63 protein-coding genes and 2 pseudogenes (1 of these 65 cut by a window edge) are annotated in these 56,620 nt (G+C 44.4%); 16 read left to right on the top strand and 49 right to left on the bottom strand.

The features are described from left to right. The 6 genes from rpsD to JZO70_RS01555 form a co-directional block, all read left to right on the top strand. Positions 1-372, top strand: partial view of a 30S ribosomal protein S4 gene (gene rpsD, locus JZO70_RS01580; RefSeq protein WP_207671779.1) — the 3' portion only. Its footprint begins 240 nt before the window's first position; only the last 372 of its 612 coding nucleotides appear in the window; the start codon falls outside the window, past its left edge; its stop codon occupies positions 370-372. Between the two features lie 277 nt (positions 373-649). After that, positions 650-1,192, top strand: a complete 543-nt coding sequence (locus JZO70_RS01575) for a biotin transporter BioY (RefSeq protein ID WP_207671778.1) — start codon at positions 650-652, stop codon at positions 1,190-1,192. Positions 1,193-1,827: 635 nt separating this feature from the next. After that, complete coding sequence (locus tag JZO70_RS01570) at positions 1,828-2,043, top strand: DUF1659 domain-containing protein (RefSeq protein ID WP_207671777.1); 216 nt, start codon at positions 1,828-1,830, stop codon at positions 2,041-2,043. Positions 2,044-2,054: 11 nt separating this feature from the next. Continuing rightward, positions 2,055-2,273: a DUF2922 family protein gene (locus JZO70_RS01565; RefSeq protein WP_207671776.1), complete on the top strand. Its 219-nt coding sequence runs from the start codon at positions 2,055-2,057 to the stop codon at positions 2,271-2,273. A gap of 53 nt (positions 2,274-2,326) precedes the next feature. Next, positions 2,327-2,716 carry a hypothetical protein gene (locus JZO70_RS01560; RefSeq protein ID WP_207671775.1) on the top strand — a complete coding sequence of 130 codons (390 nt, stop codon included), beginning with the start codon at positions 2,327-2,329 and terminating at the stop codon, positions 2,714-2,716. Between the two features lie 26 nt (positions 2,717-2,742). Continuing rightward, positions 2,743-3,480, top strand: coding sequence for a DUF2922 domain-containing protein (locus JZO70_RS01555; protein WP_207671774.1), 738 nt, complete (start codon positions 2,743-2,745; stop codon positions 3,478-3,480). A gap of 233 nt (positions 3,481-3,713) precedes the next feature. Here the strand turns inward: JZO70_RS01555 and JZO70_RS01550 are convergent, their stop codons facing one another. From JZO70_RS01550 to JZO70_RS01525, 6 genes are all read right to left on the bottom strand, one after another. Continuing rightward, positions 3,714-3,866 carry a hypothetical protein gene (locus tag JZO70_RS01550; protein ID WP_207671773.1) on the bottom strand — a complete coding sequence of 51 codons (153 nt, stop codon included), beginning with the start codon at positions 3,864-3,866 and terminating at the stop codon, positions 3,714-3,716. A gap of 210 nt (positions 3,867-4,076) precedes the next feature. Then, positions 4,077-4,862 carry a class I SAM-dependent methyltransferase gene (locus tag JZO70_RS01545; protein WP_207671772.1) on the bottom strand — a complete coding sequence of 262 codons (786 nt, stop codon included), beginning with the start codon at positions 4,860-4,862 and terminating at the stop codon, positions 4,077-4,079. A 146-nt stretch (positions 4,863-5,008) separates the two neighbouring features. Then, positions 5,009-6,223, bottom strand: a complete 1,215-nt coding sequence (locus tag JZO70_RS01540; RefSeq protein WP_207671771.1) for an ABC transporter permease — start codon at positions 6,221-6,223, stop codon at positions 5,009-5,011. Further along, entirely contained in the window at positions 6,213-6,899 is a 687-nt protein-coding gene (locus JZO70_RS01535; protein ID WP_207671770.1) for an ABC transporter ATP-binding protein, read from the bottom strand. Before JZO70_RS01535 ends, JZO70_RS01540 begins: the two co-directional genes overlap by 11 nt. Further along, entirely contained in the window at positions 6,896-7,717 is an 822-nt protein-coding gene (locus tag JZO70_RS01530) for an efflux RND transporter periplasmic adaptor subunit (RefSeq protein ID WP_207671769.1), read from the bottom strand. Before JZO70_RS01530 ends, JZO70_RS01535 begins: the two co-directional genes overlap by 4 nt. A 132-nt stretch (positions 7,718-7,849) precedes the next feature. Then, entirely contained in the window at positions 7,850-8,626 is a 777-nt protein-coding gene (locus JZO70_RS01525; RefSeq protein ID WP_207671768.1) for a hypothetical protein, read from the bottom strand. Positions 8,627-8,685: 59 nt separating this feature from the next. Between JZO70_RS01525 and JZO70_RS01520 the strand changes: the two genes are divergently transcribed. After that, positions 8,686-9,477, top strand: coding sequence for a hypothetical protein (locus JZO70_RS01520; RefSeq protein WP_207671767.1), 792 nt, complete (start codon positions 8,686-8,688; stop codon positions 9,475-9,477). Positions 9,478-9,524: 47 nt separating this feature from the next. On the opposite strand, the gene JZO70_RS01515 is transcribed toward JZO70_RS01520, so the two are convergent. The 9 genes from JZO70_RS01515 to JZO70_RS01475 all read right to left on the bottom strand — a co-directional run bounded on the left by JZO70_RS01515 (position 9,525) and on the right by JZO70_RS01475 (position 17,304). After that, positions 9,525-10,358 carry a CPBP family intramembrane glutamic endopeptidase gene (locus JZO70_RS01515; RefSeq protein ID WP_242703712.1) on the bottom strand — a complete coding sequence of 278 codons (834 nt, stop codon included), beginning with the start codon at positions 10,356-10,358 and terminating at the stop codon, positions 9,525-9,527. A gap of 94 nt (positions 10,359-10,452) precedes the next feature. After that, positions 10,453-11,313: an ROK family protein gene (locus JZO70_RS01510; RefSeq protein WP_207671766.1), complete on the bottom strand. Its 861-nt coding sequence runs from the start codon at positions 11,311-11,313 to the stop codon at positions 10,453-10,455. Positions 11,314-11,362: 49 nt separating this feature from the next. After that, positions 11,363-12,262, bottom strand: a complete 900-nt coding sequence (locus tag JZO70_RS01505; RefSeq protein WP_207671765.1) for a ketose-bisphosphate aldolase — start codon at positions 12,260-12,262, stop codon at positions 11,363-11,365. Between the two features lie 15 nt (positions 12,263-12,277). Beyond that, on the bottom strand, positions 12,278-13,132 hold the full coding sequence (locus tag JZO70_RS01500; RefSeq protein ID WP_207671764.1) for a class II fructose-bisphosphate aldolase: 855 nt from the start codon (positions 13,130-13,132) through the stop codon (positions 12,278-12,280). Positions 13,133-13,147: 15 nt separating this feature from the next. Continuing rightward, positions 13,148-14,230, bottom strand: coding sequence for a PTS fructose transporter subunit IIC (locus tag JZO70_RS01495; protein WP_207671763.1), 1,083 nt, complete (start codon positions 14,228-14,230; stop codon positions 13,148-13,150). An 18-nt stretch (positions 14,231-14,248) separates the two neighbouring features. Beyond that, complete coding sequence (locus JZO70_RS01490) at positions 14,249-14,563, bottom strand: PTS fructose transporter subunit IIB (protein WP_207671762.1); 315 nt, start codon at positions 14,561-14,563, stop codon at positions 14,249-14,251. Positions 14,564-14,621: 58 nt separating this feature from the next. Beyond that, complete coding sequence (locus JZO70_RS01485; protein ID WP_207671761.1) at positions 14,622-15,107, bottom strand: PTS sugar transporter subunit IIA; 486 nt, start codon at positions 15,105-15,107, stop codon at positions 14,622-14,624. Next, positions 15,107-16,579: a BglG family transcription antiterminator gene (locus tag JZO70_RS01480; RefSeq protein WP_207671760.1), complete on the bottom strand. Its 1,473-nt coding sequence runs from the start codon at positions 16,577-16,579 to the stop codon at positions 15,107-15,109. Before JZO70_RS01480 ends, JZO70_RS01485 begins: the two co-directional genes overlap by 1 nt. 248 nt (positions 16,580-16,827) lie before the next feature. Beyond that, positions 16,828-17,304, bottom strand: a complete 477-nt coding sequence (locus JZO70_RS01475; RefSeq protein WP_207671759.1) for an S-ribosylhomocysteine lyase — start codon at positions 17,302-17,304, stop codon at positions 16,828-16,830. A gap of 291 nt (positions 17,305-17,595) precedes the next feature. Between JZO70_RS01475 and JZO70_RS01470 the strand changes: the two genes are divergently transcribed. Then, on the top strand, positions 17,596-18,114 hold the full coding sequence (locus JZO70_RS01470) for a DUF2975 domain-containing protein (RefSeq protein WP_207671758.1): 519 nt from the start codon (positions 17,596-17,598) through the stop codon (positions 18,112-18,114). A gap of 24 nt (positions 18,115-18,138) precedes the next feature. After that, positions 18,139-18,348, top strand: a complete 210-nt coding sequence (locus JZO70_RS01465; RefSeq protein WP_207671757.1) for a helix-turn-helix domain-containing protein — start codon at positions 18,139-18,141, stop codon at positions 18,346-18,348. 41 nt (positions 18,349-18,389) lie between these two features. Here JZO70_RS01465 and JZO70_RS01460 read toward each other — a convergent pair whose 3' ends face one another. From JZO70_RS01460 to JZO70_RS01450, 3 genes are read right to left on the bottom strand one after another with little or no spacing between them, the layout of a single operon-like run. Continuing rightward, positions 18,390-19,127: a 3-oxoacyl-ACP reductase gene (locus JZO70_RS01460; RefSeq protein WP_207671756.1), complete on the bottom strand. Its 738-nt coding sequence runs from the start codon at positions 19,125-19,127 to the stop codon at positions 18,390-18,392. Beyond that, positions 19,124-19,345, bottom strand: coding sequence for a DUF2829 domain-containing protein (locus JZO70_RS01455; RefSeq protein ID WP_207671755.1), 222 nt, complete (start codon positions 19,343-19,345; stop codon positions 19,124-19,126). The genes JZO70_RS01460 and JZO70_RS01455 overlap by 4 nt, the downstream gene beginning before the upstream one ends. Further along, a complete protein-coding gene (locus JZO70_RS01450; protein WP_207671829.1) occupies positions 19,342-19,956 on the bottom strand; it encodes a DUF1054 domain-containing protein in 615 nt (204 codons plus the stop codon). Before JZO70_RS01450 ends, JZO70_RS01455 begins: the two co-directional genes overlap by 4 nt. Positions 19,957-20,264: 308 nt before the next feature. Here JZO70_RS01450 and JZO70_RS01445 point away from each other — a divergent pair, with 308 nt between their 5' ends. Then, complete coding sequence (locus JZO70_RS01445) at positions 20,265-20,999, top strand: MIP/aquaporin family protein (protein ID WP_207671754.1); 735 nt, start codon at positions 20,265-20,267, stop codon at positions 20,997-20,999. Positions 21,000-21,069: 70 nt separating this feature from the next. Here the strand turns inward: JZO70_RS01445 and JZO70_RS01440 are convergent, their stop codons facing one another. After that, the gene (locus tag JZO70_RS01440; protein ID WP_242703720.1) at positions 21,070-21,462 is read right to left on the bottom strand and encodes a zinc-binding dehydrogenase; all 393 of its coding nucleotides are present in this window, start codon (positions 21,460-21,462) and stop codon (positions 21,070-21,072) included. Between the two features lie 128 nt (positions 21,463-21,590). On the opposite strand from JZO70_RS01440, the pseudogene pepG1 reads away from it, so the two are divergent. After that, positions 21,591-21,735: pseudogene (gene pepG1, locus JZO70_RS01435) on the top strand (type I toxin-antitoxin system toxin PepG1). Positions 21,736-22,211: 476 nt separating this feature from the next. On the opposite strand, the gene JZO70_RS01430 reads toward pepG1, so the two are convergent. From JZO70_RS01430 to JZO70_RS01420, 3 genes are read right to left on the bottom strand one after another with little or no spacing between them, the layout of a single operon-like run. Next, entirely contained in the window at positions 22,212-23,168 is a 957-nt protein-coding gene (locus JZO70_RS01430) for a Gfo/Idh/MocA family protein (RefSeq protein WP_207671752.1), read from the bottom strand. Between the two features lie 18 nt (positions 23,169-23,186). After that, positions 23,187-23,804, bottom strand: coding sequence for a TVP38/TMEM64 family protein (locus JZO70_RS01425; RefSeq protein ID WP_207671751.1), 618 nt, complete (start codon positions 23,802-23,804; stop codon positions 23,187-23,189). 13 nt (positions 23,805-23,817) lie between these two features. Beyond that, on the bottom strand, positions 23,818-24,690 hold the full coding sequence (locus JZO70_RS01420; RefSeq protein WP_207671750.1) for an alpha/beta hydrolase fold domain-containing protein: 873 nt from the start codon (positions 24,688-24,690) through the stop codon (positions 23,818-23,820). A 103-nt stretch (positions 24,691-24,793) separates the two neighbouring features. On the opposite strand from JZO70_RS01420, the gene JZO70_RS01415 reads away from it, so the two are divergent. The 3 genes from JZO70_RS01415 (at position 24,794) to JZO70_RS01405 (ending at position 27,336) form a co-directional block, all read left to right on the top strand. Then, complete coding sequence (locus JZO70_RS01415) at positions 24,794-25,804, top strand: acyltransferase family protein (protein WP_207671749.1); 1,011 nt, start codon at positions 24,794-24,796, stop codon at positions 25,802-25,804. Positions 25,805-25,946: 142 nt separating this feature from the next. Next, the gene (locus JZO70_RS01410) at positions 25,947-26,528 is read left to right on the top strand and encodes a LemA family protein (RefSeq protein ID WP_207671748.1); all 582 of its coding nucleotides are present in this window, start codon (positions 25,947-25,949) and stop codon (positions 26,526-26,528) included. Further along, entirely contained in the window at positions 26,491-27,336 is an 846-nt protein-coding gene (locus JZO70_RS01405) for a TPM domain-containing protein (RefSeq protein WP_242703711.1), read from the top strand. Before JZO70_RS01410 ends, JZO70_RS01405 begins: the two co-directional genes overlap by 38 nt. Positions 27,337-27,691: 355 nt before the next feature. Here the strand turns inward: JZO70_RS01405 and JZO70_RS01400 are convergent, their stop codons facing one another. From JZO70_RS01400 to JZO70_RS01270, 27 genes and pseudogenes are all read right to left on the bottom strand, one after another. Then, positions 27,692-28,420 (bottom strand): DNA alkylation repair protein, encoded by a 729-nt coding sequence (locus JZO70_RS01400; RefSeq protein ID WP_207671747.1) that lies wholly within the window; start codon positions 28,418-28,420, stop codon positions 27,692-27,694. A 110-nt stretch (positions 28,421-28,530) separates the two neighbouring features. Next, positions 28,531-29,207: pseudogene (locus tag JZO70_RS22770) on the bottom strand (DNA alkylation repair protein). A gap of 549 nt (positions 29,208-29,756) precedes the next feature. Next, the gene (locus JZO70_RS01390) at positions 29,757-30,944 is read right to left on the bottom strand and encodes an iron-containing alcohol dehydrogenase (RefSeq protein WP_207671745.1); all 1,188 of its coding nucleotides are present in this window, start codon (positions 30,942-30,944) and stop codon (positions 29,757-29,759) included. Between the two features lie 61 nt (positions 30,945-31,005). Beyond that, positions 31,006-31,749 (bottom strand): alpha/beta fold hydrolase, encoded by a 744-nt coding sequence (locus JZO70_RS01385; protein ID WP_207671744.1) that lies wholly within the window; start codon positions 31,747-31,749, stop codon positions 31,006-31,008. A 57-nt stretch (positions 31,750-31,806) separates the two neighbouring features. Continuing rightward, the gene (gene deoD, locus JZO70_RS01380) at positions 31,807-32,511 is read right to left on the bottom strand and encodes a purine-nucleoside phosphorylase (protein ID WP_207671743.1); all 705 of its coding nucleotides are present in this window, start codon (positions 32,509-32,511) and stop codon (positions 31,807-31,809) included. Positions 32,512-32,636: 125 nt separating this feature from the next. Beyond that, positions 32,637-33,455, bottom strand: a complete 819-nt coding sequence (locus tag JZO70_RS01375) for a purine-nucleoside phosphorylase (RefSeq protein ID WP_207671742.1) — start codon at positions 33,453-33,455, stop codon at positions 32,637-32,639. Between the two features lie 69 nt (positions 33,456-33,524). Then, complete coding sequence (gene deoB, locus JZO70_RS01370) at positions 33,525-34,697, bottom strand: phosphopentomutase (protein WP_207671741.1); 1,173 nt, start codon at positions 34,695-34,697, stop codon at positions 33,525-33,527. A 493-nt stretch (positions 34,698-35,190) separates the two neighbouring features. Beyond that, positions 35,191-36,144 carry an ABC transporter permease gene (locus JZO70_RS01365; protein ID WP_207671740.1) on the bottom strand — a complete coding sequence of 318 codons (954 nt, stop codon included), beginning with the start codon at positions 36,142-36,144 and terminating at the stop codon, positions 35,191-35,193. Then, positions 36,144-37,271, bottom strand: coding sequence for an ABC transporter permease subunit (locus JZO70_RS01360; RefSeq protein WP_207671739.1), 1,128 nt, complete (start codon positions 37,269-37,271; stop codon positions 36,144-36,146). The genes JZO70_RS01365 and JZO70_RS01360 overlap by 1 nt, the downstream gene beginning before the upstream one ends. Next, positions 37,264-38,799 carry an ABC transporter ATP-binding protein gene (locus JZO70_RS01355; protein ID WP_242703716.1) on the bottom strand — a complete coding sequence of 512 codons (1,536 nt, stop codon included), beginning with the start codon at positions 38,797-38,799 and terminating at the stop codon, positions 37,264-37,266. Before JZO70_RS01355 ends, JZO70_RS01360 begins: the two co-directional genes overlap by 8 nt. 179 nt (positions 38,800-38,978) lie before the next feature. After that, on the bottom strand, positions 38,979-40,079 hold the full coding sequence (locus JZO70_RS01350; protein ID WP_207671737.1) for a BMP family lipoprotein: 1,101 nt from the start codon (positions 40,077-40,079) through the stop codon (positions 38,979-38,981). Positions 40,080-40,138: 59 nt separating this feature from the next. Then, positions 40,139-40,534 (bottom strand): cytidine deaminase, encoded by a 396-nt coding sequence (locus JZO70_RS01345; RefSeq protein WP_207671736.1) that lies wholly within the window; start codon positions 40,532-40,534, stop codon positions 40,139-40,141. Between the two features lie 28 nt (positions 40,535-40,562). After that, a complete protein-coding gene (gene deoC, locus JZO70_RS01340) occupies positions 40,563-41,225 on the bottom strand; it encodes a deoxyribose-phosphate aldolase (protein WP_207671735.1) in 663 nt (220 codons plus the stop codon). A 13-nt stretch (positions 41,226-41,238) separates the two neighbouring features. After that, the gene (locus JZO70_RS01335) at positions 41,239-42,540 is read right to left on the bottom strand and encodes a pyrimidine-nucleoside phosphorylase (RefSeq protein WP_207671734.1); all 1,302 of its coding nucleotides are present in this window, start codon (positions 42,538-42,540) and stop codon (positions 41,239-41,241) included. Between the two features lie 144 nt (positions 42,541-42,684). After that, positions 42,685-43,695 (bottom strand): LacI family DNA-binding transcriptional regulator, encoded by a 1,011-nt coding sequence (locus JZO70_RS01330; protein ID WP_207671733.1) that lies wholly within the window; start codon positions 43,693-43,695, stop codon positions 42,685-42,687. A 103-nt stretch (positions 43,696-43,798) separates the two neighbouring features. After that, positions 43,799-44,284 (bottom strand): GNAT family N-acetyltransferase, encoded by a 486-nt coding sequence (locus JZO70_RS01325; RefSeq protein WP_207671732.1) that lies wholly within the window; start codon positions 44,282-44,284, stop codon positions 43,799-43,801. Between the two features lie 71 nt (positions 44,285-44,355). Next, positions 44,356-45,582, bottom strand: coding sequence for a zinc-binding dehydrogenase (locus tag JZO70_RS01320; RefSeq protein WP_278252577.1), 1,227 nt, complete (start codon positions 45,580-45,582; stop codon positions 44,356-44,358). A 16-nt stretch (positions 45,583-45,598) separates the two neighbouring features. Further along, positions 45,599-46,453, bottom strand: coding sequence for a mannose/fructose/sorbose PTS transporter subunit IID (locus tag JZO70_RS01315; protein WP_207671730.1), 855 nt, complete (start codon positions 46,451-46,453; stop codon positions 45,599-45,601). Positions 46,454-46,510: 57 nt separating this feature from the next. Further along, on the bottom strand, positions 46,511-47,320 hold the full coding sequence (locus tag JZO70_RS01310) for a PTS mannose/fructose/sorbose transporter subunit IIC (RefSeq protein ID WP_207671729.1): 810 nt from the start codon (positions 47,318-47,320) through the stop codon (positions 46,511-46,513). 18 nt (positions 47,321-47,338) lie between these two features. Beyond that, positions 47,339-47,827, bottom strand: a complete 489-nt coding sequence (locus JZO70_RS01305) for a mannose/fructose/sorbose PTS transporter subunit IIB (RefSeq protein ID WP_207671728.1) — start codon at positions 47,825-47,827, stop codon at positions 47,339-47,341. 1 nt (position 47,828) lies between these two features. Beyond that, a complete protein-coding gene (locus tag JZO70_RS01300; RefSeq protein ID WP_207671727.1) occupies positions 47,829-48,245 on the bottom strand; it encodes a PTS sugar transporter subunit IIA in 417 nt (138 codons plus the stop codon). 9 nt (positions 48,246-48,254) lie between these two features. After that, a complete protein-coding gene (locus JZO70_RS01295) occupies positions 48,255-49,055 on the bottom strand; it encodes an SDR family oxidoreductase (RefSeq protein ID WP_207671726.1) in 801 nt (266 codons plus the stop codon). Between the two features lie 328 nt (positions 49,056-49,383). Then, positions 49,384-49,851 carry a GyrI-like domain-containing protein gene (locus JZO70_RS01290; RefSeq protein ID WP_207671725.1) on the bottom strand — a complete coding sequence of 156 codons (468 nt, stop codon included), beginning with the start codon at positions 49,849-49,851 and terminating at the stop codon, positions 49,384-49,386. 57 nt (positions 49,852-49,908) lie between these two features. Continuing rightward, entirely contained in the window at positions 49,909-50,775 is an 867-nt protein-coding gene (locus JZO70_RS01285; protein ID WP_207671724.1) for a helix-turn-helix transcriptional regulator, read from the bottom strand. A gap of 261 nt (positions 50,776-51,036) precedes the next feature. After that, positions 51,037-51,984 carry a sugar-binding transcriptional regulator gene (locus JZO70_RS01280; RefSeq protein ID WP_207671723.1) on the bottom strand — a complete coding sequence of 316 codons (948 nt, stop codon included), beginning with the start codon at positions 51,982-51,984 and terminating at the stop codon, positions 51,037-51,039. A gap of 190 nt (positions 51,985-52,174) precedes the next feature. Further along, positions 52,175-52,780, bottom strand: coding sequence for a class I SAM-dependent methyltransferase (locus JZO70_RS01275; RefSeq protein WP_207671722.1), 606 nt, complete (start codon positions 52,778-52,780; stop codon positions 52,175-52,177). An 81-nt stretch (positions 52,781-52,861) separates the two neighbouring features. After that, entirely contained in the window at positions 52,862-53,443 is a 582-nt protein-coding gene (locus JZO70_RS01270; protein WP_207671721.1) for an SGNH/GDSL hydrolase family protein, read from the bottom strand. A gap of 249 nt (positions 53,444-53,692) precedes the next feature. Here JZO70_RS01270 and coaA point away from each other — a divergent pair, with 249 nt between their 5' ends. Both coaA and guaA read left to right on the top strand, forming a co-directional pair. Further along, the gene (coaA, locus tag JZO70_RS01265; RefSeq protein ID WP_207671720.1) at positions 53,693-54,616 is read left to right on the top strand and encodes a type I pantothenate kinase; all 924 of its coding nucleotides are present in this window, start codon (positions 53,693-53,695) and stop codon (positions 54,614-54,616) included. 137 nt (positions 54,617-54,753) lie between these two features. Beyond that, entirely contained in the window at positions 54,754-56,322 is a 1,569-nt protein-coding gene (gene guaA / locus JZO70_RS01260; RefSeq protein ID WP_207671719.1) for a glutamine-hydrolyzing GMP synthase, read from the top strand. Positions 56,323-56,620: the final 298 nt, after the last annotated feature.

Below are 56,620 nucleotides of genomic sequence, written 5' to 3'. Positions count from 1 at the left end.
GGTAAACACGGTGTTAACTTCATGATCTTACTAGAACGTCGTTTGGACAATGTTGTTTATCGCTTAGGTTTGGCTTCAACTCGTCGCCAAGCTCGTCAATTAGTTAACCACGGCCATGTTATGGTTGATGGCAAACGTGTTGACATCCCTTCATACGAAGTAGAAGTTGGCCAAGTAATCTCTATCCGCGAAAAATCTCGCAACATGGTTACTGTTAAAGCAGCTGTTGAATCTGCATTAGGTCGTCCAGCTTTCGTAAGCTTTGATGATGAAAAATTAGAAGGTTCATTAACTCGTTTACCAGAACGTGACGAATTGAACCCAGATATCGACGAAGCTCTAGTCGTTGAATACTACAACAAATTACTGTAAGATTTTTACAGTTTGCTCAAAACCTTTTGCGGGTTTTGAGCTTTTTTTATTGTCCGAAGAAAGATTTATCAAGCAACCTTTCGTCATAAGATTGTTGTCACATCAGCATGTATTGCCGAATTTTTAAGTCTCAGCGTTTTAAGTAGTAGGTCAGGTTTCTACTGGATATCGATCTTTTTTTCAATTGTACCAAATTTATACTTTACTTTTTCGTTAACCCTCGGTATACTTTCGTTAACCAATATAAAAATACAAGTTAACGAAAGTAGGAGTTTAAATGAAATTATCAAGTCGTGAAATGGTGATGGCCGGAATGTTTGCGGCCGCGATCGGAGTATTAGCCCAATTTACTATTCCCTTTGGACCAATTCCTTTAACCTTGCAGACATTTGCCGTCGGATTTGTCGTAACCGTGCTAGGTAAAAAAACAGGAACCCTGGCTATCTTGGTTTACTTATTGATGGGCTGCATCGGTCTGCCGGTTTTCGCAGGAGGAAGTGCTGGGATTAGCGCCTTATTCGGTCCAACTGGCGGATTTTTAGTCGGCTTTATTTTCAACGGATTAGTGACTGGCTGGTTGATTGAGAAAACCACCTCAAATTATTTCTGGGTGATCTTCGCCAATATTGTTGGGGCCTTTGTTACTTTAGTATTCGGCTCACTATGGCTGAAGGTGAGTGCAGGCATGCCTTGGGCTGGTGCTTTTTCTGCCGGAATGATCCCTTTCTTAATCCCTGGTCTGATTAAAGCGGTAGCTGCTGGCTACTTGGGACATCTGATCTCACAGCGTTTGTCCCGCACATTATCTTTTTCAAAATAAAAACCAAACAAAAGAAAAACAGTCCTCCCTCGAACGGTTTAATTAGACCATGTCGAGGGAGGACTATTTATTTTTGACTCTGGGACTTACGAACTGCTTACTTCGTTGCATCTCGATTCTTCTTCCAAGCCGGTCAATGTCAAACCTAGAATCAGGTAAATTGTGGTTTCTTTCTCATCGGTTTGCAGCAATGATTTCTGCTGTATATTTGTCTAGTTGAGGTTCCAGCTCCACTTGCATGTAGACTCTGTTCTCAAGAAATTCCCACCTCCGAATTTAGCAGCAGCCATCCTATCAGGAATCCTCCTGGCAGGATTTTTTTTGGCGTTTTCTCGAACAGCCGGATAATTCTTGATCAGCCGCTGTTATATTATTTTTTTCAGAAAATTCTGAATTCATTCAATTAGACCCGTCACGAAGAGTTTTCATCCCTTTCTTTTCATTACACTGAAAGTTTCCAAACGACCCCTAAACTTTCCATTAGTAAATTTTACTGTACGATCAAATCAACATTCTAAAAATGAAAGCGTTCACTTTCATGGGTTTTGGACAGAATGGCGTTTTGTTTTTTTACGTTTTTAGTTTATCTTTTAGTCACCGGCCGGAACAAAAAAATTAATCAGGAGGAAACACAAATGATTCAACAATTGGGAACAAAATTACAAGTAGTAATCGAACAAGAAGGCGAAGACAAACAAAAGAAAGTCAACTTCAGCAACGTCATTTCAAATCCAGCAGAAGCCGACATCGTAAAACTAGGTGAAGTCATGGCGGATCTGGGGCAAACAGGAAGTTCATTGGACAGCGTCATCGTTACTAACCAAACTCGTGTCACTAAAAACATGGAGTAAAGGAGAAGCCTATGCCAGAAACTAAATTAGTGGTTCGCTTCAGAAACGAACAAGAAAAGATGCATACCTGGAGCTATACCAAACCAAACACTAATAAAACACCCGCTGAAATCAAAGCAGCGATGGAAGAACTAACAGAATTACACCTATTTAAGCAACACGGTATTCGCCTATTCGCCTCCGTTGTGAGCGCCGAATTCGTGACTGTCCAAGAAACAGAGCTATTCTAAAAAACACTATTTCCGCGGTGTAACAGCCGCGGAATCTCAAGGAGGAAACCATCATGACTGATCTACCATTTACCCAATATCAAGTCTTTCATTTGAAAGCCAACACCTTGCGGGAACAAATTTCTGCCTATTATCAAGAAACGCAAAACAGTTCAGTGACCATCCAGCTGCTATTAGCTATGAAAATCCGGAACCAGCTGGGAGAAAAGGATTTTGAACTGTTTTTAAAAGATCTAGTACGCCATTTATTTAGTAAAGCCACTGTGAACCGTGCTTTACGCCGCTATTTCTATTTCTTTTCAGAGTATTTTGAAGAAACTGAGTGGGAAATGATGACAGCCAGATGTTTTCCGCCTGAGCATAGTCACACTGATTTAATGGAAGTCATTCAAGCCGATACAACTGTCACTGGAACCGACTCCGATCTCTCGGAAAGTTCCTGAGAAAAATAAAAAGGAGAGAAAAAAACATGTTAAAACTAGCAACTGTATTTGAAAATGCCGCCGGTAAAAACCACCGCTGGTCTTATAATGATCCAGATCCAAACAAAACTGCCGATCAAATCAAGGCAGCATTAGAAGCCATGACCACCTTGAACCTGTTCCAAAAAGACGGGGTGCGTCAATTTTACAAAGTCGTTTCCGCGAAATTTGTGGAAACCATCGAAACACCAATTTTCGATTTAAGTAACCAAGCTGAAACGTATGTGGCAGATCCTAACAATGCTTTTGCGCCACTTATTATTGCTGATGAACCAACCCAAGTCTCTGAATTAGCCGAAGAAGTTAAAACTGTTGAAGAACCAAAAGAAGAAAAAGTAAAACAACCTGTAGCTGTGGAAGCTGCACATCAATCAGCACCAGAAACAATCGCAGCGGCACCTGCACCGAAGTTTGTACCGGAAAAAGCTGCTATCCACAGCCAAACCAAAGCGACCTTAGATACAGCAGTGGTCAATCCAGCAGCCCCTGCTGCCAAAGATCCGGTAGTAAATCCAGGTTCTTTGACAAAAGCTGCGGAAAAGCCTGTTCAAGCTGATATTGTAGAACATCCAGCTGAAACAGTCCCTGTCGAACCTGAAGCACCTGTCACAGAAAGTCCCACAGTCAAGAAACCGACCAATCCACGCAAAGAAAAAGTCGATCGACTGCGAGCCTTCCATGAGGCCAACAAGAAGAAGAAAAAAGGGAAAAAGAAAAAACGCTAACTAGCGACCCTATCTTGTGGGGTAAAGGTGGTGATGCCTACTAATTCAGCAGTGTTTATGGCAATGGCTGAACTCTATCAAAGGAGGGATGCGACATGTTCATCCTAGGAAAGGAACGCTTGCCATGACTGTGTATCAAGCGTTGGCATTGGCGATTGCCTTTGCCAGCTTGATGATCACCATCGACCGACACCACAAGAAGTAACGGCTGTGCCAAATCGCTCACCGTCGGATTAGCAAGCCCAATAGCGGGAAAAACAACCAAGAACATCGTCATCGCAGGAGCTGATGTGCCTGTTGCCTCCTTGGTGCTCCTCACGTTTTTCCCGCTGGCCGCTCACTGCCCGACAGAGCTGCTCTGGCAAGCCGTAACCACACTTACTCACATATAGCCATCGTCTTAAACGATGCTGCTTTGAAGGTGCGTGCGCGCCGCACCTTCTCTATGAGTAAGAATGGTTTATTTAGGGGCTTTCCTTTTTCGTATTCCGTTCATTGAAAACTACATAATACTAGCGGAAATAGATGGCTACTTCTGCTGCAACAGCAAAAAGCTCAGCATTTTTCGCTGAGCTTCTTACTTTGCTTATTCAGTTCTATCTGGCTTGCAGCAGCCAAGTGGCTCCCACAACATCGGTCGAAAGATCTTCTGTTTCGTTTTCTTGGCTTTGCACATAAGAGGCGAACAGCTCCTGTTTGTCAGGATACTTCCGACTCAGCTCTTCTGCTCGTTGGCGGATCAACTGATTGTTGCGTTTGTTGATCTCATCTTCGTTTGTAGTTTCAACGATCTGAATCGCTGCAACTTCAAAGCCGGCTTGTTGGAACGCGGCTTCCCACTGATCCAGCGTTAAATATTCGTAATTTTGGTAACGAATATTTTCAGCATCGCCCACTAAATAGGCATCGTCGATTAACAGGAATCCGTGGTCTTTGACCGTTTGCTTTACTTGCTGAAGCATCACGGGCACTTCACCTAATACATCGCCGACAGCGCCGAAGAGCACAATATCGTAGTCCCGTTCTTCTTTCACCGCTTGATTGATATCGCCAACGGCAAACTGGCATAAATTTGCTACTTGGAATTCAGCGGCTTTTTGCTTGGCTGCTTCAATGAAGTCCGGCAATAAATCGATCCCCTTCACCTTTATACCTAATTCTTTGGCTAAGGTGATTGCCACGGCACCTTTGCCGCAGCCTAGATCAAGGACCTTCGTTTCCCTTGAAGTCGTGATATGGTCTTCAATCAGTTCCTGCATAACGGCCGGAATACTGCCTAATTCCCATAGATCCTGCAGCAAGTAGGCCAAATAGGGCACAAGCTCGGTGGTCTCGGCAGTTAGCGAGCTGGCCAATTTTTCTTCTACGTTTTGTTTTTTCATTTGCTTGTCCTCCAAATTTTTTCTTAGTTGGCAAATTTTTTGGAGGATCTCGGGCGGTTGGTTAGTTGGGTGAACGACAATTCATCAGCGATCCCTTCTTTCGTTTTTTATTCTAGTATAGCACGACAAGAAATGGTTTCTTGTATTTAGCGTAATAGAGAAACGATGTCTTTGCTGGCGGCACTTTTGGCTGGCAGCCAGCTGAAAATGATGCCGATAACGACAGACAAACCGAAGGCTAACAGCACGGTGAACATGTCCGGCTGTACACTGAGGGGCGTAAACATACTGATCAAGAAAGCAAACAGCATTCCCAGCAAGTAGCCGATCGTGCCTCCGATCAAGGTTAGAGAAATACCTTCCAGCAGAAACTGCATCATGATATTGCCTTTGGTGCCGCCCATCGCTCGGCGCACACCGATTTCTTTGGTCCGTTCAGACACGGAAATGTAAATCATATTCATCACACCAATGCCGGAGATAAATAGCGAAATTCCGCCGACAACTGAGATCAGCAAAGTAATGCTAGTCAACAAGGTCCGCAAGGTGTCTACCTGGCCTGCCAAATCTTGACTGGAATAGCTGCCGAGATCCTTTTGGGTGCCATACCTTTTCAGCATAGTTTCGGTTTCCTTGGTGACGTTCTCCACATTGGCAGTTGGGGTCATCTTCACCTGAACCATCGAACGTTCTTCGGTTTCGAAAAATTGCTGGAAGACGTTTTCCGGCATTTCTGCGATGACGTTATCTTCTTCAGTGGAAATAATGCCGTTGCTTTCCCGCTCGGCCATAATGCCGACAACTTCAAACAAGTGCCCGCCGATTTGGATGGATTGACCAACCGGAGTAGCCGGCTCATCCTTGTTAATCGCTTCGGCAACGACCTCATCAATCACCACCACCGGGTTTTCATTAACACTGTCGCTTAGTTTAATCCCGCGGCCGTGGATGACATTGCTTCCTTCATCGGTTAACAATTTGAAATATCCCCAGCGAGTGTCACTGCTGGCATCATCAATCGTTTGTTCGGCATATTTTACGCCGTTGCGTTGACCGGTATAATAAGTGGCGGATTCTACGCCGGGCAAACTTTCAATCCGACCAATGTCCTCCTCGGTGAAGCCGTCTAAATGATTGGCCGCAAACGACTCATCGCTGGGACTAAAGGTTAGCCCCACACTGCCGTCAAATTGATCCAAGCCAATAAATTCTGAGGCATAATCTTCAAAAGCGCGCCCAATTGAAAAGACGGTAATCACGGCTGAGACGCCGATGACCAGGCCGATCATGGTTAAAAAGCTGCGGCGTTTGTTTTTGCCGATAGCCTTAAAGGATGTTTTCCATACTTCACTAAACCGCATGCGCCACACCTGCTTCCAAGATTTCCCCGTCTTTTACGGTGATCACCCGCTGGCAATAAGCTGCCGCGTCGGCATCGTGGGTGACCATCAAGATGGTGACTTTTTCTTCTTCGTTTAAGCGTTTGAATAAGTGCATAATTTCTTCTGAGGTGTGGCTGTCTAAGGCACCGGTGGGTTCATCGGCGACAATAAATTTTGGATTGCCGACAATCGCTCGGGCGATAGCGACCCGCTGCTGCTGCCCGCCGGAAAGCTGTTTTGGCAGCTTGTTGTATTTATCAGCAATGCCGACCTTTTTCAAAGCGGCCATCACTAACGGTTTTGTTTGGCGTGACTTCATCCCGCCGTACAATAAGGGCAGTGCGACATTTTCCATCACCGTATTGTTTTCTATCAGCTGGAAAGCCTGGAAAACAAAACCAACGGACTGGTTGCGCAGCGCGGATAAGCGCTCATCTTTGTAGCGATAGGCATTTTCCCCATTAAAGGTATAGCTGCCTTCAAAATCGCCATCCAAAAAGCTGATGGTATTGATCAAGGTGGATTTGCCGGAACCAGACGGACCCATAACTGCGACAAATTCGTGTTCGTCGATGGTTAAAGAAATATTCTTCAGTACGTGAATTTTCTCCTGATCGGCGGTATAAAACTTATTAATGTCTTTCATTACGATCATTGAATGGTCACTTCCATCCCGTCCTTGATGCCGGTTGCGTCTTTGACAATTTCTTCATCGACAGCCAAGCCGTCTTGCAAGACATAATAGCCATTGCCTTTTATCGCAGTGATGGGTGTTTCCACGGCTTTGTTTTTAGCTACTGTATACACGTAACACTGGCCGTCTTTTTCTTTGACGCTTTTGACCGGCAGATGCAGTTCATTTCTGGGAATCAACAGCTCCACTGAATAGCCGACAGGGATGGTTTCGTCGGGAACTGCTGCGAAATTGTAGGTAACGATGGAAGAAGTACTTTCCGCTTTCGGTTCGTTGTTCATCTCAGCGATGTTGGTTACTCGTCCGGTGACGATCCGGTCATTGTTGGTACACTGGATTTCGACGGCTTCGTTTAAGGCAACTTTTTCTTTGTCGTATTCAGTGACAGTTCCTTTGATGGCAGATTCTTCGCTTTTTAAAATCATCAAGGTTTGTTGGGGATCATTTTTCGCGTCTTCGTTGATGGAGGTTACCACGGAATCATAGGCTGCTTTCACCTGCTCGCCCCAGTCGTAAGTAACTAAGACTGTTCCTGCCAGCACGTGGTCGCCTTCGTTGACGTGAATGGTGCGCACTTTGCCTTTGTCTTCCGCAATTAGGACGGTTTGCTGCTTGGTGGGCTGGACCTGTCCTTTTAGGTGTAAAGGCGTTTGCTGTTCAACCTGGTATAGTTCTACGTATTCTGTGTCTTCATTGGCTTTTGCTTGCGTGCTTTGGTACCAAAAAAAGCCGCCCCCTGCCAACAATACAACACCTAGTCCAATTAATAGCTTCTTCATTTTCATCCTCCTGCTTCTAATCACTCGTTAATAAAATTGTAAGGCGGAATCAACTTTCATGCGTCGTGCGAAAGTATAAGATTGAAGTAGGACTTTAGGTGTAGATTGGTTGACTGAAGGCGGCGGGCTGCATTATTTAGTAGTGAAACGCATTTTTGCTTGGCACTTTTCTAGGCGTTCATCGCGGATTTTATTTACCTTGGCGACAATTTCAGGATCACCGGCGTGGTATGCGCGATGGACCTCGGCAGAAAGCGTGAGTAAATTTTGTTCATAGTCGGTTCCGTTTTGGGAAACAAACACTAAATGATGAATGGCTAAATTTCCGTTGCTGGCTGGAATCCGCTGGCCGTGGCGATTGATCTGGGCCAAGTCTTCGCCGCTAACCTGGCAATAGAAGTTATCACGGCAGGCGATCCGATAGGGCAAAGTTGCCATGTGCCGCTTCGTGAAGGTCGCCTTGGAATAATTGCGGGAACAGCTGTCTTTGCAAAAAGATCGCCGCCCCTTCGGCAGCTCAGCGCCACACCATTTGCAGCTGTTAGGGACTGAACGCAGGTCACATTGATTGTAGCCTAACGCTTCGTTAAATTGCTGTTCGTAGGCAGCTAAACTAAGCCAATTTCGCTGAAATCCGTTGTTAGTTTCTCTTAGTTGGCTGCCTTTACCTTTGTAGTGATATTTATCCGGCAGGACTTCTACCAGCCGAGCAAGCTGCTGCTTTTCTGATTCAGTGGTTTGCTTGCTGACAGGCAGTTTATGTAGGCTAGTCTCATGTATTTCGTAAACAGTACGGCAGCGAAAACAGATGCATAAATTATTTTGATCGCCGTCGTTTAGCAGAATTTCTAATTTTCGTTGGCAGTCTGGGCAATAAGCACCGACTGCTTTGATTCGTTTATAGGTCATAAGTGCTCCTTTACAAGACATTTTATTCACGCTATCCTAACACAAAGGAGGCGGAACAATTGGCGATTGATTTAACTCGTGAACGGCGGCTGGAGCTTTGGCAGACATTAACTCCATTGCAGCAGGAAACCTTGCAAAAGGTGAAAAAATATCAAATGCAGTCACTCTTTTTAACAGAAAATCTCTTAAAGGATGATGAATGGCTGTTTGTTGATTTCAAGGAGAATCTTCTTTATCCAAATGGGCCTGATGAAGACAAACTTTACTGTCGCTGTGGTCGAGAATTAAAGTATCAATTTGTACTGGTTTCTAAAAATACCGATGAAAAGCTGACTTTAGGTTCGACCCATTTTGCTCAACATACGGGAATTGATCCCAAGGTCGCCCAGCAGGTTCAATCTGGTGTTCACCAACTAGACCGCGGAATTGATCTGATTCTTCTCAGTATTGACCAAGGCCTGCGTTTCCCGCATCGTTATTACAACCATTTTATCAATCGCGGCTTAAAAAACCAATGCAGCCAAGGTTTTCTTACACGTTTAACTGAATTTTCTCAAGCAGATTTGCCTTTATACGAAGAGGACAATCAACAGCTCATTCAGCTGCTGAGAAAATCAGGGTTTACATTCAAAAATGAGGCTCCAGCAACGATTCGAGATAAAAATGCATTAAAACAATTAATCATTTTGCTCCAAAGCTACGAAATAGGAGAAGCAATTATAATAGAAGAAATCCGTTCAAAATTAGCTGTTCCAACCAGCGATTTACTTCGTTGGCTCGGTTTCTTAAGCGGGAGTCGATTTGTCGTCCAAGTAAAAAGAGTCAACGATTCCTATTATCGGATTGCATAATAAATACCCGCAGACAGCTGTCTACGGGTATCGCAACTCGTTCAAATTTAGATAGCAGGTTGGAAATACTGCAGCTTGTTGTTCTTTTTGGCATAAGCCAGCAGCAGCACGCTGAATATCGTTAGCAGGATGGTGCAGGCAATCGATCCCTCTGCGCCAAAAGCACCGCCCGTTACCACCGTATTGTTGCTGACAATGTTGGTGACAAAATAGCCGTCCCCAGTAGAGCCGCTGACCGGGATGCCCATAATCGCTCCCTGTACCCAGTTCCAAGTAATGTGGACACCCACCGCAGTATAAATACTGTTCGTCGCAAACATAGTTGATCCGATAAAAATACCGGCTAGGAAAATATTTACTAACGACAGCACCGTAACCCCAGGGTTAGCTAAGTGCAGTAGGGAAAAAATCGCCGCCGACAGCGCCAAAGCTTTGAAGGGACCAAAGCGCAGGAACCGGTGCAGCAAAAAGCCGCGGCATAAGAATTCTTCAGTAAAACCCACTGCCACAAACAAAATGAAATCTAAAGCAATATCCTCGATAGCGTAACTGCCTGAAGCTAGTGAATACGCGCCCGTCAAATACAGCGGTGCACAGACGATTAGAAAGGCCGCAATTCCGATTACTAAGCCCAGCAAAAGCTTGGGCAGATCATTTTTCTGCCACTTGATGCCGTAATCCTGCAATGACAGCCGCTCCACTTTGCCTGCCAAAAAGATCCCGTAAGCACAGATGATAATTTGTACCAACATCCCGAGGGTAAAGCGAACAAATACGTTGATGTCTCCTAAAACACTGGTGACTAAGCTGCCTAAAATCGTGGCTGCAATAAAAAAGACGAAAGCAATTAGGAAGGCACCGATTGGTTTTAGAATTTTCATAGGTATACTCCTTCATTTTTCCATTATTTTTTATTGTAGCACAGTTTTAGTCCTCGACCTTCCTTTTTCAGAAAAAGCAATGAAAACAGCAGAATCAGACGATTTCCTGTTGCGCCAGCAGCAGGGTCCCCATCAAGCCGCTCTCATCCGGCATTCCCCAGCAGACGATGTATTCGTCGACATTGGGGATTTCTACATACCCATTCAAAAGCTTCGTAAATTGCTGGCGGATTTTTTCCAGCAGATGAGGCTGATTCATGACGCCCCCACCTAAGACGATTTTTTCCGGATTTAAAATTAAGGTATAGGCCATCAGGGCTTGCGCCAGATAGTAGGCCTGCAGCTCCCAAACTGGATGATCGGCTGGCAAGTTTTCTCCCCGGATACCGGTGCGTGCTTCTAGCGATGGGCCGGATGCCAACCCTTCTAGACAATCCTTGTGATAAGGACAGGTTCCTTCGTAAGTATCTTCGGGATGTCTTTTGACAAAAATGTGGCCCATTTCTGGGTGGCTGATACCCTGGAACACGGCATTATCCACGACAATGCCGCCGCCGATCCCGGTTCCGACAGTTAAATAAATACAGCTTTTACATCCACAGGCAGCTCCCTTTTTCAATTCACCGTAAGCCGCCGCATTCACGTCCGTCGTCCAAGCCATGGGAATGTCGTAGCGCTCTTTCAATGAGCCTAGAAAATCAAAATTGGTCCAGCCTTTTTTAGGCGTTGCTAAAATATGACCATAGTTCGCTTGTTCCTTTTGCACGCCAATCGGACCGAAAGAGCCGACCCCCAACGCATCCAGTATGAAGCGGTCAAAAAATTGAAAAACGCCTGCCAAGGTTTCTTCCGGGGTGGTAGTAGGGATGCTGACTTTTTCGATGATTGCTAATTCCTGATTCGCCACAGCACAAACAAATTTGGTGCCGCCGGCTTCTATTCCGCCAATATACATGCTTTTCTCCTCCAAAAAAGCCAAGGAAAATTTCCTTGGCTTTGATTTTTTATGCTTGGTCTTGTCTCCAAGGTTGAACATTTCTTTCGCGATAGACTTTGGCTTGTCCGATTGAGTTGAACAATTCCATTTTTTGTTTCACGACGGCTTTGGCTGCATCGATACATTCTGGATAGATGGCATTGGCATCCCAAAGTTCCGTTGTTGAAAGAATTTCACGGCATTTTTTGTAGAAAGCGTATTTGTAATCAGAAGAGATATTGACCTTTTGAATCCCGATTTGAACTGCTTTAGCAATTTCTTCATCTGGATTGGCTGATCCTCCATGGAGAACCAATGGAATATCTACCCGGTCTTTGATTTCTTGCAATACATCCATCTTCAATTGTGGTTTGATATTTTTTGGATAAATACCATGAGCAGTACCGATGGCAACCGCTAATGTATCAATGCCAGTTTTTTGGATAAATTCATCGGCATCTTCTGGTCTAGTGTAGATCACTTCTGATACGCCGCCTTCAATCGTCGTACCGGTGTTGCCGATTGTTCCTAATTCACCTTCGACTGATACGCCGATTTTGTGACATACATCAACGACTTCTTTAGTAACAGCGATATTTTCTTCAAAAGGAAGCAATGAACCGTCGATCATGACTGAGCTGAAGCCGCAGTGGATTGCTCGCATGATGCTGGCTAAGCTGTCACCGTGATCCATGTGAATAACAAAAGGTACTGAACTGTTTTTCGCACGAGATACGGCATATTGGAAGAACTCATCTTTGGTAAAATCTAATTCGGTTGGATGCACGGCGATGATTGCTGGTGCATCATTTTCTTCAGCGGCTTCGATCACGACTCTTAGGAAGTTACTATCAGCGACGTTGAAGGCACCTACAGCGAATTTTTCCTCTTTAGCAATTTCCAGCATTTGATTCATATTGATTAACATTGGGCATAGACTCCTCTATAGTGATTTATTTTTAGAACCCGAAAGTTCTATATACTGTTTAACAACTTCTTTTCCGGCTGCCATCGTGTGATGGATCAGCGTTGGATAATCCACATCGAGATTGTTGGCCAGCTGTTCTCTAACATCTTCCAGCTGTCCCTTCATAAAATCAGAACCGACATTGATTTTGTTGATGCCTAGTTCGATGGATTTTAAAATGTTTTCTTTACCGGCCCCAGAGCCGCCGTGTAAAACTAACGGCAAGTTGGTTGCGGCTTTGATTTTTTTAACAATGTCAAAGCGAAACTCCGGCACATAGCCTTCGGGATAATTCCCGTGGCTGGAACCATAAGATAGAGCCAGACAATCCACGCCGGTTTCTTGAATGAAACGAATCGCATCATCGGGATCGGTGTACATTTCGTCATTAGTGAAATGATCGCCGGCCACCGCCCCCATATCGCCAACCTCGGCTTCAACGCTGGCATTGTACACCTGCGCCAGCTCCACGATAGTGCGGGTAATCCGAATATTTTCTTCTAATGGATACATGGAAGCATCCATCATGACACTGGAAAAGCCTTCATGGAGACACTGCTTAACAAATGCGACATCTTGTCCGTGGTCCAAATTGATGGCCACTTCCACCTTGGCGTTGTTGGCCATACGGATAATCGGCTGGGTCAAATAGCGATGATCCAAGTGCTCCTTTAAATGATCCTGCAGCAGGTCAACAATGATGGGCGAATGCATTTCTTCCGCCGCCTCGATCACAGCTTTGGCGGTTTCCAGGTTAAAACAGTTAATCGCCAGCACCGCGTATTTTTCTTCATTGGCCTTTTGCAGCATTTCTTTCATGGAAACGTACATCTAATCCCTCCAAAACTAGTTCAATTTGATCGAAGAAAAATCAACATCTTCCTCTTCTTCATCCACGACTTCATTTTCAACTGGTTCTTTCTTCAAGACGAATAGCAGGACACCAGTCACGACGGAGCCGATTAATAAGGCTAAGGTAAATTTCAGCGGATCAGTCATAGCAGGAATAATGAAGACGCCGCCAGAAGGAACCGGTGAACCGACACCCCAGCTCATGCTTAAGCCGCCGCCAATTGCTGCACCCGCCACACAAGAAACGATTACGCGAATTGGATCAACTGCTGCAATCGGAATGACGCCTTCAGTGATCATACATAAGCCCATTGGGAACGCGATTTTGATATTGTCTTGTTCTTCTTTTGAATATTTTGGTTTACGGAAGATGCGAGACATTACCCAAGAAATCGTTACGCCAAACGGTGGTACCATTGAAGCCAATACTTTAACTGCTTCTGGTTCTTGAATCCCTTCCAGCAGCATACCATCAGCGAACAAGGAGGCCACTTTGTTGACAGGACCACCGAAGTCAAAGGCTGCCATTCCGCCGACAATCGAGCCGAACAAGAATTTCCCTGAGCCTTGCAGACCCACTAAGAAATCAGTTAAGGCTTCGGTTGCCCAAACAATTGGTACACCGATGACAAAGAACATTAATAATCCGATAATTAAGGTAGATAATAGCGGAACAATCATCATTGGCATTAAGCCTTGCGCCCAAACTGGCACCTTTAGATTTTTGACTAAGAATAATACGAAGAACCCAACTAGGTAACCACCTAACATCCCGCCTAAGAAACCAGCACCGATGGAATTAGCAATCAGCCCCATAAATAGACCTGGTCCAATCCCCGGACGGTCAGCGATGGAGTAAGCAATCGCTCCTGAAATAACTGGTGCCAACAAGCCCATACCTAGAACACCTAAGGAAACTAATGCATCTGGTACTGAGTAGGCTGCTTTATAATCTTCGATAACCCCGCCACCGGTTAAATTCCCGATCGCGATCAATAACCCCGCTGTAACAACTACTGGCAACATGTAGGAAATTGCCGTTAATGCATGTTTTTTGAGTTGCAGTTTTTTCATCATTTTTTTGTCCCCCTTTTTTTATGCCTTTAATACTTCTTCTTCGATCTTGTTGATTAACCCTTTTGGTGCTTTGATCACCATGCTTGTTGGAATCTCAACGACTTTTTTCCCTTTAAAGCGATCCTTCCCTCCAATCTTAATGTCGGCTGCGATAATTACGACGTCGGCTTCCTTGATGTCTTTGGCAGTTAGTTCATCCTCTGTTCCGATGGTGCCTTGGGTTTCAATGTGAATCTCGTGCCCTAAACTTTTGGCTGCTGTTTCCAGCTTCTTCTTGGCAATGTACGTATGGGCGATCCCCGACGTACATGCAGCTACTCCAACGATTTTCATGTATAATTCCTCCTTGTAAAATATATGATGGCAATGCTTTTTAAAACGTAGTCAGTGTTTATTCCTCTGGTTCCTTGGATAGCAGCTCCATCATTTCAGCTTTGGTTTGCGCTGAAACCATATTTTCGATAAAGTCTTCATCGGCTAACAGCATCGCGACTTTTTGCAATAACTTGATATGCATCGTGTTAGCATCGGTATTGCGAACGGCGAACAAGATGATCACTCGAACGGGTTTTTCATCTAAAGATTCCCATTCGATCGGCACTTTTGTTTTCCCAACCACCAACGAGGTTTGGCTGACGCTGTCGGACTTGCCATGAGGAATGGCGATGCCGTTGCCAATACCAGTCATCCCTTCAGATTCCCGCAGGAAAACATCGTCAGAGAAACCCTTTACATCAGTGACCACTCCTTGATCAGCTAACAGGTTTGTCAGCTCCAAGATGGCTTCTTGTTTCGTTGTAGCCGCCATTTCTAAAGTAATTAAGTCTTCGGTGATCACATCAGCGATACTAAAATCTTCCATTGCATATTCTGTCATTATCCAATCTCTCCTAACATTTGTTTTACGCGTTGTTCATCCTGCTTGGTAAATACTGAATTCACTAAAATAGAGGGAACTTGCATCTCGGTATTCAAGTGAACAGTGGTTAAAACTAAATCGATGTTCTGGTATTGATCTGCTTTCTTTTTGTATTGTCTAGCAGAAAGGACATCGACAATTTCTAATTCTGGGAAAGCCTTCCGTACTTTGACTTTCAATAATTCCGATGTGCCTACGCCGCTGCTGCACATGATCAGTACCCGCTTTTTAGAATTGATCATTTCTTTATATTTCACGAAGTAGAGGGTTAGAAAGCCAATCTCATCTTCGGAAATTTCATTTACATGAAACACTTCCTGTACTTCTTGACTGACCTGCTTCACCTGGTTAAAGGTTTCACTGTATTCCAGCTTAATGTCGCTTAACAGATCATTTTTGACGATAATTTCATTTTTCAAACGATACAGCATCGGTTCAACATGACTGTATAAATCCTGCTGGTTCGGCTGCTGGTCGATTCGAATCCCCATCTTCTCACTCATTTTTTTCGAGAAGAACTCGGTCATCTCTAAAGCCTCTTGCGACTTTTCCACTAGCTTGATGGGGGTATTTTCAATTCTTGAAGAAATCAAGTATTGAAACAGATAAAAGGCTTCGCTTTTTGGTAATACAAGATTCAGGTAGTCGTTCATTTTGCTGATGACCATCTCTGACAGTTTGTACAGCTCGTGGTACCGTTCGATCAGCTTCTGCTCGTCTTCATCCAACTGTTCGAATGATAAATCGGAGCGAATCTCCCCTTCCCGTACCCGTTTGATCAAAATGTAGATATGGGAAAAAATATTCATATTGTAGGGATAAACGATCCCGCTCTTTAACTGGTTCTCGATAAATTCCAGTAGAGAAGTGATGAAGTTAATATCATAAGCACTAATTTTGTGCTTCTGAGTGGTGAAATCGGCATCCATCAAGGTGTTGGCACTTAGTAAGCCGTTCACGACTTTGCGGATGTCCTTTTCTTTCCCTTCAATCGCAATCCGCTGATCCTTTTTAATCAGCTTCAGGTGATAGCCCTTTAAAAATTCGGCGATTCGGTTAAGATCATTGCTGATGACTGTGTCACTCACATAATAGGGTGAAAACAGATCGTGAATCAGAATCCTTCTAGGTGATCTAAACAACAAAGTCAGCAAGATTGCATTCCTTCGTTCCATTGGGCCTTGCGCCTGGTTGTCGCTGCGCTTTTGCAGGCTTTCCTTTAGATACTTTTCGTAATCCAGTCGGAAGCCTTTCCCCACTTCGGATACAATAATGTCGCCGTTTTCGGATTCTTCGTTAATTTTCTTGATGGTTCGATAAATCGTTTTGGTCGAAACATTGGCAAATTCAGCTAGCTCTTGACCCGTCAAAGTCATTCCATGCTTAAGAAACAACTCAATCAACTGTGTCTCTCTTTTACTTAGCTGCATTTGGTCAACCTCCTTGTCTTTACTATAAGTGTTTTTTGCAACTGTACATATTTTCTTATGTCCACTTAAATGGACACAAGTCAGTAATCGCTTACAAATAGTCATTCGAGTTGTTTGATAAACATACGCGTTTGTTTTGGGTAAATTCTGTTAGTCACAGAACTTATCTGAAACTTACAGAACAAAAAAAGACAATCCCTTTGCACTGTCAGTAAGTGCTTGGATTGTCTTTAACTCGCTTTTTTATTTTATTTTACTACATTCCGCTCAAAGGGATCATCGCTAATCCCTGCTTCGATCACCAGCTTTGCGTATTCTTTGGCACCGAATAAGGAATGGTCGCGGTAATTGCCGCAGCTTTTGATGTCCACACCTTGGACATCTTCCCATTTTGTTTCATTAACGATCGTAGTTAACACGTCGGTTAGGGCCGTAGCAACTTCCGTTGAACTAGGTGTGCCCCAGGTAATTAGATGGAAGCCGGTCCGGCAGCCAAATGGCGATACATCGATAATGCCGTCTAAGCGATCTCGCAATAAATCTGCCAGCAGATGCTCCAGCGTATGTATCGCTCCAGTTGGGATTTCCTTTTCGTTCGGCTGCAGGAAACGCAAATCGTAGTTGGCAATTACGTCCCCTTTCTTTCCGGTTTCCTCGGCGATCAGCCGGACATAAGGTGCTTTTACCTTTGTGTGATCTAGGGTGAAACTTTCTACTTCTGCCATAATTATTTCCTCCTTGTTTACGCTATTCGTACTTTCCACTGCTGTTTTCTTCTATAGAAAAAGAATTTTTTGGTTGCTTTGTACTTTACTCGTTTCCTTTGCGACTGTCAATAAAGCCTGTCATTGCAGTATTTGATGGCTGATTATCAAAATTATCCATGACCTGTCAGAACTCTCTTTTTCAATTAAACGATATATTTTTATCGAATATCGATATATTTTTGTTGACTTTCGTTAAATGCCACGGTATACTCATTTCAAGTTAAACAAATAAAAAGGAGTGTACGAAAAATGAATGTAGAAAAAAATGTATATCGAGGATTGAAAATTGTATTTAGTATTTTGATCGGATTAATGGTGATTGCTGCTTTAGGAATGGTAATGGCTACTGTGTTGATTAATATCCCAAGTATCCATGACCAAATTGTCACCCTGACACCTAGTGAAGCAGCCTCCGTTACGGGCTATTTTGCATGGTTCTCCTCACCGTTGATTATGATTGCTTCATTTGCCGGAATTGTGTTGAACATTGTCTTGTTCTACTTTATCCGCCGATTCTTTAAGAACTTGGAAATGGATCGTATCTTTGTGACCGAAAATGTCCTTACTGCTAAAAAGGTTGCCGCAATTTTACTAGTCTTGTCTTTCGTTGCCGGCTTGCCTGACTTAATTGCTTCGCTGCAAGGACTTGCAACAGATGGTTTCTCATGGGATCTGACTTATGTGATAGGTGCTTCCATCGTGTGGGCTTTGGCGAAGATTTTGGAAAGAGCGAATTTGATTGCTGAAGAAAATGAATTGACGATCTAAGCCGCTTCTTAAGGAGGAAAACAAATGATTCAAGTAAATTTAGATGTCGTTTTAGCGAAAAACAAGATGGCTTCCGGTGAACTGGCAAAACGAGTCGGCATGTCCAATGCCAATATATCGATTTTGAAAACAGGCAAAGCGAAAGCCGTTAGATTCTCTACCTTAAATGAAATTTGCAAAGTCTTAAATTGCCAGCCAGGAGATATTCTGGAATATATTGAAGATGAAGACTAACACAAAAAGCGAAGAGCCTAGGCCTTCGCTTTTTGTGTGTCTTATTTTAACATCCAGCCGCCATCCACAGGCAGTACGACACCCTGTAGATAACTTGCGGCTTCACTGGCTAAAAACAAGGTGGCGTTCGCTACTTCCTGAGGTTCTGCCCAGCGGTTCATGGGCGTTTCTTTAGCCACCCACTTGGCCATTTCACCATCACCAGCAAAGTCCGCCGCATTCATCGGCGTCTTGATGGCCCCGGGCGCCAAGGCGTTCACGCGAATCCCGTCCTTAGCGTAATCCAACGCCAGCTGCTTCGTGTAGCCGACAACAGCATGCTTTGCCATCGTATAAGCAGCTCCACCGCCACCTGCGATCAGGCCAGCAATTGAAGCCATGTTAATAATTACCCCCGCTTTTCGTTCCAACATTTGCGGTAAAAATAAATTGGTCATGCGATAAATACTGGTCACGTTGGTTTGGAAGACCTTCATCCACAGTTCTTCCGATGTGGATAACGTTGGTAAATAATCATCCAAGATTCCGGCGGTATTGATCAAGATGTCCACATGGGGATAACTTTTCAAAATAGTTTCGGCAGTGTTTTCCACCTGTGATTTGTCGCTGAGGTCTACCTGATAAAAAAGCTGGCTCTCTTTTTCTGGGACTGTTTGACGATCCAAAGCAATCACGGTCGCTCCTTGTTCTAGAAAAGCTTCCGCTTGTGCCTGGCCGATTCCGGAAGCTGCTCCAGAAACCACCACCACTTTTCCGGCAAATTCTGAGTAACAGATCATTCCACTAACTCCCAGTCGTCTGCTAAAATATCGCAGACCGTAGGCGCAAAGCTGGAAAAGCCTTCGTCCGCGGTTTTGATCAGAAAATACGGTGTTACTGGTGAATTGTCGTAGGTTTCCCCTTCGACTAAGGTTACGTATAATTCAAATCCGCCCCAGCCGCGGCGAATAATTTTGGCGCCTTTTTTTAATTGCGGTAAAATTTCTTCAAATGTCATTTTGCTGCCTCCTGAATGATTGATTGGTAAATCGGCATTAATTGTTGATACGTTTCCATCATATACGCTTTGGCTTCTTCCGGCTTTTTCCACAGTGGACTGTCTTTAGGAATGATGCGGCCAATTTGAAACTCGCCTTTTTTCACATCGCGAAATCTTACTAACAGCTTTTCCACAGCTTCCGGGGTTAACTCTTGGACTGCTTCTTTCGTATGATCCCCTGATAATTTGAAATCTGGGGATAAGTTCTCAAATAATTCCGGTTGATCCAGCATTTTTTGAGCGATTGCCTGTTCATTTTTCGGCTGATCGATGCAGGACAGCCACATAAAGACATATTCCGGCCAAATTCCCAGCTGAAAATGAGGCTCCATTTTGTAGCCGCGCTTTTTCCGACTCAAAGCTGACCAGGTATTTTCCGGGGCATGGGTCGTCCGACGACGGTGCTGGGCAATGTGGATAAAGAAGTCCTCCTCCACCATTGGGGATAACTCGGTGCTAAAGTATTCGTTTAATTCCTGGAACACCGGTTGAATCTCGGCCCGGATCGCCGCCATCCGATCATCCAGTCCATCTATCTCAAAAACCTTAAAGCTTTCTGGCGTAAACATCATGTTTGCATCCTCCTGTTGAAAAGTCTGTACAAGGATAGTGTACCTGTTTTGCCGGCAAAGAAAAAGACTCGTCTTTTCTTAAATCGAAATTACGAGTCGGTGTTCTGTTAATAAGTGTCTAAATGCTTTTACAGGACGGTAGTGAGTTTCCCCTAAATTCCCTCACTAAATCATGCAAAAATAGCTTATTTTGACCATTACCAAATCACAAGGGTTATTGTTTGTCACAATCCAAAATAAGGTCTAACATATAAAATGGATTTTTTACTGAATTCTTTTACAAAAAAATTTTATAGGAGGTCATCATGGATTTTTCATTAATGCAGCGTTTAGCGGCGGAATTCATCGGTACCGCATTGTTGATAATGCTGGGGAATGGTGCAGTTGCCAACGTGGATTTGAAAGGAACAAAAGGTTACGGCAGTGACTGGATGTTGATTGCAGTCGGTTATGGGTGTGGGGTTATGATTCCTGCGATGATGTTTGGTTCAATTAGCGGTAATCATATCAATCCGGCGTTCACGATTGGTTTGGCTTTAAACGGCATGTTCCCTTGGGCTGAAGTGGTTCCTTATATCATTGCCCAAGTATTAGGTGCGATGGTGGGTCAATTGATCGTCGTTGCCTGTTACAAACCTTATTACGATCAAACCGAAAATACCGCTCACGTTTTAGGAACGTTTTCTACTATTAATAGTGTTGGTTCTAAATTCAACGGTTTCGTCAATGAGTTCTTTGGTTCATTTATTTTGTTCTTAGGTGCGATTGGGATTACCAAAGCCCCTTTCTTCCAAGACAATTTAGGAACGGCTCACTTTGCCTTAGGATTTTTGGTTTGGACTTTGGTTGCTTCTCTAGGCGGACCAACTGGACCTGGCTTGAATCCAGCGCGGGACTTTGGGCCACGATTGGTGCATGCGATGCTGCCTTTGAAATACAAAGGTGATTCACAATGGAGCTATGCTTGGGTTCCGGTTTTAGCACCAATTACCGCTTCAATTGTAGCGATTGCTTTGTATAAGTTCTTGTTTATGGCTTAGAAACTGAACATATGAAAAATACCTTTGATGACTGACATTCCGCAAGGAGCAGCCATCAAAGGTATTTTTGTTAGGATATTTTCACTACGGCTTTGGTGATTTTTTCTTTGTTTTCACCAGACAGAACCGCTTCAACTTCGTCTAGGGCTAATTCGTGGGTAATCAGTTTTTCCACATCAATCACGTGATGATCCAAAATACTGATGGCATCCTCCATTACATGAGGGTTGATAAAAGCACCCTTGATAATCAGCTCTTTGAAATAAACATCGTAGGCATTCACTTGGATGTTGGTATCAGGATCACCAACACCAAACATCAGAATTTGTCCGCCGCGAGCAGCCATTTGGATCGCTTGCTCCTGGGTATTGGGACGACCGACACATTCAATAATTACATCGAAAGTTTCGTCGATTTGATCTTTTTCTGGATCGAACACCACATCAGCACCGATTTCCTTCAGATGAACGACTGCAGCATGCGTTTGATTTATATCGTTCAGGTAAAACGATTCTAGGAATGCTATAATGGTAACAGGACAGTAAAAGCGAATATGACGGTGGCTATCTTTTCGGAATTGAGGTGATGTATATGTATATACATCAAAAATCTGAAGAAAGGAGATGCCTTTTTGTCAGCCTACGAGACAATCCAAACGATCATCAGTTTTGGTATGTTTACCATTACTTTGATTGCGTTGGTTGTCGAGTTGCTAAAAAACGACAAAAAAAAATAACCGTCGCTTTAAGCGGGGACGATTATTTTTTTGAATGATTAATCCCAGCCGCCGTCTTAAACGGTGAAGCTGTCCTATCCTAAAGGGAGGTTGTTAGCGCAACTTCCCTTTTCGTGTATATTATATCACAGATAAGTTAAAACTGATAATTAAGATCTCTTACTAACCAAGAACACAGCATGCAATCATGCCTAGTTCTTGCTGCAGTATTGCTTACCTTTTTCAAAAGCTATGTTCTTCTTTTGCTACTAAAAAGTGTCAAAAAAAAAACCTCAAGAATAAATTCTTGAGGCCTAGCCCAGTACCATTAAAAATGATAGAAGCAGCTTTCGTCCACTAAATCTGCCTCCGACACCCTGAAATCCGCCAGGTGACTTTCGTCGTTGTGCCTCTGGATCGAAGGATCAATTGTGAAATCTGATCCGCTCGACTCGTCGCATGGACAAACTATAGCACAGATACTTTAAAGAAGCCACTTATTTCTGAGCGCTGCGATACATTTCTTCAATGATTCTTACAGTTTGCAGCGTCATTTCTTTGGTGACGACTGGACTGGTCAATCGTTTTTGATTCAAGCAGGCATTGACATGCTCCACTTCAAATACGAATTCACTTTGATAATCGGTTAGAATTTTTTCGATCCGGCCGTCGGGATATCGAACTTCGGCTTCTTTGGTTTTCCAGAAATTCGGAATGTGAATCTGACCTTTTTCACCATATAAAGTAATCCCTGGCGCTAAATCTAGTTCTACTGTGAGAAACATCGAACCAATTGTGTTATCAGGAAATGCCAAATTCACGGAAGCCTGAGTATCTGAAGCATCCGGCGGAAAAACCAGCGTGCCGCTGAATTCCTTCGGCGCTTGCTTCATTAGAAACTGCATATATTCAAGCGGATAGGTTCCGGCACCACGGAACACTCCGCCGCCGGCTTCCAACGAGCCAAACCAATTGATGTGATAAATATTAGGATAGGCCATCACTGCCTGCATCCAGCGAACTTTTCCGATCGTATCTTTTTCCAGCAATTCAACCACTTGTTCCGTAATTGGCAGGAATAAGGATTTTTGCGCTTCCATTAGAAACAGCCCTTTTTCCTCCGCCAAAGCAAACAATTCTTCGGCTTGGGCACTGGTCATGGTGAAGGGTTTTTCCAACAAAACATTTTTGTTATGCTCCAAGGCTAGCTTAGCCGCATCGTAATGGCCCTTGTTATAAACCGCCACGTAAACGATGTCCACCTCGGGACTTTGGCAAAGCTCTTCATAGCTGCCAAAGGCTTGCGGAATATCCAGCTCCTGGGCCATTTTCTCAGCTTTTTCTATCCCACGGGAAGCAATGGCAACAACTTCCCCTTCGATGCTTTCTTTGACCCCAGCCACAAAGCGGGGAACAACCTGGGCAGTGCTTAAAATACCGTAACGAATAGTCATGTGCGTCCTCCTATCAACTTAAAACAAGGTTGTTTTATGCAGTACAAATACAATCAAATAGCCATAACTAGCCACTGACCACAGCTTGAAGGTCAGCACAATTTTGGCGTATTCCTTAAAACTTAAATCGGTCATCCCAGCCACGAGACAAATAATATCATCCGGCAGGAAAGGAAACAGGAAGCAAACAATCAGCAAACGCCGAATCCCTTTAGTCCGCCGGTGCAGCGTATTTTCAAAGGTTTGGTAGTTTTTCGTTGACAGCACCAGCCGGGCAAACTTCGGACCATAACGGCGTGCCAACCCGAAAATAACAAATTCACCTGCCACTAGTCCGACATAGCTGTATAAGATTCCGGGAATATTGCCGAACATCAGCATCCCCACCACCGTCGCAATTCCTCCAGGTATAAAAGGAACAACCGGCTGAATCGCTTGGACAACAATGAAGACCACCACCGCAAAGCTGCCAAACTGCTTGATAAATTCCTGCAGCTCCTGCGGCGAACCCAGTAATCCTAAACGCCGCAAATGAATGGTCAATAGAATTAATGCCGCCAAACCAAGGGCTGGCGCCAACTGGATTAATTTTTGTTGCAGAGCCAATCTGCGTTTTGCTTTTGCTCTTGAAGCCATAATTCCTCCTTTCCTATTGGAAAAACTCGCCCATCTGATCGATGTAGCGTAACGATTCTTTCAATGGATAGACAACAAAATCATGCATCATGCCGGGAACTATTTCTAAGGTCATCTCCGTGTTTTTACTGCGGACCACTCGTTCCTGCAGACGCAAAACATCGGGATACAGGATTTCGTCGGTTCCGGCAATCACTAATAATTCTCCCAGATCATCAAAACGACCGTAAATCGGCGACACCCGCGGATCATTTAAAGGCAGTTCGCCAGCGTAGTTTTCACCGGCTTCACTGAGCATATCTTTTTCCAGCACCACATCTTTGTCCTGTAATTCTTCCGTTCTAGGGTCACTTAAGGTAGCGTCCAGCCAAGGTGAAGCCAGCGCAATTTTCATAGGCCGTTTTTCCAGCTGAATATCCCGCAGCTGCTGGGCTAAACTCATGGCTAAGCCACCACCGGCTGAATCGCCGAACAAACGAAACTCATCGTCAGGATAAGAGTAGACTAGCTGGCGAAAAGCGGCTTCCGTAATCGGCAAGGTTTTTTCCGCGGTATTTTCCGGTGCCAGCGGGTAGTCAAAATAGCTGACCTTTAAATTGTAGCGCTTGACGAAGCGTTCTTGAATATCTTTATGAAACGGAGAAGCTTCTAAGGCATAACCCCCACCGTGGAGGTAAAAGACATGGCGATTGGTGGGATGCGGCGGCAACAGGGTAATGACCTCGTGACCGTCAACAGTAGAGCTCACCTGCGGAATCCCGGTACGACTTAATTGTTTCGCGTTAATGTTGCGACGCTTGGGCGGATCAATCATATTAAAGCCTACTAATTTTTTCATGTTGATGACTTTGAAGACCGTCTTAACAAATTTCGCTGAATAGCGCACAGGCTTTCTCCCTTCAATCCTTCAATAAAGAGGATTTTTTTCTTGCTAGGTGCTACAATAAGTAACAAATAGTCTTTGCTTCATTTTAGCATAAACAAAGGAGGTGTCCACGATCACAAAACCGAATCGCGAATTTCTTTTCGACAATATTCGGGGCATTCTAATTTTACTCGTGGTATTGGGGCACGCGTTAGAATATTTCCGACTAGAAAACAAAGTCGGCGAGTTTTTGTATGTCTTCATTTATTTGTTCCATATGCCGGTCTTCATTTTTATTTCCGGCTACTTCTCAAAGAATTTGGAAAAAGGCCGGCGGACAGCAGTCGAAACCTTCCTAGTGCCGTATTTACTGCTGAACTTATTTTTAAGTGTGATTATGCTGGCGATTGGGAAGACGGAAGAAATCTTGATCCTCTCACCAGGCTGGACCTTGTGGTATTTGTACTGTATGTTCATTTGGCGCTTGATGCTGCCGGATCTGGTGAAAATCCGCTATGTACTGCTGCTGAGTTTTATCGTGGGCATCTTCTCAGGGTTCTTGACGGAGTTTGGAACCTATATGGCGTTGGCACGAACGTTGGGATTCTTTCCCTTCTTTTTAGCGGGCTATTATGCCAATTCTCAGCTGATAAAAAACCTGCGACGGATTCACCACAGCAAATTAATCAGTGTCGGGATTATTATTTTCGCCATTGCAACGGCGTTCTTTTGGATCAGCCACGATATTCCGCCGGAGTTGTTATGGCGAGATCGGGCCTTTAATTCCTTTACGATTCCGCTGCTGCAGAATCTGCTGACGATTATTTTCCTTTACGGGATGGGGTTTGCCTTTGTCTTTGTGTTTATTACCTTAGCCAACAACAAACTCTATTGGTTCACCCCTTGGGGACAACGGACACTGGCGATCTACCTGCTGCACATTTATCTAGTAGCACCACTGGTACAAGGAACCGAATATATCGAAAATCCCGTGCTGCAGCTGATTATTTTAATCGGCGGTTCCCTGCTGATTTTGTACTTGCTGTCACGGCCAAAAGTAACAACAACTCTGCAAAAGACACTTGCACGAATTCTACATTGTATTATGCCCGAAAAAAAAGGCGACTCCTCGTGAGTTGCCTTTTTTTCTGGGCTTTTCAACCTTGTGATCACAGCCATATTAAGGATTTACTTACTATAGCAAAGATACAACCTTAGCCTTAGGTTTTTCAGCTAGGTTCGTGATAAACTAAATACATAACAAGGAGGAATTTATGATGAAAAAAGGTGTAAGCGGCGGCATAATAGTCCTAGTTATTATTGGACTATTAGCCGTTTTTGGCATCACACAATATAACGGTCTTGCCAGAGAAGAACAAGCAGTCGAAGCGCAGCTCAGCCAAGTGGACAATGTTATGCAGCGACGGGCCGATTTGATTCCTAACCTGGTGAATTCAGTCCAGGGAAGTATGAATCAAGAACAGGAAGTTTTTGGCAACATCGCCAAAGCCCGTGAAGCCTACGGCAGTGCCTCAACCGACGAGGAAAAAATCGAATCCAGTCAAGCGCTGGATCAATCGGTAGGCACACTAGTGAATGTGATTAACGAAAATTACCCGGAACTTAAATCAAACGAAAACGTACAGACTTTAATGACTCAATTAGAAGGAACCGAAAACCGAATCTCGGTGGAACGCAAACGTTACAACGAAGCGGTTCAAACCTATAACCAAAAAGTCGTTTCCTTCCCGAAAAACATTTTTGCTGGCATGATGGGCTTAGGTAAGAAACCTTACTTTGAAGCGCAACCTGGAGCCGAAAATGTACCGGAAGTTGATTTCGGAAACTCCGGTGAGTAAGATGAAAAAACGGCTTTTATGGCTGTTGCCCTTTTTCGCTCTGCTGACGCTTTGGCTGCCTGTTCAAGGGCAAGCCGAAAGTCTGCCGGCAGCGCCGGATCATTTCTATTATGATCAATTAGGCATTATGAGCAATCAAACCAAAGACCTGATTGAAAACAAAGGCTTGGTCTACAAGGATAAAAAGGAACAACCACAAGTAGTAGTAGCCACCATTGAGTCCACCGGCGGCGATGATATCGACGGCTATGCCCCAGATCTTTTTGAAAAATGGAAGATCGGGAATGCCGCGGAGGACAACGGAGTCTTAATTCTGTATGCCTTAAACGATGGCGCGCGGAATGTGCGGATCGAAGTAGGTTATGGCTTAGAAGGTGTGCTGACTGACAGTATCACCGGCAATATTTTGCAGCAGTCGAAGGATGATTTGAAATCCAGCGACGAGGCCCGAATTAACAAAGGCCTGCAGCAGGTTTTCAACAGTGTCACTACCTTGATCGATCAAAACTACGACTATCCAGCGGATGAACATGCGTTGAGCGAAGAAGAAGTAGCAGCGATTGAGGGTGACGATTCCGGCGGAGTATTCTCAGTAATCGGCCCGCTTATTTTTCTGATCGTCATTTTCAGTTTGTTCGGCGGCGGTGGTCGTGGCGGTGGAAACGGACGTTACCGTGGTCGTGGCGGCGGCCCTCCAATTTATTGGGGCGGCGGTGGCTTTGGTGGCGGATCTGGAGGCGGCTTCGGCGGGGGCGGTGGCTTCTCAGGAGGCGGCGGTTCTTCCGGCGGCGGCGGTTCGAGTATTTAACCTTAAAGGCTTCGCAAACTTGCTCAGCTTTGGAGCATTAAGACTAAAGTTTGGATAAACTGCTTCTCAAGTTTCTCCAAACTTTCGCTTAATGCCGACAAAGCTAGCTCCTTAATACGGTAGTGAATTTTCTGCAAAAATTCAATTTATTCTCGTACGCATACCATTCCACTAAGTGGGGCAAACCTGATTATCTGATAATCCAGCTTTTTTAAACTGTGAAAAGTGGAACTGGCAAGCTAGTTTGGGAAGCCGGACATCAACCTGCTATGACAAGAATCACGTATACTTCCTTTAGAAGACAAAACGAACTGCGCATACCAAGCGACAACGGTATGCGCAGTTTTTTGTGTTGTTATTTCTGATTTCGGCGGCCGTGTTTGATGATCCATTCTTGTGCCTTAGTGGACGGTGTTTTCCGCCATTGGGCAATCAGAAACTCGGCCTTGTCCGGCGCGTCTTTGTAAAGCTCATTTAAATTGTTGCCGACACTTTTTTGCACAAATTTTTCGGGATCGTCCTTTAGATTAGTCATGATTTCGCTAAAACGATCAAACTCATCTAGAGCCACTGGCAGCTTTTGTGACCAAGGCAGCCGAATTCTAACCCCTTCACTGGCTAAACGGCGAACATGCACATTGTCGTCTTTACTCCAAATAATCAGTTCATCCATCACTTCTTGAGGATGTTCCTTCAACAGCGTCCGAATCGCATATTCCCCTGTGAAGCGCTTGGTCAGCTCCTTCAAAAAAGCCAAGGAAACCTGCCAATCCTGGTTGCCGTTTCGTTCCACATATCGCCCGATCGGCCACAGCCACCAGCCAAAATTGAACATCCCTTCAGCACTGGTTAATTCCGGCCCTAACAGCTGATGAAAACCTTGAATCGTTTCACTATAATCCTCTGGCACATACTTGTCCAAAGCATCCACAATAAAATCAAAGCGGTCAAATAATTCTTTGTCCTCCAATTTCCCTATTATTTCCTCGGAAAAGCCGGCTGCGTCAAATTGCGGAAAGACATCGGATAATTTGGCGGCTAAGTCGACAATATACTGGTCATCGTAATGATCCTTATGCTTCATTTTTTCCACTCCCGTTGGTTTTATATCTATGACCGTACCACGCTGGCACTGCCTGTGTAAATACCAAATCTTATTTAAAAGCTCCGCACCGTGTTCGAAGCTTCAACTAACTATTCAGACACTTCAAAATCCCAAGTTCCTCGCTCTGTACCATTAATAATCAAAGTCACTGAATGGGTCCCCGGATAATGCTTTCTGACACTGACATTTTTAAAGGAATGCTACGTTGATAAAGCTTTTTCTCGCCTTCCTGCATGGCAATCGCGGAAAGCTGAAAAATTTTGCGGCTAGGCTTGCCGTTGGCCTTCATATAATCAATGCCATATTCCAGACGGACTTTGGTGTCTTTTTGGGCGATAAGAGTAAAGGCGAAAGTAACGGCTTCACCAATTGCGACCTTCTCTGTCTCTAAGGCAAAATCCTTCACCTCAACAGCAGTACTGTCGCCATAGCCGAAAATTTCCAATACTTCCCAATTGCCTTTTTTTAACAAGGTTCGGCAGCCATGCTTAACAATCCAATTGGTCTGTTCATTCTCGCCGTACCAATCCTTAGCCAGCTGGACAATCAGCTCCGGCTGATTTTTGGAAATATCATTAAGATTATTGGCGACACTTTTACGAACATAGGCGGAAGGGTCAACCTTCAGTTGTTCCAACAACTCCAAAACAGGCGTGGGGTCTTGTTTGTATTTGGTTAATGGCTGGCTCCATGGTAATAAAGGGCGGCAGCCTTCACTGGCAAGCCGGCGGACGTGTTCATTTTCATGTCTGGCCCAGGCATTCATTTGCGCCATCATCCGTTCTTCGTGGTTGATAATGAAGGGCCGGACTGCCATCTCTGAAGACCAGTATTGGGTATACTTCTCCATCGCTTGAATCGACAGGTCCCAGTCGGCCTCCCCTTGTCCGTAAACTTCTACAAAATCTGGAACGAACAAACCAAAGAGCCCGCCGCTTAATTTTGGCGCTATTTCATCAAGAATCGCCAAAGCCTCACGATAATCTGCCGGCAAACATTCTCCCAAGCTCAAGGTGATTTTCCGTACTCGACCTTTAATGCCTAGTTCCTCCCAAGTTTCGTCCATCGTTTTTGCCAAGAACTCCTCCACTGGAAAAGCCGGATAAACTGCTTGAATTATCTCGGCGGCTTCCTGCAACGATTCCGCTGTGTAAATATTTTTCAGTAATTCTGCCATCCTTAACTCCTTTTGGACCGTTTTCTTTTATTATACTCTACTAACATCCCTCAAACAGACTTATCAATCATTAATAAGCTGCACTTTTATTCCCGTAAAAAAAGCAGCCCTGTCTTTTCAGACAGAACTGCTGGTAACTTAAACGAAGCTGCTTTCTGTTAAACAAGCTTCATAAATACTTTCTACATCGGATACATCCATCGGCACGTAGGCATCGGTTTTGATGGCATTGTGATCAACGGCTTGTTTAGCCATAATCGCAAATTTTTCTTCATTGATGCCCACCTCTGGCAAGGTCATTGGAATATCGCAAGACTTGAAGTAGTCGTAGGTTTTTTGAATCCCAATTCGCGCCGCCATCATCGGTACACGTTCTTCTACATCCCAAACGTTCCAGGCAAATTGAGCAAACTTAGCCACGGTTTCATCATTTAAAGCATATTCCATCCAGCGTGGCGTTAAAATAGCCAAGCCCACTCCGTGAGTAATATCGTAAAAGGCACTTAATTCATGTTCCATCGGATGACAAGACCAAGAACCCGTTTTCCCGTTGCCGGTTAAGCCGTTTAAGGCTAAGGTGCTGGCCCACATCAAGTTCGCCCGCGCATCGTAATCGTCGGGATACTTTAAGGCCACCGGACAATTTTTAATTACCGAGCGCATCAATCCTTCGGAAACAAAGTCTTGAACGTCGGTTCCTTCTGTCCGCTTGAAGTAATTTTCCATCAGGTGGCTGAGAATATCCGCTGAACCTGCGGCAGTTTGGTACTTGCTTACCGTAAAGGTATTTTCAGGATCTAGGAAAGAAACCTTTGGCAGCATAGATGGACTGCCGACACCCAATTTCTGATTGGTGCTTAAATTAGAGATGACGCCAGCGTTGTTCATTTCACTGCCGGTTGCGGCTAAGGTTAAAATAGTCACTAATGGCAAAGCCGGGCCTTGGAATTTACGACGCTGCAGAACCATGTCCCAGGCATCGCCTTCATATAAAGTAGCTGCCGCTACCGCTTTTGCACAGTCAATGGTGGAACCGCCGCCCACTGCCAGCAAAACATCGATGTCTTCTTTGCGGCAAATTTCCGCTCCCTTACGAACCGTTTCTACGCGAGGATTTGGCTCAACGCCAGCTAATTCAAAGACTTGATTGTCGTTAGCCTTCAGCTGCTCCATCACTTTGTCGTACAGACCCATTTTCTTGATACTGCCGCCACCATAAACCAGCAGCACCTTTTTACCAAATTGATTGATAACCTCTGGCAATTCAGCCAAACGGTCTTTACCAAAACGAATATCTGTCGTTACGTGAAAATTAAAATTCTCCATAAAATCCCTCCTTTGTTTCATGATAATCCAAAAGCTTCAAAAACTAAAGCCGTGTTTCTTCTTACATATCAAAATTCTCTGCGAAAAAGTCGCTAATGGTCTCCATCGTAGGCACCTTCACCAGATGCCGCTCATCTTCACTTAAAAAAGTAATGTTAGGCTTTTGTCCTTGAGCACTGACAAAATCTTTGACCTGCTGGTGAGGAATCTTTTCATCCCGAGTGCCGTGCCAGAAAAGCAGCGGACGTTCGCCTAACGTATCTGGATGCAGCGACAAATCATAAAGCTCTAACCAAGAAGTCAGCTGTTCATAATCCGGCGGCAAATAATAACCGGCTGCGGTGGCGTGCTGTTTGATTCGGTCTCGGTAAGCGACAGGCGTCGGCGAACCCATCACGCAAGCAGCCACATCAATTTCCGGATGGGCCGTCAGCAGCATGCAGGTGGTAATCCCGCCCATCGACACACCGCCAACGCCGATTTCCCCTGTGGTTAAACCCAGGTTCTCAAAATAATCCACTAAATAGCCAAACTCAAATAAATTGGTTTGAATACTGTTCCAAAAGGTCAGAGATGGAATTTCTGAAACGACAACTTTTCGTTCGCCGTGGTTTTCCGCATCCGGCAGCAGCACTCGAAATCCTTTTGCTGCTAATTTCCGGCCCTGAGTCAGCACCAATTCTTTGGCCGTTTGCCAGCCATGGTAATAAATGATCAGCGGCAGCGGTTCATAGATTTGTTCTTCACCGACAACCTCCAGCAGCGGAATATTGCCGACTAAGCGTTTGCGAATTGCGATTTTCATTGGAGCCCTCCTTTGCGCAAAGAACCACCTCTGAATTCAGAAGTGGTTCTGGTTTGTTTATGCAATTGCTGTTTCTAAACCAACATACATCATGTCTTTAAAGGTATTTTGACGTTCTTCGGCCGTTGTATCAGCGCCGGTAACCATGTGATCACTAACCGTCATGATCGCCAAAGTCTGTACATTGAATTTCGCACCTAAGTAGTAAAGGATTGCAGCTTCCATTTCAACACCCATTACGCCATATTCCGCTAGGCGGAAAGTTGGTGCCATATCGTCTTTGTAGAAAGTATCTTCAGACAACACATTCCCTACGTGAGTGGTAAAGCCTTTTTCAGTTGCGACTTCATAGGCTTTTTGCAGCATCGCAAAGTCAGCGATTGGTGGGAAATGGAAATCTGGAAAATGCTTAGCAACCATCGAAGAGCTAGTTACAGCACTTTGGGCCAACACTAGATCGCGGACGTGAACATCTTCTGACAATGCGCCGCACGTACCCACGCGGATTAATTTCTTCACGCCGTAAGATTGGATCAATTCTTGGGCATAAATGCCGGCAGACGGCATACCCATCCCAGTTCCTTGAACAGAAACCCGTTCACCTTTGTAAGTTCCGGTAAAACCTAGCATACCGCGAACGTTGTTGTAGCATTTTGCATCTTCTAAAAAGTTTTCGGCGATGAATTTTGCCCGCAATGGGTCACCTGGTAATAAGATTTTGTCAGCAATTTCGCCTTCTTTGGCTTCGATATGGACGCTCATGTAATCACTCATTTCTATTTTATTTGGATTTTTTTATTCCGATTCATCTGACTGTCTGCCAGAAAAATAGTTTAACAAACCGAATTTAATTTGGCACGCACATGCTCTTGTGCAAGTTTCTACTATTATAATACGGCTAAGGTTTCTTTGATTAATTTCTTGAAGTCTTCTTTGACGCGTTCAGTGGTTTCCACTACTTCTTCATGGTTCAAGTTCGCCTGCATCCCAGCTGCTAAGTTGGTGATGCAAGAAATCCCCAACACCTTCATGCCGCTGTGAACTGCCACGATTACTTCTGGAACAGTTGACATGCCGACAGCGTCAGCACCCATTGCTCGCGCCATCCGGATTTCTGCTGGAGTTTCGTAAGTTGGTCCAGTAAGCCCCATGTAGACTCCTTCTTTTAGATCCAAGGATAAGCTTTCAGCGACTTCCCGTGCTTTAGCTTGATAATCTTTATTGTAGGCCGCGCTCATATCTGGGAAGCGTGGGCCCATGTTGTCGTCGTTTGGTCCGATTAATGGGTTGGTGCCCATGAAGTTAATATGATCCGTGATCAGCATCAAGTTGCCTGGCGTGAATTGTTCGTTGACTCCGCCCGCTGCATTGGTTACGACGATTGAATGAATGCCTAGTTCAGACATTACCCGCACTGGATAAGTGACCGTCTCCATTGGATTGCCTTCGTAAAAATGGAAACGTCCTTGCATTGCCAATACTTTTTTACCTGCCAATGTGCCGTAAACCAATTGACCGGCATGGCCGACTACAGTTGAAATCGGAAAATGGGGAATTTCGTTGTAGGAAATTACCACTGGTTCTTCGATTTCCTCCGCCAACTCACCTAAGCCTGAACCTAGGATTAATCCGAAATCAACGGCCCCTACTCCTTTTTCTTGAATGAATGCTGCTGTCTGCTGAATCTTTTCTTGCAACTCGATCATAATATCCTCCTTGTATAAATCAATTTATCTCATAAGACCCGCACTAAGCGGGCCCTGATTTCGCTAGTTCTATTTTAATAGTTTTAGGAAACTTTCGCCATTCTCAGTTGCAGGAACACCGAAGTTTTCAGCAATTGTTGCAGAAATATCTGAGTAATAACCTTGCGGCAGCTTGCCTTGGCTTTGCATTTTCTTGCTGTAAACCAAAAATGGTACATACTCACGGGTGTGGTCGGTTCCTGGGAAAGTTGGATCGTTGCCGTGGTCAGCGGTGATCATCAATAAATCATCCTCTTCCATCGCATCCAAAATTTCGGGAATCCGCAAATCAAAATCTTCAATCGCATGAGCATAACCCACCACATCGCGACGGTGACCATACAAAGCATCGAAGTCTACCAGGTTGGTGAAGCTCAAGCCGGTAAAGTCTTTTTTCATTACGTTCAACAATTGATCCACGCCATCCATATTGCTCTTAGTACGAACAGAATCAGTAATTCCTTGACCGTTGAAGATATCATTGATCTTACCAACGGCAATCACATCTTTGCCGTTATCCTTCAATGAATCCAAGACCGTTTTGCCAAATGGATCTAGGGCATAGTCATGACGGTTGCTAGTCCGAGTGAAGTTGCCTGGTTCGCCAAGGTACGGACGAGCAATAATTCGGCCGATCATGTAAGGATCATCCTTCGTAATTTCCCGAGTATATTCGCAAATACGGTATAATTCTTCCAACGGAATAACTTCTTCATGAGCCGCGATTTGCAGCACAGGGTCAGCAGAAGTATAGATAATCAAGTCGCCAGTCTTCATTTGTTCTTCACCGAAATCATCAATAACTTGGGTTCCGCTGTAAGGCTTGTTGGCGCCTAAAATGATGCCGCGACCAGAAAATTCAGTAATCTTGTCCAGCAATTCCTGCGGGAAGCCGTCAGGGAAAACGCGGAATGGTGTTTGGATGTTTAAGCCAGCAATTTCCCAGTGACCTGTCATAGTGTCTTTTCCTACAGAAATTTCTTCCAATTTAGTCGCGTAGCCATCGTGTTCAGGAACATCTTTAACGCCTTTTAACGGACGAATCGTTCCTAATCCTAATTGTTCCAAATGTGGAATCGTCAAGCCAGCTTCCTCTGCGATATGGCCTAACGTATCTGACCCGACATCATTAAATTGCTCAGCATCCGGTGCCTCGCCAATCCCTACTGAATCCATTACGACTAAATGTATGCGTTTAAACATTTTTCTATTCCTTCTTTCTGAATAATTGTTTTCGATCAGATGATTCCTTTGATAGCCTTATAGTATCTTGCCTGATTGATTTAAGTAAAGCTGGAGGACCTGGTGGATAATTTACGATAAGGGGGCAATTTATCACACCCGTCCGCCAGCAGGGGAACTATGGTTTTGATGCTGTTTTACGTAGTATCCAACTAAATAGATTAGGCTTATCGCTCTGTTTTGGTTATACGCGTTGTGCGTTTAATTAGTCTGAGCATTAAGCGGAACTGCGGCTAGCTCACTAGTATTGTAGTAATTTTCCTTTGAAAAATTACTCTTATCTTCGTACGCATCCCATCCAACTAAACAGTTCTGAATATTTCTAAGTTGATTATCAAGACAAGTATTTTTGGCTTGATGAACTGCAAAAAGTTGGACTGGGAAAAAGTAGAACTAGTAAAGGGCGCGACTAAGAAACACTGTCCCATAGTCCCACCCTTAATACAAAAAGCTTCTATTTAGATTTGATGTAGTTGACACCGTCGGCTTTTGGCGCAGCGGCTTTTCCTAGGAATAATACTAGGACTACAATAGTTAATACATATGGTGCTGCTTGCAGATACACGTTTGGAATCTGTGAAATCAACGGTAAGTTTGCTCCAGCGATACTTAGGTTTTGGGCAAATCCGAAGAAGATTGCCGCACCCATTGCACCGAGTGGATTCCACTTACCAAAGATCATGGCTGCCATTGAGATAAAGCCTTGTCCGGCAATCGTTGTTGATGCAAAGCGTCCAGCGATTGATTGCGCGAAGATCGCTCCGCCCATACCGCCAAGGAAGCCTGAAATCAGAACTCCTGAGTAACGCAAAGCATAAACATTAATCCCTAAAGTATCCGCAGCCAATGGATTTTCACCCACTGAACGCAGGCGCAGACCAAATTTGGTTTTGAAAATGATAAACCAAGAAATGACTGCTACTACGATAGCAAAGTAAGCTGGTAAACTGGTGTTGTTAAAGAACAAATCACCAATTACAGGAATTTTGCTTAAACCAGGAATGCTGCTATAACCAAATTGTTCTCTAATTGTGTCTGTTTGCCCTTTGCCATAAATAACCTTAATTAAAAAGATCGTCAACGGCGGAGCCAATAAATTCATTACCGTCCCGCTGATGATATGATCGGCTCGAAAATGAACGGTTGCGACCGCATGCAGCAGGGCGAAAATTACACCGGCTGCGCCGCCTGCCAGCACCCCGAGCCAAGGTGTCATCGAACCAAATTGCTCGGCAAAGGTTAAGTTGAAGACAACGGAAGTGAAGGCTCCAACCACCATGATACCTTCCAAACCAACGTTTACGATCCCGCTTCGCTCCGAGAACACGCCGCCCAATGCTGTTAAGATTAGAGGCGCTGAATATACCAATGTTTGGGTAATTAATGAACTAAGCAACTGCATATTCATTACAACTCGCCCCCTTCTTGACTTTCCTCGTTCGGCTTACTTTTTTCCTCAACAATTTCCTCTTGCTTTTTGTTGCCAGAAACTTTGGTTAAACCTAAACGAACGACATAGTTAATTGCAACAAAGAAGATAATTAATGGAATGACACTGTTTGCCAATTCGCTTGGAATTCCGGCAAACTGCATCCCTTGTCCACCCAGCTGCAATACACTGAATAGTAAAGCTGAAAGTAAAATCCCAATAGAACTGCCATTACCCAGCAGGGAAACGGCCATCCCGTCAAATCCGATACTGATGGATGCACCTTGGACAAAGTAGTTGTTAAACGTACCAATCCCTTGTACAACACCACCAAGACCAGCTAAAAATCCAGAGATGATCATGGAAATAATAATCGTACGTTTGCTGCTCATCCCTGCATATTCAGAGGCAAAAGGATTCAGACCAACGGAACGAATTTCAAAACCTAGCGTTGTTTTCTTCATTAAGAACCAAACAAGCACTAAGAAAACTAAGGCTAAGAAAATCCCCATATTGATTCGAGAGCCGCCAAAAATTTGAGTCAACCATGGTGCACGCAATGTGCCGTTCATGCCAACAAGCTTGGTTACGCCTTTGTTAGAAATAATTTCTTCTGACATCACATTATTTACGATATGATTGGCTGTATACAATAGTACATAGTTCATCATAATGGTGACAATAACTTCACTGGTACCAAAGAAGGCCCGTAAAATCCCTGGAATAGCTGCTGCAGCTGCCCCAGCCAAACCACCTGCGATAATTGCTAGTGCGACAACTAAGATTTTAGGAGAATCCGGCATGCTTAAAGCAACCCAGACACTGGCTACCCAGCCGCACAAAGCTTGTCCAGAAAGCCCGATGTTGAAGAATCCGGCTGAATTGGCTACCGAGAAGCCTAGTGCCGTGAATATCAACGGTGCTGCTCCAACGAGGATTTCCCCAACGGACATCGTGCTTTGGAAAGCGGCACTGAACATCGCGTTGTACCCGACGATTGGATTGTATCCGGTAACTAACATTAGCAAGGCTCCTAAAACGAAACCTAAAATAACGGAAATGATTGGTACTAATATATTTCTTGTTTTTTCTGCGCGATCATTCACTTGCCTCACCCGCCTTCTGTAATTCTGCTCGTGCTTCTTCCAAGCTGTACCCAGCCATCAACAGACCTAACTCATTTTCAGAAGTTTCTTTCGGATCAACAATCCCGGTGATCTCGCCGGCGTGAATTACGGCAATACGATCGGAGACATTCAAAATTTCATCTAGCTCAAAGCTGACTAAGAGAACCCCTTTGTTTTTGTCCCGTTGTTCCACCAAGCGTTTATGGATGTACTCAATTGCACCTACGTCCAAACCACGAGTTGGCTGAGAAACAATCAATAAATCAGGGTCACGGTCAACCTCGCGGGCGATAATCGCCTTTTGCTGGTTACCACCGGATAGTGAGCCGGCTGGCGCTTTTTCACTTGTGGTCCGCACGTCATATTCTTCAATTAAACGATTGGCATATTTGTCCATTTCGTTGTAGTTCAATACACCTGATTTACTTAGCGGTGCGCGATAATAAGTTTGCATCGCAATATTTTCTGATAAAGATAATTGCAAAATCAATCCGTATTTCTGACGATCCTCTGGTACATGTCCTACTCCTGATTCAGTAATCTGACGCGGTTTCTTACCGGTAATGTCGGCGCCGTTTAAAGTGACTGTTCCGCTTTCTACCTTGCGCAGACCGGTTAAGGCTTGAATCAATTCTGACTGTCCATTGCCGTCAATTCCGGCAATTCCCAGCACTTCGCCGCGATGAACATCTAAGCTAAGTTTTTTAACCGCTTCTAGTCCGCGACTTTCCTTCACCACTAAATCTTTAATGGTAAGAACAGTTTCGCCTGGTGTTGCTGGTTTTTTGTCGGTTTTGAATGATACCGAACGTCCTACCATCATATCGGCTAACTGCTGTGAGCTGACATCGGCGACATCCACCGTTCCAATGTATTGTCCGCGACGGATAACAGAGCAACGATCGGCAACTTTCTTGATTTCGTCCAGCTTGTGGGTAATCAGGATAATTGATTTGCCCTCTTTAACCAAGCCGTCCATGATTTCAATCAATTCATCAATTTCCTGCGGTGTTAATACCGCTGTCGGTTCGTCAAAAATCAAGACATTGGCTCCCCGATACAAGGTTTTCAGAATTTCTACCCGTTGCTGCATCCCCACGGAAATATCCCGAACGTAGGCATCTGGATCAACTAACAGCTTGTACTCCTCCGACAAACGTTTGATTTCTTCGGCGGCTTTTTTCTTATCCAATGTAATGCCGCTGGTTGGTTCACTACCTAAAATAATATTTTCGGTAACGGTAAACGCATCTACTAACATGAAATGCTGATGGACCATCCCAATTCCTAAATGATTGGCCTTGGTAGGACTTGAAATATCGACTTTCTGTCCGTCCATTAAAATCTCACCTGACGTGGGTTGCAATAACCCTGACAACACGTTCATCAGTGTCGATTTTCCGGCACCGTTTTCCCCTAAAAGCGCGTGAATCTCGCCTTTGCGGATCTGCAGATTGATATTGTCATTGGCTTTGAAGGTGCCAAATTGCTTGGTGATATTGCGCATCTCAATGACATATTGTTCTTCTGCCACTCTCTCTTCACATCCTATCACTTTTTAAGACCTAGACATCCATTACTATCAAAGGGGTTCTTCCCTTAATTAAACCGCGCAGCACGGCGCAGCTTAATTAAACAAAGAAGGATACCATAACCTCAATAAAGAGGTTATGGTAAGGTATTGAATTAGTCTTCTGGAGTTTCTGGAACTTCTACATCGCCTGCGCTAACTTTGTCTTTTGCTTCGTTGACTGCAGTTTTTGCATCGTCAGATAAGAAACCATCTGTTAATGAAACGCCGCCGTCTTTCAAACCAAAGACTAAGTGTTCGCCGCCAGGGAATTCGTCGTTCAAGGCACGAGTTGAGATATCTTGTACTGCTGCACCTACACCTTTAAGTGTTGAAGTTAAACAGAAGTTGCTGTCGTTGCCTTCGCTGTCAGTGTATTCACCTTCAGCTTGTTGGTCGCTATCTACACCGATAACCCAAACTTTGTCGTCAGCTGCAACTTTTTCGTTACGTGCTTTTGCTTCTGAGAATACGCCGTTACCAGTACCGCCTGAAGCGTGGTAAATTACGTCAATGTCATTGTCGTACATGTTGGCTGCAATCGATTTACCTTTATCAGGTGCTCCGAAAGATTCTGCATAACGAACGTCGATGTCAATTTCTTTGTCCATTTCTTTAGCAGTGTCATTTACACCTTTAACGAAACCAGCTTCAAAGCGATCGATTACGACCCCTTCTTCACCACCGATAAAGCCGACTTTGTCAGTTTTAGTTGTGTGAGCTGCTGCTACACCTGCAAGGTATGCTGCTTCGTTGTCTTTAAAGGTTGCTGAAACAACGTTGTCTTTGTCTTCGATTACTGAGTCAATAATAACGAAGTTTGTGTTAGGATTTGCGTCTGCTGCTGCTGTGATTGGCTCAGCCAACAAGTAACCTACACCAAAAATTGTATGGAACCCATTTGATACTGCTGAATCGATGTTGGTCGTGTATTGAGAAGCATCATCTGATTGGATATAGTCAAATCCGCCGCCACCGCGTTTGATGTTGTGTTCTTTACCCCAAGCTTGCAAACCTTCCCAAGCTGATTGGTTAAATGAACGATCGTCAACACCGCCGATATCAGTAACGATTGCTACGCTGTGATCTGCGTCTCCGCCAGCTGCACCGCCGCCTGATGAATCAGTTGTGCCGCCGCCTCCGCCGCCACATGCACCTAGAACTAACATTGAAGCTAACGCCACCGCGCCTAAACCAAATAATTTTGCTTTTTTCATTCCTGTAAAGCCCCCTTGATGGTATTTTTTTCAACAGTCAAATGACTGAATGAACAAGTTTATAAATCTTCTTCGGTAAACATATACGGCAGTAATCCTTCAACGGTCATCTCTTTTAGAACACCGTTGTCACCGACTAAGGTTACTGGCATGCTTGGTTCACAAAATTCTGACATGACTTGACGACAAGCCCCACAAGGTGAGATAGGTCTAGACGTGTGCCCAGCAATCACCAGGTGACTGAATTCCTTCTCTCCTTCAGAAACAGCTTTGAAAAAGGCGGTTCTTTCCGCACAGTTGCTTAAGCCATAGGATGCATTCTCGATATTCAAGCCTTGGTATATTTTTCCTTCTTTAGTAACTAAGCAAGCACCTACTGGAAAGTGCGAGTAAGGAACGTATGCTTTGTCTAAGGCATCGATGGCTACATCGATCCATTCTTGTTTTGCTGTCATGTTGTCTCCTAGTTCTTTAAGTTTAAAATTAGTATCCGGCACCAGATAAGCCATTCATGATAGCCACACCTGAGCTGGCACCTAAACGAGTAGCTCCAGCTTCGATCATAGCCATGGCTTCTTTCGCATTATGAATGCCGCCAGAAGCCTTCACACCCATTTCTGGGCCAACAGTTTCTCGCATTAATTTCACATCTTCAACCGTTGCGCCGCCAGTTGAAAATCCGGTAGACGTTTTAACAAAATCAGCGCCGGCTGCTTTGGCTAATTCACAGGCTTTGATTTTTTCGTCACGTTCTAATAAAGAAGTTTCGATAATCACTTTCACCAATGCTTTATCTTTGGCTGCTGCTACGACTGCTTCGATATCTCTTTGCACTTTGTCGTAGTTGCCGTCTTTCAATTCGCCGATATTGATAACCATGTCGACTTCGTCTGCGCCGTTTTCAATCGCATTGTTTGCTTCAAAGGCCTTCACTTCTGAAGTGTTTGCTCCTAATGGGAAGCCGATTACGGTACATACCGCTACTGGTTCACCCTTTAATTCCTTCGCTGCCATGCTTACCCAGGTTGGGTTGATGCAGACAGAATAGAAATGGTATTTTTTTGCTTCCTCGATAATCTTCATGACGTCCTCTTTGGTTGCGTCAGCCTTTAGAATTGTGTGATCGATTGTGCGATTTAATTCCATGTGTTCCATCCTCTCACTCGGTAACAATACCGTGTATTAATGTGGGTTCAACTGCTTGATCCCCGATTTCAATATTTTCATAAAGTAGATTTTCTACTTCTTGAAGCTCTGTTGTGTTGGCATAAATCGTTAGAAGAGACTCGCCTTCTTCGACTTTGTCGCCAATTTTTTTGTGCAGCTTAATACCGACTGCGTGATCAATTGCGTCCTCTTTGGTTCTGCGTCCGGCACCTAACTGCATGGCTGCAATCCCGATTTCGTTGGCTACTAGTTTGGTTACGTAACCAGAGGATTTCGCTGGCAACTCGCTTTCATGGCTAGCTGTCAGTAACTGTTCTGGATGATCCACTACCGAACTGTCGCCGCCTTGGTCCTTGATCATTTCGCGGAATTTTTCCAACGCTTTGCCAGATTCCAGTGCTTCCTTCAGCATTTGACGGGCATCATCCAAGGTATCTGCTTTTTTAGCTAAAACAACCATTTGACTGCCTAGGACATAACACATTTCAGTTAAGTCTTCTGGGCCTTCCCCTTTAAGGGTATCAATTGCCTCAACGATCTCCAAGCTGTTTCCCACGGCTTCACCTAATGGTTCCGACATGTCTGAAATCACTGCCATCGTTTGCCGACCTGCCAATTTGCCAATGCGTACCATCGTTTGTGCTAGGCGTTTTGCGTCATCTATGTTCTTCATAAAAGCACCTTCACCAGTTGTCACATCCAGCACGATTGCATCTGCTCCAGCCGCGATCTTCTTGCTCATGATGGAGCTGGCGATCAATGGAATCGAATCCACTGTCCCCGTTACATCCCGCAAGGCATAAAGCAGCTTGTCTGCTGGTGCTAAGTTCCCCGATTGACCGATAACTGCTACTTTGCTCTTGTTGACAATGTCAATGAATTCTTGGTCGGACAATTCAATCCGAAAACCTGGAATGGATTCAAACTTATCCAGCGTACCGCCGGTAAATCCAAGACCCCGTCCGGACATTTTCGCTACCGGAACACCTACACTTGCGACTAATGGTGCTAAAACCAAGGTTGTCGTATCGCCGACTCCGCCAGTGGAATGCTTATCCACTTTAATACCCTCGATTGAGGACAAATCAATAATCTCACCTGAATTTGCCATCGCTAAGGTTAAATTGGAAATTTCTTCGTCGGTCATGTCCTGGTAAAAGATCGCCATTAACAACGCACTCATTTGATAATCTGGAATATCTTTGGCTGTATAGCCGTTAATAATAAATTCAATTTCGTCTTTTGTTAAGGTATTTCCGTCACGCTTTTTCTCGATCAAGTCCACCATTCTCATAGCATTGCCTCCAAACTTAAAACTAATTATACATCAAAAAACCAAAAGGTAAACCACTTTAGTAAAACAGTTTACTATATAAGGAAACGCTTTTAGAAAACGTTAACATCGTTACTATAACGGGAAGAGGCTAAATTGTCAAGCCTAATCCATTTTCTTTACACTCTCACGAATAATTAATTTAGTTTGGAAGATTTTATTCGGAATTCTCTGAGAGGGAAAGTTAATAGCATCCACTAAAAATTTAGCTGCCGAAAAGCCGATTTCCGAGCTCGGTTGAAACACGGTTGTTAATGGCGGCACCATGTATTGACTAACCTCCAGGCCGTCAAACCCTACCACTGAAATATCTTCGGGAATCTTGCGGCCGCTTTCGTAAATAGCCTGGTAGCAGCCGATCGCCATTTCATCGTTCCCGCAAAAAATAGCGGTAATTTTGTCATTCTTCAGTAATTCCTTAGCTGCTTTATAGCCGCCGGCAATCGTTAAAGCCCCGGTACAAATATAGCTTTCATTAAAAGGCAATTGATGTTCAAATATCACTTGGCGGTAAGCGTTCACCCGTTCGGATAATTGGTAGTAGCCTTCGTCTTCCTTCAACATACCGATATGACGGTGACCATTTTTTACCAGCATCCGCACAACTTCTTGTGCACCAGCGTATTCTTCCACCAGCAGCTGGCCCCAGTCCCGTTCATTTAGGCCCCGGTCAATTAAAACAATCGGCCGATCCCGATAAAAGTCGCTGTCCAAAGATTGAGCTGGTCGCAAAGTAAAAGGCGTCGCTAATAAGATCCCATCCACTGAACGATGAGACAGCTCATTTAAATAGCGTTCCTCTTGCTCTTTATCATGGCGGGAATTGCATAGAATGATCATGTAGCCTAAGGGATTCAGGTAGCTTTCCACCCCTTCAATCACTTTGGAGAAGAAGAAATCCGTCACGTCCGGTACGATCATGCCGATGGTTTTTGAGTGGCGGTTGATCAAATTGGCCGCAAAAAAATCCGGCTTGTATTGATACTCATCCACAATAGCTAAGACCTTTTTGATGGTCTTTTCACTAAAGCGACTACCTTTATTATTTAAAATTTGCGAGACAGTGGTTACCGAAACCCCAGCCTTTTCTGCAATTTCTTTAATGGTAATCTTCATAAGTGCTCCGTCCTTTTGCTTATTTTCCCTCAGTGTAGCAAAGAAGTTTTTATTATGAAAGGCTTTTTGGTGATCCACTGATAAAAAAACGAAGCTGGTCAGCTTATTTCTCCTGTGCCAGCTTATCTAGTTCGTCACCAGTCACTCGGAAAACAGTCCATTCATCCATGGGAACCGCACCCATTTTTTGGTAAAACTCAATCGACGGCAAATTCACATCCAAACACCACCACTCCAAACGACCGTAATCACGCTGAATCACTAGGTCAGCTAGAAAACCCAGCAGCTGCTTGCCAAAGCCGTAGCCCCGCCACTTTTCTCGGACATATAGGTCTTCCAAGTACAAACCCGGCTTGCCTAAAAAGGTGGAGAAGTTGCTGAAAAATAACGCGAAGGAAACCGGCTCTCCATCGACTTCTCCGATAATCACTTCGGCTTTTTGTTCTTCAAACAGTGATTTGTATAATATTTCTTCCGTAGCTACGACTTCCTGCAGCAAATTTTCGTAGTCCGCCAGCTCTTTGATGAAGGTTAGAATCAATGGAACATCTTTTTCTTCGGCTAGACGAATCGTCATATTTTGGGTCATTTGTTGACACCTCCGAGGGTAATGATAGCATGAAAAAACAAGCTGCAGAAGACCACAGCTTGCTTTTGTCATTAGATTATCGGAAATTGCTTCAACACATATTCTTCGGCTTCTTTGCTCCAGATGCCGTCGGTTTTGGCTAGGATTTGCCCTAACTCTGATGCCGGATCGATTTCTGAAAGCTTCTTCAGCTCACTTTGTTTGTGGGTGTACACCAGCTTCTTCCCACCGCCGATAGCTGGTTGATTCAAGGTGGTTTCTGCCACAGCGTCCAGGCCTAGAATGTGGGTTACCACATTGGCAACCTTCACCTGTTTGTCCTCAATCAGCTTCACGGCTTTGCGCATATCTTCGGTGTTGCCGCCGGACGTTCCCACAAAATGAGTGAAAGAGTAATGCACATCGTAGAAATTGACTTTGGCTGAGAAGTCCTTGTTTTGTGGTCCAGCAAAGAAATTCAGGCAACCATCGGGATTCAACAGATCCGCTGCATCGGTGATGACTTGCTCTGAAGGTACCATCACAAAAATGTCGTCGAAGCCTCCATCAACGGTTTCTTTTAACAAGCTTACTTGATCTTCCACTTCGCCGACATCCACGTATTGCACTGTAATGCCGTCTTGGCTAGGATACAGTTTTTCTGCCCGCGCTAATTTATCAGGATTTCGATCGGTGACCACTAAATTCTTAGGACGAATTGGACCGTGAAGCGCGTAGTCAATGGCTAGTAAACCCATCGGACCAGTTCCTCCCATGATTAACAGATTGCCGTCTTCTTTAATCCCCATTTTATGCTCGTAGCTGCCGTTTTTCAGGTGATAATTGGCTTCAAAAGCGCCAATCACACAAGACAAGGGTTCAATCAGCGAGCCTTCAAAATAGGTTTCGCCGTTGTAAGGAATCAAGCAATCCTGATTCATCACATCTTCAGAAATCACGATGTGGGTGGCATCGCCGCCGGTATAGGGATACGAATAGCCGGGACAGTCGGGACGATCAGACAGCTGCAGGTTCGCTTGCACGACATAGCGTTCGCCCTTTTTGTATTTGTGGGCCCATTTGCCGCCGACTTCTAGAATTTCACCACAAAATTCGTGGCCGACAATGATCGGATTTTCTGCGACATTGTCAGGAGCCTTCTTGTGATCGCCTCCTTGATTGGCCAGCTTCCAGGTAGACATGCAGATGCTGTCGGTGATGACCGAAGCTAAAATTTCATTCTCCTTGATTTCTGGTAATTCAAATTCTTCCAAACGCAAATCTTTTTTGCCATACAGTCGAACTGCTTTCGTTTTCATCATAATCCTCCAATATTTACGCTAAGATTCCTAGTCCATAGCCAATGATCCCTACCGCAAACAAGATAAAGATCAAAACAATCGGACTAACTTTTTTCTTCAATAAGCGCATCATCAATAGTGTTAAACCTAAAGCCAATAGACCAGGAACTAAGTCGTCCAAGACATTTTGCACGGTGGTAATGACTTCTTCGCCATTGGCCCCAGCGGTTCTTGATACTACTAACGGAATGTTGATGGTGGTCCATTTGGTCACCAGTACCCCCATGATGAAGAGCCCCAGAATCGTCGCACCTTCAGTTAGTTTTTGCAGCAAGTTGCCAGATAGATCTGAGACGATATCCATCCCTTTTCTAAAGCCGTAGGTTAGGCCGAACCATTTCATTGCAATCCGCACCGCGTTAAAGGCAAAGAAGAAAAGCAGCGGACCGAAAATGTTGCCGCTTAAAGCTAACGACGCGCCCATTGCCGCAGTGATTGGGCGTAACGTTCCCCAAACTAGCGGATCGCCGACCCCACATAACGGTCCCATCAAACCGATCTTCAAACTATTAATAGTTCCTTCATCGATATCTGCTCCGGAAGCTTTGGCTTCTTCCATCGCCATCGTTACCCCAATAACTGGTCCGCAGACTGCTGGTGTAACGTTGAAGAAGGTCATGTTGCGTTTTAAGGCTTCCGCCTGTTCTTCTTTGGTGTGATAGACTCTTTTAATAGTAGGAATCATATCGACACAAAAGGCTAAAGCGTGAATCCGTTCGTAGTTGAAGGAAGCTTGTTGAAAGTTTGAGTATAAAAAGGTGCGGAACAAATCTTGTTTAGTAATTTGTGATTGTACCGGCGCTTTGGTTTCAGTTGCTGTTGTTTCCATAGAGTATAATCCTCCTTGATCGATTGGTATTTTCGTCTGTTTTTTATTTTAAAAAGGTTAGTCTTCTAGTTCGTCATCAGCCAAATCGCCCACGGCTGTCGCGGTAACCATGCCGCCTGCATCTTGTTTCTTGAAGTTCGGATTCAATTGTACGTAAACTAAAGCAATAATTAAGCCGACAATCCCGAATGACAGCAGACTGAAATCTAAGTAGCCGCCTAAAACAAAGCCTAGGAAGAAGAATGGCATCAAGTATTTTACGCTCATCATGTTCAAGACCATCGCATACCCGACCACGACGATAAATCCGCCGGCTACGGCCAAACCACCAGTCACGACATCTGGAATCATATTTAACATGTTGGTAACCATTTCCGCGCTGACAAAGGCTGCCACGATTGTAGCTGGAATCGCTACCCGCAAGGCCTGTACGAACAACGCGCTAAAGTGAATAAAGATAATTTTGTTAAAATTGGCCTTCTCGGCTTCCCGATCGGCTGCGTGCTGGAATGCCACGGTAATTGTCCGAGCAAAAACAGTTAACACTTGTCCGGCTGCCGCAACTGGCAAAGCAATCGCGATCCCAGCTTGAATGTCTTGTTGACCAACGACGACTAAAATCGTCGAAATCACACTGGCTAAGGCCGAGTCAGGGGATTGTGCCGCCCCAATGTTCATCCAGCCTAAGGCAATCAGCTCCAAGGTTCCCCCTAAAATAATTCCCGTCGTTACATCTCCTAAAATTAGTCCAACTACGGTACAAGCGATCAACGGACGGTGAGTTTGAAACTCATCTAGTACACTGCCCATTCCGCAAATACATGAGAAAAGAAAAATAAGAACAATTTGAATCATTGATAATTCCATCGTTATTTGCCCCTTTCGTTAAAACCCGGCTTCTTTCAATTTCGCTTCAAAATCACCTTTGCTGTCGGTTGCTACCATGCGCAGATCAAGCTCGACACCAATTTCCGCTAATTTGCGGAAAGCATCCACGTCTTGTTGGTCTACTGAGATTCCTTTAGTGACTTGTGTTCGGCCGTCCTTAAAGTGCATACCGCCAATGTTGATGGACTTGATTGGCACCCCGTTTTCTACCATCGCCAATACTTCTGACGGATTGGTGAACAGATAGAAAACTGTTTCTTCGGCATATTTGGGATTGTTGTAGACTTTTACCGCTTTTTCTACGTTGACGATGTTGGCTTTGATTCCCGGAGGTGCAGCTTGCTTCACCAAGGTGCGGCGAACCTCGTCGTTGGCTACCTCTTCACTTACCACAATAATCCGTTCTGCTCCGGCTTCCTTGGCCCAAACAGTTGCTACCTGACCATGAATCAACCGGTCATCGATGCGTGCTAATCTGATTTGCATCTTAAAAATCCTCCTCTTCTTCAACTTGCTGGTCTTTAAATGACTTCACCGTGTCAACAGCTACCGTTGTCACGTGTTTCACAATTTCCGCTAAACTATGGCTTTGCAGCATGCTGGCTGCTTCTAATACAATCGGCAGTGACATGCCGGAAACGACTTCGATATCTCGCTGGCTATTCTTCATAGCTACTGCACAGCTGGCATTATACGGCGTACCGCAAAATAAATCGGTGAGAACCAAGTAGTTGGCCGCTGGTTCCGTCATAGCTGCTAGTACTTTTTGCTGAACCGAATCCAGGCCCTCTTCCTTTAAAAACTCGATGGATTGGAAATCCGGCAGCTCACCGAAAATCATCTCAGCTGAGTTTTTCATTTCGTGAGCCAGCTTGCCATGTGCCACTAAAATTACTTTGTTCATTTCAGTCACCTATCCTCTCGTTTTTCCGCCGGCTACATTCAAAGTGACGCCATCAACATAGCTGGAACGATCGGAAATAAAATAGGCAACCACATCCGCCACTTCAGTTAATTTTCCGTCCCGACCAATTGGGATCGTTTTGGTGTTGGTGTAACCCGCCCGCAATTGCTCAACTGTGATGCCGCGAGTGTAGGCTAAAGCTGTTTCGTATTCGATCGTTCGCAAGCCGGTTTCTTCCATGATGCCTGGTGCCACGCCGACTACTCGAACCCCTTTTTTACCCAGTTCTTTCGCCCATGATCGCGTGAAGCTGTTGACCGCCGCCTTGGTTGCTGCATAGACGCTTTGACCTTCGGAACCTTCCAAACCGCATTCAGAGGACATGTTAATGATGACACCAGAGCCTTGCTTGACCATTTCCCGTCCGACTGCCTGCCCCATCAAGTAGACGCCCTTTTGATTGATGCCGATCATTTTGCTAAAAATGTTTTCGTTGATTTCAAATTTCCCATTTTCGGTTTGCTTTTCATCTACCAGCAATGCAGGGATGTTGATCCCGGCGTTGTTCACCAGTCCGTCGATTTTGCCGAAGGTTTCCATCGCCAGATCAACTGTTTTTTGTACTGATGCTGGGTCTGTCACATTTGTGGTGCTGAATAAAAGATTTTCGTGCTGGAAGCTGCCTTCTCGTAAATCGGCATTGACTACCTGTACGCCTAATTCGCACAATGCTTTGACGATTGCTGCACCAATGCCTGAAGAACCGCCTGTTACCACGACTGTTTTACCTGAAATTTCTAACCAATCCATCCTTACACCTCTTTTTACACATTTGTGATTTCTTTTTAACGTTTGTTACAAGTAGTATTCTAGACCTCAAAGAAAACGTTGTCAATAGATTATTGCAATTTATTTATTGACTAATCACATTTGTGCTAGGCTGTTGGATAATTCACTTAGGTGATTGTGATGTGTTATGAGAATTCTTTTGGTTCCTAAAAAGAGCAGCTACCTCCCACTAGACTGCACGAATCATCGTTAGTTGGTTATTTGGTTATTTTTTTCTCACTAAATACACTGGGAAAAGTGGAACTGGCAAAAAAAGACGACTAAGTTTTTACGCTTAGTCGTCTAGCCCTTATTCGTATACTAGTTCTAAAATTGTTTCCTGCTTTTCCGGTGGGATTTCTTCGTCGCTTAGGTAGTACTCGTAAGCAACACCTAAAAATTTGTGATCCAATTTTTTAATCTCAGCCAGCATCTCTAGATAGATGCCAGTCATGTCTTCGTAACGGCCGATATACAATGCCGACAGGGCTTGATAAGATGGCAGCCGGTAACAATCGACTTCTTCGGCAACCTCGATCTTTTCGGCCAAAGGGAAACCGATCTCCATTTCAATCGCCGATTCATCCATCTGCCCTTCTTCCTGCATGTTTTTGTAGGAAACAAAGGGAGTGCTTAAAATCTTTCCGCCGTTGATTTGAATCATTCCAGCTAATTTCATGAAGGTGGGACCGATGATTTGCGGAATTTCTTCAACACTAATGGTAAAGGTTTGTGAGACAATCCATTGCTCGGGTTTAGTAATCTGTTCAAATTTCATTGTTTGGCGCCTCCTTTTCTTTCATCATACCGGATGAAAGTGCCAGAACATGTCATATTAAAGCTGGTTTTCCAAAAAAGATTGGGTATAAGCGACAATCTTCTCCTTCACCCATTGCGGCTCCAAAATCTGCACATTTTTTCCCAGCGGCAGCAAAAAGCGATACAAATCATCAAACACAGCAAACTCCATGGTGGTTTCAAAGCTGCTGTCGGGATTATCTACTAGCGGTAAATCGGCAAATTCGTCGTAGCGTTTGTAGGCGATTCGTTTGCTGAAGCGCAGGCGAACGGCAATTCTGGGAAAATCCAATTCTTCCGGCGGCAAAGTACCGTGGATTTTTTCGCCTAGCACGACTTGTTTTACCCGCTGTAACGGATAAAGCTGCCATTTTTCTTGATCTAGCTGATAGGCTAATAGGTACCAAGTCTGGTATTTGTACAAAATGCGTTTCGGTGCAGCTTTAATCAAGCGGGTTTGACCATATTCCGTGTAATAGGTGAATTGGATTTCCTTTTCGCTGAACAGAGCCTGCTTCAGCTGTAGAAAAGTTTCGCTGCTGGTGGAGCCCTCCTGACTTAAATCCACTGACAGCCAGTCGCTCCAATCGTAGACGCTGCCCAGCTTTTCCATCAATTTTTCCGTATCCGCTAAACCGATGGATTGCAACAAATGCAGCGCCAAAAGCAGATCATCCTGTTCTTGTTCCATCAAGGTGTTATCTACCTGAAAAGATTCCTCCAAATAGATTCCGCCGTTGCGTCCTTTAACTGAATAGACGGGAATCCCTGCCAAGCTCAGCACATCCACATCCCGGTAAATCGTGCGAGGCGTAACTTCAAAACGCTCGGCCAACTCTTTTGCTGTAACCTTTTTACGATTCAATAGAATTAGTGTCGTTTGCAGTAGTCGAATGATTTGCATAACTACCCCTCCTTTGGAAAGCCGGTCAACACCACTATTGCGGTGATAGATTGTTTAATTGCGCAAAATGTTTTGCTTGCTGTGTTAAAAAAGAGACAGGCAGCTAGCTCATTTTAGGGGATTCATTTTTCCAAAAACCGGAAAAATGAGTTCCATCTTCATACGCATACCATCGTGCTAAACTTCTCGTCTCATGGTAAAGCTACATTTGATTATTTTGGTTTCTATCTTTATATAATGCGAAAAGCACGACTGGCAGCCCTATCTCTTCAATACTTCCTGTGCGGTCTCTTCGGTTGTTACCAAGACATTGATGTACTCGCCCTTCAAAGCACTAGCAATCGCTTCGGCTTTATCCGCTAAGGCTGCTATGCCAATCCGATACGGTGTCCGTTTCAAATCAGTGATATCAATGCCGATCAGACGATCGTCCAGTTCGTTATCAATATGCTGTCCGTCACTGTTGTAAAAACGTGAAACCACGTCCCCAATGACTTTTTGACCTTCTAAATAAGCCAGCACGTCTTCACCATAGAACTGCTTCCAGCTTTCGTTCATCTGCAAAATTGGGCTGCCGATCCCTAAGATGGCGATATCTAGCTTGCGCCAATAATCGATCAGCTCTTGATTGAATTCATTTTCCATCAAAGCCTTTTTCAAAGAAACTGTCTCAGGAAAAGCTGGCGAATCAATCATCAAGGCCCGGCCGTTCAATTTTTTCGATGCTTCATAGGCAATCGTATTCACATGATAGTCGCTGATTAGACGCCCAGATGGTCCGCCAATCATAGGAATACAAGTAATGTTATTTACATTGTAGCTGCCTAAGCCTTCCGGGATGGCTGACATGGTTTCCCCCCAGGAAAAACCAATAATCATGTCGTCGGCTAAAATTTCTCCTAAGTATTCTCCTACACCGTTGGCCAACAGCTTGTCCTTTTGTGTCCGGTTTAAATCCGAAGCGGCTGGCACAATAATCGCCTTTTTCAGCTTGAACTTTTCTTGCAGCTGTTTTTCTAAATCATAAGTGCCTGCTTTGTCGTAATTAATGGAAATCGTGACAATCCCTTCATTGCGGGAACGCTTTAACAATCGGCTGATGGTACTGCGGTGGATATTTAATTCTTTCGAAATCTGGCTCTGGTTCTTGTCCTCTTGGTAATACATCTCGGCTATCCGAACCAGTAATTTATCTTCATCTTTGTACATAGTAATTCCTCCTTTCCTAAACAACCCCTCTGTCACATTTGTGATTTTTATCGATCCAATGTGATTATACCGTTATTCTTTCCTATCCTGCAAGTCTTTCGGGTTAATTGCTGAAAAAGAAATAGCAGCGGCACTTCTCATTAAAATAAATAAGAACAAAAGCTGCCACCAACCTGTGACAGCTTCTGTTCTATTCCTTCACACTCCGTAAAATGTAATAGCCTTTATCCTTGGAAACAATCTCGGCATTGCCGAAGACTTCCTCCATCTTGCTTTTGGCGCTAGGTGCCCCTTGTTTCTTTTGAATTACTGCGGTCAAGGTGCCGCCAGTTTTCAGTAATGGCGCGGCATCGGCTAAAATCTGATGCACGACTTTTTTGCCAGCTCGAATTGGCGGGTTGGTGACAATCGCCGCATAGCTTTCCTGATGCAGGTCCTCATAAATATTGGACTGATGGATATCGGTTTGTTCTGTTAGCTCGTTGCGCTGGGCATTTTCTTGCGCTAAGGCAACGGCACGATTGTTTACATCGATCATTTCTACTTGACGATCGGTACTATAAGCCAGTGCCAAGCCGATGGGGCCATAGCCGCAGCCGACATCCAGGATCGTCCCTTCCGGCAAGTCGTTGTTATCGAATTGTTCGATCAGCACACGGGAACCGTAGTCCACCGTTTGGCGGGAAAACACACCGCTGTCAGTCACAAATTGGAAATTTTTACCCAGCAGCTCAAAGGACCATTTTTCCAGGTCGTGGGCTGTTTCGGGATTTTCTGAATAATAATGATTGGTCATGGTGTCTCCTTGTTCAATAAGTTTTTCACGTCTTCTCTCTGACTTTACATTTTGCCGCTTGGAGAGTCAAGAGCAGGCCGGCTAGTTTTGCACTTCCAGCAGTTTGTTTTTAATATCGCGGGCAATCAAGGCGCCTAAGAAATGATAGCCTTCGTTAGATGGATGCAAGCCGTCGTCCTGCAGGAATTCATTTGGCTCAGGGTAAATCGTCATGTGGTGATACAAATCAATCACGTTCACGCCTTTTTCAGCAGCTACTTCTTTTGCCATTTCGGCATAAGCCTGCTGGCGATCATTGTCAGCTTCGGTGCGGATTGCGACATTTACGTAGCCTGGTGTTAGGACGATGACTTTTTCAGCTGGGAAAGCTTCCACCAATTTACGCAGATTGTCGCCGTAGGTTTCCACCGGGTCCTTGTGTTTAATGGAATCATTGGTGCCAAAACAAATCACTACAAAATCAGGGTTGGCAGCCACTACCTCATCTAGGCGCTCCAGACCTTCTGCCGAACCTTCGCCGCGACGACCAAATTTTAAAATTTCGTAGCCAGGAAAGCCCATACCCGTTAGTTCATCGATGACATAGTTGTTGAGAATATCGCTGGGCTCGCCATTCATCAAGCCGGTCATTAAGCTGTCGCCATATAATGCAATTTTGTTCATTAAAATAGCCTCCTCTTTTTCTACTATGATAGCACGAACCGAGCGTTCATACTGTATCGGACCCTTTTGCCGATAAATTCTAAAAAATGAATGAAACTGGCGGCATTTCGATAGCTTTCTCTGGTATTTTTCGGCTAAAATGACGTATAGCTTTCTAATAGTAGAAAAATATTCGGTTTTCTAGCAAAACCGCAACAGAGAAGTGCCTTTTTATGATAAAATTAAGCGCAGTTATCAAAGGAGGTCCCAATGAAAGATAAGATGAATTACTATCGTATTCCGCGGGAGCAGTGGCAGGATTTCTACACCAGCGGACATACCCCTTTGACCGAAGAAGAATTGGACAGTATCCGAAGCTTAAATGACCGTATTTCCATGAAGGATGTGGAAGACGTCTATATTCCGTTGTGTCATCTGATCCATCTATATAAGAAAGAAGCGGAATCTCTCAGTTTAAGTAAGGGGCTTTTCTTACATAAATACGTAAAAATGCCGCCGTTCATCATCGGTATTGCCGGAAGTGTTGCTGTCGGCAAAAGTACCACCGCCCGTCTGCTGCAGACCTTGCTGGGTCGTTTGTTTAAACACCAGCGGGTACAGCTGATTACCACTGACGGATTTCTTTACCCCAACAAGGTGTTGGAGGAGCGGGGCATTATGGACCGCAAAGGCTTCCCGGAAAGCTATGACATGGAAAAACTGATTACCTTCTTAAATGAAGTTAAATCCGGCCAGGAAAACATTCAGATTCCGATTTACTCCCATAATGTGTACGATATTGTGGAAGGCGAATTTGAAACCATTCATCAGCCGGACATTTTGATTGTTGAAGGGATTAATACCCTGCAGCTGCCGGCCAACCAGCAAATTTACGTCAGCGACTTTTTCGACTTCTCCGTTTTTGTCGATGCTGATCCGGATTTGATTGAAAAATGGTACTTGGAGCGTTTTGAATCCTTGCTGGATACTGCCTTCCAAGATCCAGAAAACTATTATTATGAATATGCCATTGGCAATCGCAGAGCTGCCTTGGATATGGCGGAAGATGTGTGGCAAAGAGTGAATTTGGTTAATTTAGAAGAGTACATCTTGCCAACTCGCGGCCGAGCTGATATTATCATGCACAAGGCACCCCATCATATGATTGATGAAGTGTATTTGCGGAAGTATTAATTAAGAAAGGCTTCGTAAACTCGCTAAGCTTTCATGCACTTATGCTAAGCTAGTTTGGAACGCCGGACAACAACCGTTAAAAAAAGCAGGGTTCGCCCTGCTTTTGAAATAAAACTATAAGAATAGAGGGAATAATTGTGACAAACGTTGCCAACGAAATGACAGACGTTGAAAAAATCATTGTACTTGACTATGGTAGCCAGTATAACCAATTGATCACTCGTCGTATCCGTGAATTCGGTGTGTTCTCAGAATTATTGAGCCACCGCATCACTGCCGAAGAAGTAAAAGCTATGAATCCAAAGGGAATTATCCTTTCCGGCGGACCAAACAGTGTCTATGACGAAGGAGCCTTTTCGATTGATCCTGCGATCTTTGACTTAGGCATTCCCGTTTTAGGTATTTGTTACGGTATGCAGCTGATTACCTACAACCTAGGCGGAAAAGTTGAACCTGCTCAAAACCGTGAATACGGCAAAGCGTTACTAGAAGTTACTTCAGACAACGCCGTTTTATTCGAAGGCACACCAAAAGAACAAACCGTTTGGATGAGCCACGGCGACCTTGTTACTCAAGTACCTGAAGGATTTGAAACAGTCGCAACTTCTGCGGACTGCCCAATCGCTTCGATTCAAGATACAACCCGCAACTTCTACGGTATCCAATACCATGCGGAAGTGCGCCATTCTGAATACGGAAATGACCTGTTGCGTCACTTTGCTTACGAAGTTTGCCAATGTAAAGGCGACTGGAGCATGGACAACTTCATCGACATGCAAATTGCTCGCATCCGCGAACAAGTCGGCGACAAAAAAGTCTTGCTAGGCCTATCCGGCGGCGTGGACTCTTCTGTAGTTGGCGTGTTGCTGCAAAAAGCCATCGGCGACCAATTGACTTCGATCTTTGTGGATCATGGTCTATTGCGTAAAGGCGAAGGCGAACAAGTTATGGAAGCTTTAGGCGGAAAATTCGGCTTGAACATTATCCGAGTAGATGCTAAAAAACGTTTCTTAGACAAATTAGACGGCGTTTCTGATCCAGAAGAAAAACGCAAAATTATCGGTAACGAATTTGTTTACCTGTTTGATGACGAAGCAACTAAGCTTGCTGGTGAAGAAGGCATTTCCTTCCTAGCTCAAGGTACGTTGTACACTGACGTGATCGAATCAGGAACCGAAACAGCTCAAACAATCAAATCTCACCATAACGTGGGTGGATTACCTGAAGATATGCAGTTTGAACTAATCGAACCATTGAACACCTTGTTCAAAGACGAAGTTCGCGAACTAGGAACGCAGCTTGGCATGCCTGACGATATCGTATGGCGCCAACCATTCCCAGGACCAGGCTTAGGTATCCGTGTCCTTGGCGAAATCACCGAAGAAAAATTGGAAGTCGTTCGCGAATCCGATGCCATCTTACGGGAAGAAATCGCTAATGCCGGCCTAGACCGCGACATCTGGCAATACTTCACTGTCTTACCAGGTATCCGTTCAGTTGGTGTGATGGGTGACGGCCGTACCTACGATTACACTGTCGGTATCCGTGCAGTAACCTCTATTGATGGCATGACTGCCGACTTCGCTCGCATTCCATGGGATGTCTTGCAAAAGATCTCTGTGCGGATTGTAAATGAAGTGGATCATGTGAACCGGATTGTGTATGATATTACGAGCAAGCCACCTGCGACTGTAGAGTGGGAATAGCCTGAAAAAGCCTATAAACGTTGATTTAACAGCGTTTATAGGCTTTATTGTTGAATGGATAAATTGTTTGAATCCCTTTTAAAAATAACTTTTGAAAATTTGATAAAACAGTTGAGTTGGTTAATGGATAAGTACTATTTTTGTTTACGTTCCAATATATTTAGATTATGACTTCGATCGAACTTAACGCAGATTTATCCCCTGTTAAATTTACATTCCATTATGTTTAGATTATGCCATGAAATCAAAGCTCCTAAAAACTATGTTACAACATTTACATTCCACTATGTTTAGATTA

It is taken from the genome of Candidatus Enterococcus moelleringii (assembly GCF_017377575.1).
Classification (GTDB): domain Bacteria; phylum Bacillota; class Bacilli; order Lactobacillales; family Enterococcaceae; genus Enterococcus_A; species Enterococcus_A moelleringii.
Note: the sequence above shows the minus strand (reverse complement) of the source record. Positions and strands in the feature narration are given on the sequence as shown.

Bases quoted from the DNA above. Each gene is read 5' to 3' on its own strand.
- JZO70_RS01575 (WP_207671778.1), top strand. From the start codon at position 650: ATGAAATTATCAAGTCGTGAAATGGTGATGGCCGGAATGTTTGCGGCC.
- JZO70_RS01570 (WP_207671777.1), top strand. From the start codon at position 1,828: ATGATTCAACAATTGGGAACAAAATTACAAGTAGTAATCGAACAAGAA.
- JZO70_RS01565 (WP_207671776.1), top strand. From the start codon at position 2,055: ATGCCAGAAACTAAATTAGTGGTTCGCTTCAGAAACGAACAAGAAAAG.
- JZO70_RS01560 (WP_207671775.1), top strand. From the start codon at position 2,327: ATGACTGATCTACCATTTACCCAATATCAAGTCTTTCATTTGAAAGCC.
- JZO70_RS01555 (WP_207671774.1), top strand. From the start codon at position 2,743: ATGTTAAAACTAGCAACTGTATTTGAAAATGCCGCCGGTAAAAACCAC.
- JZO70_RS01545 (WP_207671772.1), bottom strand. From the start codon at position 4,862: ATGAAAAAACAAAACGTAGAAGAAAAATTGGCCAGCTCGCTAACTGCC.
- JZO70_RS01540 (WP_207671771.1), bottom strand. From the start codon at position 6,223: ATGCGGTTTAGTGAAGTATGGAAAACATCCTTTAAGGCTATCGGCAAA.
- JZO70_RS01535 (WP_207671770.1), bottom strand. From the start codon at position 6,899: ATGATCGTAATGAAAGACATTAATAAGTTTTATACCGCCGATCAGGAG.
- JZO70_RS01530 (WP_207671769.1), bottom strand. From the start codon at position 7,717: ATGAAGAAGCTATTAATTGGACTAGGTGTTGTATTGTTGGCAGGGGGC.
- JZO70_RS01525 (WP_207671768.1), bottom strand. From the start codon at position 8,626: ATGACCTATAAACGAATCAAAGCAGTCGGTGCTTATTGCCCAGACTGC.
- JZO70_RS01515 (WP_242703712.1), bottom strand. From the start codon at position 10,358: ATGAAAATTCTAAAACCAATCGGTGCCTTCCTAATTGCTTTCGTCTTT.
- JZO70_RS01510 (WP_207671766.1), bottom strand. From the start codon at position 11,313: ATGTATATTGGCGGAATAGAAGCCGGCGGCACCAAATTTGTTTGTGCT.
- JZO70_RS01505 (WP_207671765.1), bottom strand. From the start codon at position 12,262: ATGTTAATCAATATGAATCAAATGCTGGAAATTGCTAAAGAGGAAAAA.
- JZO70_RS01500 (WP_207671764.1), bottom strand. From the start codon at position 13,132: ATGTACGTTTCCATGAAAGAAATGCTGCAAAAGGCCAATGAAGAAAAA.
- JZO70_RS01495 (WP_207671763.1), bottom strand. From the start codon at position 14,230: ATGATGAAAAAACTGCAACTCAAAAAACATGCATTAACGGCAATTTCC.
- JZO70_RS01490 (WP_207671762.1), bottom strand. From the start codon at position 14,563: ATGAAAATCGTTGGAGTAGCTGCATGTACGTCGGGGATCGCCCATACG.
- JZO70_RS01485 (WP_207671761.1), bottom strand. From the start codon at position 15,107: ATGACAGAATATGCAATGGAAGATTTTAGTATCGCTGATGTGATCACC.
- JZO70_RS01480 (WP_207671760.1), bottom strand. From the start codon at position 16,579: ATGCAGCTAAGTAAAAGAGAGACACAGTTGATTGAGTTGTTTCTTAAG.
- JZO70_RS01475 (WP_207671759.1), bottom strand. From the start codon at position 17,304: ATGGCAGAAGTAGAAAGTTTCACCCTAGATCACACAAAGGTAAAAGCA.
- JZO70_RS01470 (WP_207671758.1), top strand. From the start codon at position 17,596: ATGAATGTAGAAAAAAATGTATATCGAGGATTGAAAATTGTATTTAGT.
- JZO70_RS01465 (WP_207671757.1), top strand. From the start codon at position 18,139: ATGATTCAAGTAAATTTAGATGTCGTTTTAGCGAAAAACAAGATGGCT.
- JZO70_RS01460 (WP_207671756.1), bottom strand. From the start codon at position 19,127: ATGATCTGTTACTCAGAATTTGCCGGAAAAGTGGTGGTGGTTTCTGGA.
- JZO70_RS01455 (WP_207671755.1), bottom strand. From the start codon at position 19,345: ATGACATTTGAAGAAATTTTACCGCAATTAAAAAAAGGCGCCAAAATT.
- JZO70_RS01450 (WP_207671829.1), bottom strand. From the start codon at position 19,956: ATGTTTACGCCAGAAAGCTTTAAGGTTTTTGAGATAGATGGACTGGAT.
- JZO70_RS01445 (WP_207671754.1), top strand. From the start codon at position 20,265: ATGGATTTTTCATTAATGCAGCGTTTAGCGGCGGAATTCATCGGTACC.
- JZO70_RS01430 (WP_207671752.1), bottom strand. From the start codon at position 23,168: ATGACTATTCGTTACGGTATTTTAAGCACTGCCCAGGTTGTTCCCCGC.
- JZO70_RS01425 (WP_207671751.1), bottom strand. From the start codon at position 23,804: ATGGCTTCAAGAGCAAAAGCAAAACGCAGATTGGCTCTGCAACAAAAA.
- JZO70_RS01410 (WP_207671748.1), top strand. From the start codon at position 25,947: ATGAAAAAAGGTGTAAGCGGCGGCATAATAGTCCTAGTTATTATTGGA.
- JZO70_RS01405 (WP_242703711.1), top strand. From the start codon at position 26,491: ATGTACCGGAAGTTGATTTCGGAAACTCCGGTGAGTAAGATGAAAAAA.
- JZO70_RS01400 (WP_207671747.1), bottom strand. From the start codon at position 28,420: ATGAAGCATAAGGATCATTACGATGACCAGTATATTGTCGACTTAGCC.
- JZO70_RS01390 (WP_207671745.1), bottom strand. From the start codon at position 30,944: ATGGAGAATTTTAATTTTCACGTAACGACAGATATTCGTTTTGGTAAA.
- JZO70_RS01385 (WP_207671744.1), bottom strand. From the start codon at position 31,749: ATGAAAATCGCAATTCGCAAACGCTTAGTCGGCAATATTCCGCTGCTG.
- deoD (WP_207671743.1), bottom strand. From the start codon at position 32,511: ATGAGCGTCCATATCGAAGCCAAAGAAGGCGAAATTGCTGACAAAATC.
- JZO70_RS01375 (WP_207671742.1), bottom strand. From the start codon at position 33,455: ATGATCGAGTTGCAAGAAAAGATTCAGCAGACAGCAGCATTCATTCAA.
- deoB (WP_207671741.1), bottom strand. From the start codon at position 34,697: ATGTTTAAACGCATACATTTAGTCGTAATGGATTCAGTAGGGATTGGC.
- JZO70_RS01365 (WP_207671740.1), bottom strand. From the start codon at position 36,144: ATGAATATGCAGTTGCTTAGTTCATTAATTACCCAAACATTGGTATAT.
- JZO70_RS01355 (WP_242703716.1), bottom strand. From the start codon at position 38,799: ATGCGCAATATCACCAAGCAATTTGGCACCTTCAAAGCCAATGACAAT.
- JZO70_RS01350 (WP_207671737.1), bottom strand. From the start codon at position 40,079: ATGAAAAAAGCAAAATTATTTGGTTTAGGCGCGGTGGCGTTAGCTTCA.
- JZO70_RS01345 (WP_207671736.1), bottom strand. From the start codon at position 40,534: ATGACAGCAAAACAAGAATGGATCGATGTAGCCATCGATGCCTTAGAC.
- deoC (WP_207671735.1), bottom strand. From the start codon at position 41,225: ATGGAATTAAATCGCACAATCGATCACACAATTCTAAAGGCTGACGCA.
- JZO70_RS01335 (WP_207671734.1), bottom strand. From the start codon at position 42,540: ATGAGAATGGTGGACTTGATCGAGAAAAAGCGTGACGGAAATACCTTA.
- JZO70_RS01330 (WP_207671733.1), bottom strand. From the start codon at position 43,695: ATGAAGATTACCATTAAAGAAATTGCAGAAAAGGCTGGGGTTTCGGTA.
- JZO70_RS01325 (WP_207671732.1), bottom strand. From the start codon at position 44,284: ATGACCCAAAATATGACGATTCGTCTAGCCGAAGAAAAAGATGTTCCA.
- JZO70_RS01320 (WP_278252577.1), bottom strand. From the start codon at position 45,582: ATGAAAACGAAAGCAGTTCGACTGTATGGCAAAAAAGATTTGCGTTTG.
- JZO70_RS01315 (WP_207671730.1), bottom strand. From the start codon at position 46,453: ATGGAAACAACAGCAACTGAAACCAAAGCGCCGGTACAATCACAAATT.
- JZO70_RS01310 (WP_207671729.1), bottom strand. From the start codon at position 47,320: ATGGAATTATCAATGATTCAAATTGTTCTTATTTTTCTTTTCTCATGT.
- JZO70_RS01305 (WP_207671728.1), bottom strand. From the start codon at position 47,827: ATGCAAATCAGATTAGCACGCATCGATGACCGGTTGATTCATGGTCAG.
- JZO70_RS01300 (WP_207671727.1), bottom strand. From the start codon at position 48,245: ATGAACAAAGTAATTTTAGTGGCACATGGCAAGCTGGCTCACGAAATG.
- JZO70_RS01295 (WP_207671726.1), bottom strand. From the start codon at position 49,055: ATGGATTGGTTAGAAATTTCAGGTAAAACAGTCGTGGTAACAGGCGGT.
- JZO70_RS01290 (WP_207671725.1), bottom strand. From the start codon at position 49,851: ATGAAATTTGAACAGATTACTAAACCCGAGCAATGGATTGTCTCACAA.
- JZO70_RS01285 (WP_207671724.1), bottom strand. From the start codon at position 50,775: ATGCAAATCATTCGACTACTGCAAACGACACTAATTCTATTGAATCGT.
- JZO70_RS01280 (WP_207671723.1), bottom strand. From the start codon at position 51,984: ATGTACAAAGATGAAGATAAATTACTGGTTCGGATAGCCGAGATGTAT.
- JZO70_RS01275 (WP_207671722.1), bottom strand. From the start codon at position 52,780: ATGACCAATCATTATTATTCAGAAAATCCCGAAACAGCCCACGACCTG.
- JZO70_RS01270 (WP_207671721.1), bottom strand. From the start codon at position 53,443: ATGAACAAAATTGCATTATATGGCGACAGCTTAATGACCGGCTTGATG.
- coaA (WP_207671720.1), top strand. From the start codon at position 53,693: ATGAAAGATAAGATGAATTACTATCGTATTCCGCGGGAGCAGTGGCAG.